53 protein-coding genes (1 of these 53 running past the window's edge) are annotated in these 54,695 nt (G+C 70.3%); 25 read left to right on the top strand and 28 right to left on the bottom strand.

The window, feature by feature from the left end:
- A protein-coding gene (gene mgrA, locus FPZ12_RS30250; protein WP_144757908.1) for an L-glyceraldehyde 3-phosphate reductase crosses the window boundary here: on the bottom strand, positions 1–546 show its 5' portion. It extends 501 nt beyond the left edge of the window; 546 of the gene's 1,047 nt are visible here — the first part of the coding sequence; the start codon lies at positions 544–546; the stop codon falls past the left edge of the window.
- A gap of 103 nt (positions 547–649) precedes the next feature.
- On the bottom strand, positions 650–1,507 hold the full coding sequence (locus FPZ12_RS30245; protein WP_144757909.1) for a haloalkane dehalogenase: 858 nt from the start codon (positions 1,505–1,507) through the stop codon (positions 650–652).
- Between the two features lie 87 nt (positions 1,508–1,594).
- On the opposite strand from FPZ12_RS30245, the gene FPZ12_RS30240 reads away from it, so the two are divergent.
- Entirely contained in the window at positions 1,595–2,053 is a 459-nt protein-coding gene (locus tag FPZ12_RS30240) for a MarR family winged helix-turn-helix transcriptional regulator (RefSeq protein WP_144757910.1), read from the top strand.
- 31 nt (positions 2,054–2,084) lie between these two features.
- Here FPZ12_RS30240 and FPZ12_RS30235 read toward each other — a convergent pair whose 3' ends face one another.
- Positions 2,085–2,651, bottom strand: coding sequence for a TetR/AcrR family transcriptional regulator (locus tag FPZ12_RS30235; protein ID WP_144757911.1), 567 nt, complete (start codon positions 2,649–2,651; stop codon positions 2,085–2,087).
- A 106-nt stretch (positions 2,652–2,757) separates the two neighbouring features.
- Between FPZ12_RS30235 and FPZ12_RS30230 the strand changes: the two genes are divergently transcribed.
- Together FPZ12_RS30230 and FPZ12_RS30225 are read left to right on the top strand one after the other, a co-directional pair.
- The gene (locus tag FPZ12_RS30230; protein ID WP_144757912.1) at positions 2,758–3,543 is read left to right on the top strand and encodes an SDR family oxidoreductase; all 786 of its coding nucleotides are present in this window, start codon (positions 2,758–2,760) and stop codon (positions 3,541–3,543) included.
- A gap of 98 nt (positions 3,544–3,641) precedes the next feature.
- Positions 3,642–5,063: a hypothetical protein gene (locus tag FPZ12_RS30225; RefSeq protein WP_144757913.1), complete on the top strand. Its 1,422-nt coding sequence runs from the start codon at positions 3,642–3,644 to the stop codon at positions 5,061–5,063.
- Here the strand turns inward: FPZ12_RS30225 and FPZ12_RS30220 are convergent.
- Together FPZ12_RS30220 and FPZ12_RS30215 are read right to left on the bottom strand one after the other, a co-directional pair.
- Positions 5,050–5,484 (bottom strand): DUF6292 family protein, encoded by a 435-nt coding sequence (locus FPZ12_RS30220; RefSeq protein WP_144757914.1) that lies wholly within the window; start codon positions 5,482–5,484, stop codon positions 5,050–5,052. The two genes, FPZ12_RS30225 and FPZ12_RS30220, sit on opposite strands and share 14 nt — an antisense overlap.
- A gap of 62 nt (positions 5,485–5,546) precedes the next feature.
- On the bottom strand, positions 5,547–5,987 hold the full coding sequence (locus FPZ12_RS30215) for an Hsp20/alpha crystallin family protein (RefSeq protein WP_144757915.1): 441 nt from the start codon (positions 5,985–5,987) through the stop codon (positions 5,547–5,549).
- Between the two features lie 104 nt (positions 5,988–6,091).
- On the opposite strand from FPZ12_RS30215, the gene FPZ12_RS30210 reads away from it, so the two are divergent.
- A complete protein-coding gene (locus tag FPZ12_RS30210) occupies positions 6,092–6,667 on the top strand; it encodes an HSP18 transcriptional regulator (RefSeq protein WP_144757916.1) in 576 nt (191 codons plus the stop codon).
- A gap of 4 nt (positions 6,668–6,671) precedes the next feature.
- On the opposite strand, the gene FPZ12_RS30205 is transcribed toward FPZ12_RS30210, so the two are convergent.
- Positions 6,672–7,085 carry a GlcG/HbpS family heme-binding protein gene (locus tag FPZ12_RS30205; protein ID WP_144757917.1) on the bottom strand — a complete coding sequence of 138 codons (414 nt, stop codon included), beginning with the start codon at positions 7,083–7,085 and terminating at the stop codon, positions 6,672–6,674.
- Positions 7,086–7,176: 91 nt separating this feature from the next.
- Here FPZ12_RS30205 and FPZ12_RS30200 point away from each other — a divergent pair, with 91 nt between their 5' ends.
- Positions 7,177–7,695 (top strand): MarR family winged helix-turn-helix transcriptional regulator, encoded by a 519-nt coding sequence (locus FPZ12_RS30200; RefSeq protein ID WP_144757918.1) that lies wholly within the window; start codon positions 7,177–7,179, stop codon positions 7,693–7,695.
- Positions 7,696–8,621: 926 nt separating this feature from the next.
- On the opposite strand, the gene FPZ12_RS30195 is transcribed toward FPZ12_RS30200, so the two are convergent.
- From FPZ12_RS30195 to FPZ12_RS30170, 6 genes are read right to left on the bottom strand one after another with little or no spacing between them, the layout of a single operon-like run.
- On the bottom strand, positions 8,622–9,005 hold the full coding sequence (locus FPZ12_RS30195) for a VOC family protein (protein WP_144757919.1): 384 nt from the start codon (positions 9,003–9,005) through the stop codon (positions 8,622–8,624).
- 10 nt (positions 9,006–9,015) lie between these two features.
- Positions 9,016–12,000: an alpha-mannosidase gene (locus tag FPZ12_RS30190; RefSeq protein ID WP_144757920.1), complete on the bottom strand. Its 2,985-nt coding sequence runs from the start codon at positions 11,998–12,000 to the stop codon at positions 9,016–9,018.
- Between the two features lie 36 nt (positions 12,001–12,036).
- Complete coding sequence (locus tag FPZ12_RS30185; RefSeq protein ID WP_144757921.1) at positions 12,037–13,335, bottom strand: sulfatase-like hydrolase/transferase; 1,299 nt, start codon at positions 13,333–13,335, stop codon at positions 12,037–12,039.
- Entirely contained in the window at positions 13,332–14,231 is a 900-nt protein-coding gene (locus tag FPZ12_RS30180) for a carbohydrate ABC transporter permease (RefSeq protein WP_144757922.1), read from the bottom strand. The genes FPZ12_RS30185 and FPZ12_RS30180 overlap by 4 nt, the downstream gene beginning before the upstream one ends.
- Positions 14,232–15,131 carry a carbohydrate ABC transporter permease gene (locus FPZ12_RS30175; protein ID WP_144757923.1) on the bottom strand — a complete coding sequence of 300 codons (900 nt, stop codon included), beginning with the start codon at positions 15,129–15,131 and terminating at the stop codon, positions 14,232–14,234.
- A 3-nt stretch (positions 15,132–15,134) separates the two neighbouring features.
- Complete coding sequence (locus tag FPZ12_RS30170) at positions 15,135–16,424, bottom strand: ABC transporter substrate-binding protein (protein WP_144757924.1); 1,290 nt, start codon at positions 16,422–16,424, stop codon at positions 15,135–15,137.
- Between the two features lie 160 nt (positions 16,425–16,584).
- Between FPZ12_RS30170 and FPZ12_RS30165 the strand changes: the two genes are divergently transcribed.
- Positions 16,585–17,814, top strand: a complete 1,230-nt coding sequence (locus tag FPZ12_RS30165) for an ROK family transcriptional regulator (RefSeq protein WP_144757925.1) — start codon at positions 16,585–16,587, stop codon at positions 17,812–17,814.
- Positions 17,815–17,818: 4 nt separating this feature from the next.
- Here FPZ12_RS30165 and FPZ12_RS30160 read toward each other — a convergent pair whose 3' ends face one another.
- The 3 genes from FPZ12_RS30160 to FPZ12_RS30145 form a co-directional block, all read right to left on the bottom strand.
- Positions 17,819–18,589, bottom strand: a complete 771-nt coding sequence (locus FPZ12_RS30160; RefSeq protein ID WP_144757926.1) for a universal stress protein — start codon at positions 18,587–18,589, stop codon at positions 17,819–17,821.
- Between the two features lie 398 nt (positions 18,590–18,987).
- Positions 18,988–19,365: a VOC family protein gene (locus tag FPZ12_RS30150; RefSeq protein ID WP_144757927.1), complete on the bottom strand. Its 378-nt coding sequence runs from the start codon at positions 19,363–19,365 to the stop codon at positions 18,988–18,990.
- Between the two features lie 88 nt (positions 19,366–19,453).
- The gene (locus tag FPZ12_RS30145) at positions 19,454–19,918 is read right to left on the bottom strand and encodes a MarR family winged helix-turn-helix transcriptional regulator (protein ID WP_150980559.1); all 465 of its coding nucleotides are present in this window, start codon (positions 19,916–19,918) and stop codon (positions 19,454–19,456) included.
- 82 nt (positions 19,919–20,000) lie between these two features.
- Between FPZ12_RS30145 and FPZ12_RS30140 the strand changes: the two genes are divergently transcribed.
- Complete coding sequence (locus tag FPZ12_RS30140) at positions 20,001–21,233, top strand: multidrug effflux MFS transporter (RefSeq protein ID WP_144752911.1); 1,233 nt, start codon at positions 20,001–20,003, stop codon at positions 21,231–21,233.
- A 20-nt stretch (positions 21,234–21,253) separates the two neighbouring features.
- On the opposite strand, the gene FPZ12_RS30135 is transcribed toward FPZ12_RS30140, so the two are convergent.
- On the bottom strand, positions 21,254–22,471 hold the full coding sequence (locus tag FPZ12_RS30135; protein ID WP_208026077.1) for an MFS transporter: 1,218 nt from the start codon (positions 22,469–22,471) through the stop codon (positions 21,254–21,256).
- A gap of 17 nt (positions 22,472–22,488) precedes the next feature.
- The gene (locus FPZ12_RS30130; protein ID WP_144752908.1) at positions 22,489–23,733 is read right to left on the bottom strand and encodes an FAD-dependent oxidoreductase; all 1,245 of its coding nucleotides are present in this window, start codon (positions 23,731–23,733) and stop codon (positions 22,489–22,491) included.
- A gap of 89 nt (positions 23,734–23,822) precedes the next feature.
- On the opposite strand from FPZ12_RS30130, the gene FPZ12_RS30125 reads away from it, so the two are divergent.
- Positions 23,823–24,686: a LysR family transcriptional regulator gene (locus tag FPZ12_RS30125; RefSeq protein WP_144752905.1), complete on the top strand. Its 864-nt coding sequence runs from the start codon at positions 23,823–23,825 to the stop codon at positions 24,684–24,686.
- Here FPZ12_RS30125 and FPZ12_RS30120 read toward each other — a convergent pair.
- Entirely contained in the window at positions 24,683–25,201 is a 519-nt protein-coding gene (locus tag FPZ12_RS30120; protein ID WP_208026076.1) for an LmrA/YxaF family transcription factor, read from the bottom strand. The genes FPZ12_RS30125 and FPZ12_RS30120 overlap by 4 nt on opposite strands.
- Before the next feature lie 34 nt (positions 25,202–25,235).
- Between FPZ12_RS30120 and FPZ12_RS30115 the strand changes: the two genes are divergently transcribed.
- Positions 25,236–25,970, top strand: a complete 735-nt coding sequence (locus tag FPZ12_RS30115) for an SDR family NAD(P)-dependent oxidoreductase (RefSeq protein WP_144752902.1) — start codon at positions 25,236–25,238, stop codon at positions 25,968–25,970.
- A gap of 124 nt (positions 25,971–26,094) precedes the next feature.
- Entirely contained in the window at positions 26,095–26,478 is a 384-nt protein-coding gene (locus FPZ12_RS30110; RefSeq protein WP_166462958.1) for a nuclear transport factor 2 family protein, read from the top strand.
- Here FPZ12_RS30110 and FPZ12_RS30105 read toward each other — a convergent pair.
- Entirely contained in the window at positions 26,475–26,969 is a 495-nt protein-coding gene (locus tag FPZ12_RS30105; RefSeq protein WP_144752896.1) for a MarR family winged helix-turn-helix transcriptional regulator, read from the bottom strand. The two genes, FPZ12_RS30110 and FPZ12_RS30105, sit on opposite strands and share 4 nt — an antisense overlap.
- 60 nt (positions 26,970–27,029) lie before the next feature.
- Between FPZ12_RS30105 and FPZ12_RS30100 the strand changes: the two genes are divergently transcribed.
- The 3 genes from FPZ12_RS30100 to FPZ12_RS30090 all read left to right on the top strand — a co-directional run bounded on the left by FPZ12_RS30100 (position 27,030) and on the right by FPZ12_RS30090 (position 31,941).
- Complete coding sequence (locus tag FPZ12_RS30100) at positions 27,030–28,796, top strand: chloride channel protein (RefSeq protein ID WP_144752893.1); 1,767 nt, start codon at positions 27,030–27,032, stop codon at positions 28,794–28,796.
- Between the two features lie 85 nt (positions 28,797–28,881).
- Positions 28,882–29,760, top strand: coding sequence for a cytochrome c oxidase assembly protein (locus FPZ12_RS30095; protein ID WP_144752890.1), 879 nt, complete (start codon positions 28,882–28,884; stop codon positions 29,758–29,760).
- Positions 29,761–29,832: 72 nt separating this feature from the next.
- A complete protein-coding gene (locus tag FPZ12_RS30090) occupies positions 29,833–31,941 on the top strand; it encodes a hypothetical protein (protein WP_144752887.1) in 2,109 nt (702 codons plus the stop codon).
- Here the strand turns inward: FPZ12_RS30090 and FPZ12_RS30085 are convergent.
- Positions 31,931–33,211 carry an MFS transporter gene (locus FPZ12_RS30085; protein ID WP_144752884.1) on the bottom strand — a complete coding sequence of 427 codons (1,281 nt, stop codon included), beginning with the start codon at positions 33,209–33,211 and terminating at the stop codon, positions 31,931–31,933. The genes FPZ12_RS30090 and FPZ12_RS30085 overlap by 11 nt on opposite strands.
- 142 nt (positions 33,212–33,353) lie before the next feature.
- Here FPZ12_RS30085 and FPZ12_RS45780 point away from each other — a divergent pair, with 142 nt between their 5' ends.
- Entirely contained in the window at positions 33,354–34,031 is a 678-nt protein-coding gene (locus FPZ12_RS45780; RefSeq protein WP_166462957.1) for a cupin domain-containing protein, read from the top strand.
- Between the two features lie 26 nt (positions 34,032–34,057).
- Positions 34,058–34,834, top strand: coding sequence for an IclR family transcriptional regulator (locus FPZ12_RS45775; RefSeq protein ID WP_166462956.1), 777 nt, complete (start codon positions 34,058–34,060; stop codon positions 34,832–34,834).
- 110 nt (positions 34,835–34,944) lie between these two features.
- Here the strand turns inward: FPZ12_RS45775 and FPZ12_RS30075 are convergent, their stop codons facing one another.
- Positions 34,945–35,721: an IclR family transcriptional regulator gene (locus tag FPZ12_RS30075; protein ID WP_243770099.1), complete on the bottom strand. Its 777-nt coding sequence runs from the start codon at positions 35,719–35,721 to the stop codon at positions 34,945–34,947.
- Positions 35,722–35,760: 39 nt separating this feature from the next.
- On the opposite strand from FPZ12_RS30075, the gene FPZ12_RS30070 reads away from it, so the two are divergent.
- The 4 genes from FPZ12_RS30070 to FPZ12_RS30055 are packed head-to-tail and all read left to right on the top strand — an operon-like array spanning position 35,761 to position 39,270.
- Positions 35,761–36,567 carry a 2-keto-4-pentenoate hydratase gene (locus FPZ12_RS30070; RefSeq protein WP_144752878.1) on the top strand — a complete coding sequence of 269 codons (807 nt, stop codon included), beginning with the start codon at positions 35,761–35,763 and terminating at the stop codon, positions 36,565–36,567.
- Positions 36,567–37,469: an acetaldehyde dehydrogenase (acetylating) gene (locus FPZ12_RS30065; protein WP_144752876.1), complete on the top strand. Its 903-nt coding sequence runs from the start codon at positions 36,567–36,569 to the stop codon at positions 37,467–37,469. Before FPZ12_RS30070 ends, FPZ12_RS30065 begins: the two co-directional genes overlap by 1 nt.
- Positions 37,466–38,491: a 4-hydroxy-2-oxovalerate aldolase gene (dmpG, locus tag FPZ12_RS30060; RefSeq protein WP_144752873.1), complete on the top strand. Its 1,026-nt coding sequence runs from the start codon at positions 37,466–37,468 to the stop codon at positions 38,489–38,491. The genes FPZ12_RS30065 and dmpG overlap by 4 nt, the downstream gene beginning before the upstream one ends.
- Positions 38,488–39,270, top strand: a complete 783-nt coding sequence (locus tag FPZ12_RS30055; protein ID WP_144752870.1) for a 2-keto-4-pentenoate hydratase — start codon at positions 38,488–38,490, stop codon at positions 39,268–39,270. The genes dmpG and FPZ12_RS30055 overlap by 4 nt, the downstream gene beginning before the upstream one ends.
- A gap of 290 nt (positions 39,271–39,560) precedes the next feature.
- Here the strand turns inward: FPZ12_RS30055 and FPZ12_RS30050 are convergent, their stop codons facing one another.
- Entirely contained in the window at positions 39,561–39,764 is a 204-nt protein-coding gene (locus FPZ12_RS30050; protein WP_144752865.1) for a tautomerase family protein, read from the bottom strand.
- Between the two features lie 73 nt (positions 39,765–39,837).
- On the opposite strand from FPZ12_RS30050, the gene FPZ12_RS30045 reads away from it, so the two are divergent.
- Both FPZ12_RS30045 and FPZ12_RS30040 read left to right on the top strand, forming a co-directional pair.
- Positions 39,838–40,590, top strand: coding sequence for an IclR family transcriptional regulator (locus FPZ12_RS30045; RefSeq protein WP_144752862.1), 753 nt, complete (start codon positions 39,838–39,840; stop codon positions 40,588–40,590).
- A 32-nt stretch (positions 40,591–40,622) separates the two neighbouring features.
- Positions 40,623–41,120 carry a GNAT family N-acetyltransferase gene (locus tag FPZ12_RS30040; protein ID WP_144752859.1) on the top strand — a complete coding sequence of 166 codons (498 nt, stop codon included), beginning with the start codon at positions 40,623–40,625 and terminating at the stop codon, positions 41,118–41,120.
- A 22-nt stretch (positions 41,121–41,142) separates the two neighbouring features.
- Here FPZ12_RS30040 and FPZ12_RS30035 read toward each other — a convergent pair whose 3' ends face one another.
- Positions 41,143–41,955, bottom strand: a complete 813-nt coding sequence (locus tag FPZ12_RS30035; protein ID WP_208026075.1) for an NAD(P)H-binding protein — start codon at positions 41,953–41,955, stop codon at positions 41,143–41,145.
- Between the two features lie 81 nt (positions 41,956–42,036).
- On the opposite strand from FPZ12_RS30035, the gene FPZ12_RS30030 reads away from it, so the two are divergent.
- Both FPZ12_RS30030 and FPZ12_RS30025 read left to right on the top strand, forming a co-directional pair.
- A complete protein-coding gene (locus FPZ12_RS30030; RefSeq protein WP_144752856.1) occupies positions 42,037–43,002 on the top strand; it encodes an AraC family transcriptional regulator in 966 nt (321 codons plus the stop codon).
- Between the two features lie 269 nt (positions 43,003–43,271).
- Positions 43,272–43,910: an O-methyltransferase gene (locus FPZ12_RS30025; RefSeq protein WP_144752854.1), complete on the top strand. Its 639-nt coding sequence runs from the start codon at positions 43,272–43,274 to the stop codon at positions 43,908–43,910.
- Here the strand turns inward: FPZ12_RS30025 and FPZ12_RS30020 are convergent.
- Positions 43,900–44,757, bottom strand: a complete 858-nt coding sequence (locus FPZ12_RS30020; protein WP_144752851.1) for an alpha/beta fold hydrolase — start codon at positions 44,755–44,757, stop codon at positions 43,900–43,902. The two genes, FPZ12_RS30025 and FPZ12_RS30020, sit on opposite strands and share 11 nt — an antisense overlap.
- A gap of 91 nt (positions 44,758–44,848) precedes the next feature.
- Here FPZ12_RS30020 and FPZ12_RS30015 point away from each other — a divergent pair, with 91 nt between their 5' ends.
- Positions 44,849–45,475: a TetR/AcrR family transcriptional regulator gene (locus FPZ12_RS30015; protein WP_144752848.1), complete on the top strand. Its 627-nt coding sequence runs from the start codon at positions 44,849–44,851 to the stop codon at positions 45,473–45,475.
- 249 nt (positions 45,476–45,724) lie between these two features.
- Here FPZ12_RS30015 and ligD read toward each other — a convergent pair whose 3' ends face one another.
- Complete coding sequence (ligD, locus tag FPZ12_RS30010) at positions 45,725–47,305, bottom strand: non-homologous end-joining DNA ligase (RefSeq protein WP_144752845.1); 1,581 nt, start codon at positions 47,303–47,305, stop codon at positions 45,725–45,727.
- A gap of 112 nt (positions 47,306–47,417) precedes the next feature.
- On the opposite strand from ligD, the gene FPZ12_RS30005 reads away from it, so the two are divergent.
- Positions 47,418–47,777 (top strand): VOC family protein, encoded by a 360-nt coding sequence (locus tag FPZ12_RS30005; RefSeq protein ID WP_144752842.1) that lies wholly within the window; start codon positions 47,418–47,420, stop codon positions 47,775–47,777.
- Positions 47,778–47,800: 23 nt separating this feature from the next.
- On the opposite strand, the gene FPZ12_RS30000 is transcribed toward FPZ12_RS30005, so the two are convergent.
- From FPZ12_RS30000 to FPZ12_RS46105, 3 genes are all read right to left on the bottom strand, one after another.
- Positions 47,801–53,275: an ATP-binding protein gene (locus tag FPZ12_RS30000; RefSeq protein ID WP_144752839.1), complete on the bottom strand. Its 5,475-nt coding sequence runs from the start codon at positions 53,273–53,275 to the stop codon at positions 47,801–47,803.
- Between the two features lie 344 nt (positions 53,276–53,619).
- A complete protein-coding gene (locus tag FPZ12_RS46110) occupies positions 53,620–53,940 on the bottom strand; it encodes a winged helix-turn-helix domain-containing protein (RefSeq protein WP_208026074.1) in 321 nt (106 codons plus the stop codon).
- Positions 53,937–54,611 carry a hypothetical protein gene (locus FPZ12_RS46105; protein ID WP_208026073.1) on the bottom strand — a complete coding sequence of 225 codons (675 nt, stop codon included), beginning with the start codon at positions 54,609–54,611 and terminating at the stop codon, positions 53,937–53,939. The genes FPZ12_RS46110 and FPZ12_RS46105 overlap by 4 nt, the downstream gene beginning before the upstream one ends.
- Positions 54,612–54,695: the final 84 nt, after the last annotated feature.

Below are 54,695 nucleotides of genomic sequence, written 5' to 3'. Positions count from 1 at the left end.
CGCGGCCGCCTGCCTCGTGGTTTCGGCGTCATAGGAGGAAATTCCGACATACAGCGCTTTCCCCTGGCGGACAGCTGTGTCCAGCGCCGTCATCGTCTCCTCCAGCGGCGTGCTGGGATCGGGCCGGTGGGAGTAGAAGATGTCGACGTAGTCCAAACCCATCCGGCCCAGCGACTGATCCAGCGAGGCCAGCACGTACTTGCGGGAGCCACCACCCTGCCCGTACGGACCGGGCCACATGTCCCACCCCGCCTTGGTCGAGACCACCAGTTCGTCCCGGTAAGGCTTCAGGTCCCCGCGCAGGATGCGCCCGAAGTTGATCTCAGCGGAGCCGTAGGGCGGGCCGTAGTTGTTCGCCAGGTCGTGATGCGTGATACCGAGGTCGAACGCCCGCAGCGCGATCTCCCGCTGCGTTTCGAACGGCTTGTCGTCCCCGAAGTTGTGCCAGTAGCCCAGGGACAGCACCGGAAGATCGAGCCCGGACCGACCGGTTCGGCGGTACTGCATCGTGCCGTTGTAGCGTCCCTCGTCCGCGAGATAGGTCATGCCCCCACTCTGCTGCCACGGGACAGCGAAGTCCAACAGTTCTCACTGATCGCGCCCAGCAGCGGGACCGATCAATCGCGCCGTCCACTTCGGATACTCGCCCTCACACCAACTCCCTCCGGCGAGCCCAGGCGCTGACGGCCTTGGCGATGGCCTCGGGCTGATCCTCCGGGGCATGGTGACCCGAGGCTCCGCAGTGCTCGATCTCCAGGGCGGCGACGTTCTCCGCGCACCATTCCGCCATCTCCGGGCCGATCAGCAGCGTGGGCGAGGAGTCGAAAGTGAGCAGCAGCTTGGGCACGGAAACACTGGAGGCAAGCCATTTCCCGTACCCCGCGACCCGTTCGGCGACATCGGCGGGCTCCCCGTCCAGCGGAAGAGAACGCGCCCATTCCAGGATCGGGCGGCGGCTCTCCCTGGTGGGATAAGGCTCGCGATACGCCGCCTTCTCCTCCTCCGGCACCGGATTCAGCACCCCGCCGGCGAAAGCCGACTCCAGGAACGAGTTCCGCTCCAGCACCAGCTCCTCACCCTCCGGCCCGCGCATGGCCTCCGCCCGCGCCCGCGGCGCCTCCCCCAGCTCGCTCCACGACATCGGCTTCATGATCGTTTCGAAGAAGGCGACACCGCGGACGCGATCGGGATGACGGGCCGCCCAATCGAACGCCAGCGAACCGCCCCAGTCGTGCCCGACGAGTACGACCTCATCGAGACCCAGCTCGTCGAACCAGGCGTCGAGATAGCGGGCATGATCACCGAAGCGATACGGGATCTCCGGCTTTCCCGATCTGCCCATGCCGATCAGGTCGGGAGCCAGCAACCGGGCCGGGAGATCGACCGCGGACAGCACCTTGCGCCACAGGTGCGAGGACCCCGGATTCCCGTGCAGGAAAACAAAAGGAACACCGCTGCCGCTCTCCTCGTGGTGCAGCACTGAGTCGAGCACCTTCGTCTCGGGCATGAACCTCTCCTATTCATTAGTCCGACTAACACTGTTGAGATCACCGTACTTCGTTAGTCGGACTAACGCAAGGGGTATGCTCGGGTCATGGACGAACACGCGCCGGCCCCGGCGGATCGCACGGCCGCCAGGCTGCGGCGGCTGCGCACGCGGCAGCTGTCGATGGCCGCGATCCTGTCCGACCGGCGCGTGAACGAGGAACTGAACCGGGTGGACGCCCGCAAATGGCACTACGCCGTGCTCGCCACCCTCGAGGAGTTCGGCCCGCTCAGCCAGGCCGAGCTGAGCTCCCGCACCGGCATCTACCGCAGTGACCTCGTGGGCGTGATCAACGAGCTGAGCGAGCGAGGGCTGACCGAGCGCGCGCCCGACCCTGCCGACCGCCGCCGGAACGTGATCACCTTGACCGAACAGGGCAGCCGGCGGCTGGTGAAGCTCGACGAACTCCTCGCCGACGTGGAGGACAAGGTGCTGGCACCGCTGAGCCACTCCGAACGCGAACTGCTCGGCATCCTGCTCGACACGCTCGTCGAACGCCAGGACTGAGCAGGACCGAGCCGGACCGAGCCGGACTGAATCAGGACCGGACGGGGAGCAGCCCGGCCAGCTCCCGCAGATCCGTGTCCGAGGGCTCCTCCTGCAGGAACACGATGCGATAGAGCGCGTATCCGGCCCAGCTTTCGACGATGGCCGCCACGGGCAGATCCGCGGGCAGCTCACCGCGCTCGACGCCGCGCCGAAGCAGCTGTGTGCCGGGTTCGAACCGGTCGCGCAGGATGTCGCGCAACGCCATCCGGCCGTCCTCGCCGCGCTCGGCCAGCGCGCCGGCCACCACGGTCGGATCGCCGAGCAGGGTCAGCGTCCGCACCAGCCCGCGTAGGTACTCGAGGGCGTCCTCACCGACCGAGCCGGTGTCCGGCACCGGCGGCGGGGCAAGCCGGTCGGCCACCGCTTCGGTGACCACCGCCGCCTTGTTCGGCCACCAGCGGTAGACGGTCATCTTCCCGACCCCGGCCCGCGCCGCGATCGCCTCCACCGTCGCCTGGTCGTAGCCCACCTCGGCCACCAGATCCCGCGCGGCGCTCAGGATCGCTTCGTGGGCAAGGGGATCGCGACGGGGTCCGCTGCGCGGTCGCTTCGTCATCACACCTCCCGGACGGGAATAACGATACGCGACGTATCGTCTCAACAAGTGGCAGGACCCGCCAGCAGGACGAGCCCGCCGAGCGTTCCCCAGGAAGGTGGGAGTCATGGAAGACCGGTTCACCGGCAAGGTCGTGCTCATCACGGGCGGCGGTTCGGGCCTGGGCAGGGCCGCGGCGCTCGAAGTCGCCAGGGAAGGCGCCGAACTGGCGCTGGTCGACGTCAGCGAACAGGGCCTGAAGGAGACCGCGGAAGCAGTGGCGGAAGTCGCGCCCGCGGCCGAGGTTCTGACGATCGTGGCCGACGTCAGCAACGAGGAGGACGTACGGCGCTACGTCGCCGAGACGGTGGAGAAGTACGGCCGCATCGACGGCTTCTTCAACAACGCCGGTATCGAGGGCAAGCAGAACCTGACCGAGGACTTCGGCACGGCCGAGTTCGACCGCGTGGTGTCGATCAACCTGCGCGGCGTGTTCCTCGGCCTCAAGAACGTGCTCGCCGTGATGAAGCGGCAGGGCTCGGGCACCGTGGTCAACACGGCGTCCGTCGGCGGCATCCGCGGCGTGGGAAATCAGTCCGGGTACGCGGCGGCGAAGCACGGCGTCGTCGGCCTGACCCGCAACTCCGGCATCGAGTACGGGCAGTTCGGCATCTCCGTCAAGGCGATCGCGCCGGGCGCGATCATGACCCCGATGGTCGAGGCTTCACTCAAGCAGCTGGACCCCGTCAACTGGGAGGAGGCGGGCCGCCAGTTCGTCAGCGTGAACCCGATGCAGCGCTTCGGGCGCCCCGAGGAGGTCGGCAAGCTCGTCGCCTTCCTGCTCTCGGACCAGGCCGGGTTCATCAACGCCACGGTGGTCGCGATCGACGGCGGCCAGTCCGAGAAGTACTGACACCGCACCGGCCCGGGCACGCGTGCCCGGGCCATTCCGCGTCCCACGGCAGGCCGCTGGGTTGACCCGTGAAAAGTTTTCATGATTGTCTTCCGGGCATGGCCACCGTCCGCTCCGTGCTCATCGCCGTCTGCGTCGCCGTTCTTGCCGTCGTGACAACGATTCCCGCGCAAGCCGCGACACCGCCGCACAACCCGTATACCGGGCCGGACGGCACGGCCACGATGCACGGCGACACCTCGTCCTCGGACACCACTCCCCTGCCGGGGCCGGGTGCGGGGACGCTGAACTCCAAGCGGATCGCGCTCGCCTCGGCCTGCCCGACCGTGCTCGCCGGGTCCGACGGCTACCCGGTCGCGCTGTGCACGCCGATCTTCGGCCAGGTCCCCACCGTGCACCTGCTGGACCCCAGTACCGGCGACTCCCTCGCGGAACTCGCGCTCACCAAAGGAAGTCTGCTCGGCGGCGTCTACGCCTACTTGGACCAGGAGAACCGGCTCGTCGTCGTGGACGGCAGCCGGTCGCTGTTGCGGGTCGGGCACCACCGGAACGCCGACGGGGACTGGGAACTGCGCGTCGACCGGAGCCTCTCGCTCGCTTCGGCGATCCCCGAGGACGACGCGGTGACCGGGCTTTCGCCGGACTGGTCCGGCCGGGTCTGGTTCGCCACCGGCAAGGGGATCGTCGGCACCGCGGACGACGCGAGCGGCGCCGTGTCCACGGTACGGCTGCCTGCGGGAGAACAGGTCGCGAACAGCATTTCCACCGCGCCGGCGGGCACTCTCGTCACTACGACGGCGGCCACCTACCTGCTGACCGCCGGGCCGGACGGCGCTCCGCGCATCGCGTGGCGGCAGTCCTACGACCGCGGTTCCGCGCGGAAACCCGGCCAGCTCAGCTGGGGCAGCGGGTCGACGCCGACATTCTTCGGCCCGCGCGACGGCACCGACTACGTCGCGATCGTGGACAACGCCGACACGCAGGTGAAGCTGCAGGTGTACGAAACCGGGACCGGGCGCCGGATCTGCGACACCCCGGTGCTGCTCAGTGGCGGGCCCGGCAGCGAGAACTCTCCGATCGGCGTAGACAACAGCGTGTACGTCGCGAGCACGTACGGCTACCCCTATCCTGCTGTGCCGGACGGCGCGGGCCAGAGCGTTCCCGCCTCCGCAGACTTCGCCGGCGGCTTCACGCGCGTCGACGTGCGGCCGGACGGCTCGGGCTGCGATCTGGTCTGGGACAACACACTCCGCTCGGCCGCGGTGCCGAAATACTCGCTGGCGGACGGGAAACTGCACACCGTGCTGCGCGACCCGCTCATCCCGGGCACGAAGGGCACGAGCATCCTCGACCCGTACCGCTACGCCGAAATCGACCCGGCCACCGGCAATGTCGTGCGCAGCGCGACGGTCGGCGCGGGATTCCTATACGACACGCTGCAGATGGCGGGAACCGCGACACCGGGCGGCGTCTACCTCCAGGGCACGATCACCGGGATCCTGCGGATCACCGCGAACTGAGGCGCTTTTCCAGCAACGCCAACAGGTTCTCCATAGTGCCGGCTTCGCGCAGCACGACCGGGTCCGGCCTGCCGACGGTGTGGTCGTCCTCGTACAACGCACGCACGAAACGGGCGACCTTGGCAGGCGCGGGGGCGACGTCCGGGCCGCCAAGGTAGCGCAGGACGATGAGGTCCTCGCCGGAATGGGTCTCGATCGCCGCGGCCCAGCCGCGTTCCTCGTCCCACAGCAGGGCGACGTCGCGTCCCGGATAGTGGGGCAGCCTGCCCTCCAGCGCGAGGTACGCGGACACCGGGCTGTCGTGGTCCACCGTGCAGGATTCGAGCCCTACCCCGAACTCCAGCGCGACCCGGCGCAGGTACTCGGTCAGGGCGGACACGGCGGGATGCCGGCCGAGGGGGACACCGGCGGGCGCGGTCATGGTTCGCACACCTTTCCCCGTGCCGGCGGGCGTCACCCGCCGGCACGGTCGGACTCAGCGGTTCAGGATTCGATCTTCTTGCGCTCGCCGTCGCCGGTCGTGATGGCGACGCGGCGCGGTTTGGCCTGCTGGGCCACGGGAATGCGGACCGTCAGCACGCCGGCCTCGTAGTGCGCGGTGATGTGCTCGGTGTCGAGCCCGTCACCGAGGAACAGCTGCCGGGAGAACACGCCGAGCGGCCGTTCGGACACGTGCATCCGTACGTCGTCCCCGGTGGGCAGCGGGCGGCGTTCGGCCTTGACGGTCAGCACAGAGCGTTCGACGTCGAGCTCGATGGCGCCGGGATCGACACCCGGCAGATCGAAGCAGGCGACGAACTCGTCGCCCTCGCGGTAAGCGTCCATCGGCATGACCGCGGGCTTCGACCATGTTCCGGGCGCGGCGTCGAAGACCTGCTGGGCGAAGCGGTTCAGCTCGCGGAAAGGATCGGTGCGCATCAACATTCCAGCTCCTCCTTCCTCAGTGATCAGCACTGGCGTCAACACGCAGCACCGTTTTAACATGTCATCGATCCGATGACAAGTAGGTGCGTCAGCGAAAGGATGACATGGATCCGAACACCGCGCTGCGCCGCGTGCGCCGGGCCGTCGAGGAGGCGCGAAACGGCGCGGCGCAGCCGGAAACGGTGCTCGAAGCACTGACGGAACTCCGCGAGCTGAGGGACGAGCTGGCGGGCTGGGAGCCGGAGCTGATCACGGCCGCCCGGGCGCAGGGCGCAAGCTGGGCCGTGCTCGCACCCGCGCTCGGGGTGGCCAGCCGGCAGGCCGCCGAACGCCGTTATCTCCGGCTGCAGCCGTCCGAAAGTGGGGAAACCACCGGCGAGGCAAGGGTTTCCGCACGGCGGGATCAGCGGGCGGGCGACCGCGCCGTGGCCCGGTGGGCGCGGGAGAACTCGGCCACGCTCCGCCGGCTCGCTGGCCGGATCAGCGCGGACCCGGACCTGCCGGCGCACGCGGCCGACGAGCTGAACCGCGCTCTCGGTGAGAGTGACGCGGCGAATCTGGTGGGTCCGCTGGCCTCCTCGGGCGGGCAACTGCCGGAGGGGCGGCTGGCCGAGGACATCGCCGCGGTCAACGCCGAAGCCGGGCTGGTGCGGGAAACCGCCATCCGCGACCGGCACTGACTTTTCAGAGCGCGGCGAGGCCGGCCTCCGCGATTTTGACGTCGTCGCTCCAGTGCCCGCCCGAAACGCCGATGGCGCCCACCACCTGACCGTCCACGACGATCGGCAGCCCGCCGCCGAAAGCCACGAAGCGGTCGATCGCCGGACCGGCGCCCAAGCCGAGCGGAGCGTCTTCGCGCAGGACCTCGTGCCACTGCGCTGTCGGCATCCCGAATCCGGCGGCGGTGTACGCCTTGTCCTGCGCGATCTGGATCGCCTGCACCGGGGCCCCGTCCATCCTGGTCAGCGCGCTCAACTGCCCGGCAGCGTCGACGACCGCGACCACCGAGGGCTGCCCCGCCGCGGCGACGGCGGCATCGACGATCGCGCGCGCGGCGGCGCTGGTGACTGTGGTGATTTGCCGTAACGGCGTGGTCATCGCGAACTCCTCGATTATCAGTGTGCTGATAAGTATCAGTATGCATGTTGATAGACGAGCTCGCACGAGTGGGCGTCAGTAGACTGGCCGGATGGCGCACTACACGGCGCGGCTGCTCTGGTTCATCAAACGTGCGGAGCAGGCCACCCAGCAGGCGAAGGAACAGGTGCTGCGCGCGTACGGGATCACGCCGGCCCAGCTGGCCGCGCTGACGATCCTGAGCGACCACGACGGGATCACCTCCGCCGAACTGGCGCGGCAGTGCCAGGTCACGCCGCAGACGATGAACAGCACCGTCGGGCGGCTCGAAGCGCGGGGGCTCGTGGAGCGCTCCCCTCACGCGCTGCACCGCACGCTGATCGAAATCCGGCTCACCGGCGACGGTCGCGAACTGTTCGAACGCGCGGACGCGCGCCTGAAGATCCTCGACGCGGATCTCGGGCAGGACCTCTCGGCTGCCGAGCTGAAGACGCTGAAGGAACTGCTGACTCGTGTTGCCGACACGGCGCCTCGCGCGGCGGCGGCTCGCGCGGTGGCGCCCCGAGCGGGGGCGGCTCGCGCGGGGGCCGCGACGGCGGCGGCCCGACCGGCGGCGCCGAAGGGGAAATGAACCGGGCGGCGAGGTCTGTCGTGTAAAGGGTGGGTGCGCCTGCCGTTGACGGCTGCAGCGACAGACGCACCCGCTTCCCTTGAGCCGCGGTGGCTGCCTGGACTGTGTGCTGCTGCCTGGTGCTTCCCGGTGCTGTGCGATGCCTCCCGGTGCTGTGCGATGCCTCCCGGTGCCGTGCGATGCCTCTTGGAGCTGTGCGGTGCATCCCGGAGCTGCGTGGTGCATCCCGGAGCTGTGCGGTGAAGTGGGTGCAGGGGCAAAGCGGGGCAGGCGCGCGAGACCGGTTGACGCGGTTGCAATGGCTTGCCCGCAGTTCTGGGGGTGAGCGTGGCTGCGGCGGCCCGCGTGGCTACGGCGGGCAGCACCGCCGGGGCGGCCAGCGGCGATGCAGTGGCGAGCGCGGGTACCGGGGCGAGCGTGGCTGCGGCGGCACGCGTGGCTGCGGCAGGCAGCGCCACCGGGGCGGCCAGCGTCGATGCGGCGGCGAGCGCGGATACCGGGGTGAGCGCGGCTACGGCGGGCAGCACCACCGGGGCAGCCAGCGCTGGTGCGGCGGCGAGGGCGACGGTAGCGAGGGTGGGTGCGGCAGGCAGCGCGGCTGCGACGTCAGCACCACGGCGGCAGCGAGGGCGAGAGCGAGGGCGACGGCGGCGCTGTCGCCGCGGCTATCGCCAGTGGTGTGGCGAGCCGGCCGGTGGCGCGTGTCGGCCGCCGGGGGTGGAGGAAAGCGCTTTCCGAGCGTCGGTGGCGCGCTGGAGGCCTGCGGAAAGGGGGCTCGGCGGTAGTGTCCGGGCGATTCGTTCCAAGCTCCTCTCTGGGCACGCGTGTCGGCGGGGTGGGAGGTGGTCCGAAGGTGTTGGCGTCAGGTGTTGCGGCGAACGGGACCGGAACCACCTCGCGGGTTCGGGTACCGGGGCCCCGCGCGGCTAGCTTCCTGACGGGGCCGCGCTCAGGTCGACCACACAGAACAGGTTGCCGTCGGGGTCGGCTAGTACGACGAAGTCCGGCTTCGGCGGGTAGAGCTGCCAGTCCACTTCACGGGCGCCGAGTCCGAGCAGTCGCGTGATCTCCGCCTGCTGCTCCGCGGTGGTGTCGACGAACAGGTCGAGGTGCAGCCGTGGGCGCGGCTCGGCCGGGGACTCGCTGTACATCAGGGCGAGAGCCCGGCCCGAGCCGTCCGCGTGGTTCAGCGTGCGCCAGGTGTCGCTCGCCCACTCTTCGGTCGGTACGAGGTTCAGCGCCGCCGTCCAGAAGGCCTCCGCCCGCGGCACGTCAGTCACACCCAGCACCGGGAATCCCAGTCGCAGCATGGCAGGGACGTTACCCGCGCCGCACCCGCAGGGTCACGATCTCGAACGGCCGCAACTCCAGTTCGATCGGCTTTCCCGCCCAGGACCGGGTTTGCGGAGTTTCCCGTTCGAGCAGGTCGGTGGTCCAGGCCCGCGCGAAGGGTTCCGAGATCCCGACTCCCGTGCGGGCCCGGCCGCCGCGGGCCTCGTACAGGCGGATGACGAGATCGCCCGAGCGGTCCTCGGCGAGTTTGACCGCCTCCACGACGACTGCGGGCGACGACACCGCGACCAGCGGAGCCACCGGGCCGCCACCGGAAACCACGCGGGCCGGGAGGTTCAGCCGGTAGCCCGTGTCGAGCGCCTCGAGCACTGTCGGCGCCGGGCGCAGCGCGGTGCGCAGCACGTGTTCGCCTTGGTCCGCCTCGGGATCGGGGAACCGCGGGGCGCGCAGCAGCGACTGGCGGACGAGCGTCACGGTCGAGCCGTCCTCCGCCCAGCGGCGCGTGATGTCGTGTCCGTAGGTCGAGTCGTTCGCCACCGCCACGCCGAACCCGGGCTCCGCCACGTGCACCCACCGGTGCGCGGCGGTCTCGAACCGCGCCGCGTCCCACGAGGTGTTCGTGTGCGTCGGGCGCTGGATGTGCCCGAACTGGATCTCCGACGCCGCGCGGTCGGCGTGCACGGCGAGCGGGAACGCGAGCTTCAGCAGCTTTTCCTGCTCGTGCCAGTCGACCCGGGTTTCGATCTCCAGCTCGCCCGCGTCGGCGCCGAGGCGGAACGTCTGCACGAACACCGAATCCTGGAACGAGCGCCGCACGACGAGGGCGTCACCGGTGGCCCGCACCTCGTCGGCGTCCCGCAGCTCGACGATGGAGTGCCGGTAGTGCTCGTTGATGTCCCAGGCGTCCCACTGGTTCGGCAGATCGCGGCACACCTGCAGCAACGCCGCCGGGGACGCCAGCACCTCACGATCCGCCGCACGGTCTACAAAGGACACGAGCAGGCCGTCCGCGTCGAAGACCGCCCGGACGGAGGTGTTCTCCAGCACCCACCCCGAATCCGAGGCGGCCGGCGCGACCCAGGAAGGCAACGCTCCGGTGACCGCGCCGAGCGCGGGCGCGCCGGCAGCGGCGACGGGAGCCGCGTTGAACACGACCTCCGACTCCCCCGGCCCGGCGAGCGCGCGCTGCGCGTCGTCGATCAGCGGCTCGAGCGTCGCGGCGACTTCGGCGTAGTTGCGTTCGGCCTCCTGGTGCACCCAGGCGATCGAGGAACCCGGCAGGATGTCGTGGAACTGTTGCAGGAGAACGGTTTGCCACGCCTCGTCCAGCGCTTCGTACGGGTACTCGCCGAGCCCGCGCCAGGCCGCCGTCGCGTGCCACAGCTCCGCTTCGCGCAGCAGGTGCTCGCTGCGCCTGTTGCCCTGCTTCGTCTTCGCCTGCGAGGTGTACGTGCCCCGGTGCAGTTCCAGGTACATCTCGCCGGACCACGTGGCCGGTGCCGGATGCGACGCCTTGGCCCTGTCGAAGAACTCCCGCGGCGTGCCGACCTCGACCCGCGGCGAACCCTCCAGCGAGCGTGTGCGCGCCGCGGCCTCCATCATCTCGCGCGTGGGACCGCCCCCGCCGTCCCCGAAACCGAACGGCGTCAGCGAGATGTTCGAGACGCCCTTCTCCGCGTACTGCCGTTGGGCCCGGGCGAGATCCGCGCCCGAGAGATCCGAGTTGTAGGTGTCCGTGGGCGGGAAATGCGTGAAGATGCGGGTGCCGTCGATGCCCTCCCACCAGAACGTGTGGTGCGGCATCCGGTTGGTCTCGTTCCACGAGATCTTCTGCGTCAGGAACGAGTTCGCGCCCGCCGCGCGCGCGATCTGCGGCAGGGCGCCGGTGTAGCCGAAGGAGTCCGGCAGCCACACGTCGTCCGGCTCGAACCCGAACTCCCGCAGGAAGAAACCCTTGCCCTGCACGAACTGCCGGGCCAGCGCCTCACCACCGGGCAGGTTCGTGTCGGACTCGACCCACATGCCGCCCACGGGCACGAACCGGCCGTCCGCCACCCGCGCGCGGATCCGCTCGAACAGCTCCGGGTAGTGGTCCTTCATCCAGGCGTACTGCTGGGCGCTGGAGCAGGCGAACACGAAGTCCGGGTACTCGTCCATCAGCGCGAGGACGTTGGAGAAGGTGCGCGCGCATTTGCGGATGGTCTCGCGCGTGGGCCACAACCACGCCGAGTCGATGTGCGCGTGCCCCACGGCGATCACCTGATGCGCGCTCGCGTACGCGGGCGAAGCGAGCACGTCGGCGAGCGCTTTCCGCCCTGCCGCGGCGGTTTCGGCTACTCGTTCGGGATCCACGACATCGCACATCCGCTCCAGCGCGCGCAGGATCTCGGCACGGCGGGGCAGGGACGGCTCCAGCTCGGCCATCAGCCCGGTGAGCGTCCAGCAGTCCCGTAAGAGATGCCGCACGGTCAGATCGTGCTCGACGAGGTCGATCCGGCGCAGCGTGTAGATCGGCTCCGTGCCGGCCGTCGCCTTGTCGCCGAGTGGGGTGGGCAGGTAGAAGTAATGCCCGCCGACATCCGGGTTGGACGCCGCTTCCACATACAGGTCAACGGGTCCCGGCCCGACGGGCACCGCGTTGTTCAGCGGCTCCAGGCCTTTCACGATCGTGCCGTCGGGCCGGTAGACGAGCCCCTCGGCCTGGAAACCGGGCTGCCGCGCGGAAAACCCCAGATCGACGACCAGCTCCACCGCCGTGCCCTCGCCGCCCCAGCCCGCCGGGATCTCCCCCGTGACGTGGAACCACGTGGTGCCCCAGGGTTTGCTCCACGGCCTGCCCACCGCGAACGGCGTGAACTCCCGCGCCACCGCCTCGCCGAACGGCACCGGTTCGCCGGGCACCTCCCAGGCCGTGACGCCGAGCGCCACGTGGCGGCGCTCCACGGCCGGCGCGATGCGCTCACGCACGAAGCGTTCTATGCGCATCTCGATCTGGGCAGTGGTGTCGTGCATGATTCTCCTGATGCGTACGGGGCTCAGCGAACGGGCTCAGCGGACGGGGGCGCGGCGCCAGCCTTCGCAGCATTGCGCGAAACGGACCAGCTCAGCACGCAGCTCGGCGAACTTCGCCGGATGTCTGCGGGAAAGATCGTGTTCCTCGGCCGGATCCTCATGGAGGTCGTACAATCCCTCGGCTACCGCGACCTGGGATTCGAGGCTCTCACACGCGTCCAGCACGGCCTTCCAACGGCCCAAGCGGCCAGCGAGCTGGCCCTCATACTGCCAAAGTAGCAGACGTTCGGGCCCCGCCGCACCGGTTTTCAGCGACGAAAGCACCGATTCACCATCGATCGTGTGATTTTCGGGCGGTACGCCGTCGACCGCTTCGAGCACCGTGGGCACGAGATCTGCCATGTACCCCACCACTTCCGGCGTCTGTCCGGCCGGAATCGCCGCTGGCCAGGAAATCATGCTGGGCACCCGGATCCCGCCCTCGAACAGCGAACCCTTGTGCCCGCGCAAACCCCCGGCGGAACCCCCGTCGTAGGAGACCTCCTCGCCGTCGAACCAGTTACGCTCCTCGATCGACGGACCGTTGTCGGAGGAGAAGAACACGATCGTATTCTCCCGAAGTCCCAGGCGCGCAAGGGTTTCCAGGATCACGGCGATCCCGTCGTCCATCGCCTTCACCATCGCCGCCATCATCCGGCGCCCCTCGGGCAGGTACGCGAAGCGGGCCATGTACTCCTCGGGCGCGTGCAGCGGGTAGTGCGGCGCATTGAAGGGCACGTAACAGAAGAACGGGCGCTCGGCGTTGCGCTCGATGAACTCCGCGGCACGGCGGGCGATGACCGTGGTGAGGTATTCGCCGTTGTGCCAGACCTCGTCCTCGCCCTCCCACAGGTCATGGATGGGATTGTGCTCGCCCCAGTAGTAGATGTGCGAGTAGTAGTCGACGCAGCCGGCGCGGAAGCCGAAGTGTTCGTCGAAACCCCGGCGCAGCGGGTTGTAGTCCTGGTCCACGCCCAGATGCCATTTGCCGAAAATGCCCGTGGCGTAACCACGATCGCGCAACTCGCTCGCCAGCGTCGTCTGCGGTGGCAGCCCGACGGTGTGCCGCGTGCCGCCGAGAATCGCCTCCACCCCGGCGTGCGCCGGATGCCGTCCCGTAAGCAGCGAAGCACGCGAAGGCGAGCAGACCGGCGAATTCGAGTACCACTGCGGCAGCCGGGCACCCGACGCGGCGAGCCCGTCCAGCGCCGGGGTATCGAAGTCGTCGGCGCCGAAGCACCCGAGGTCACCCCAGCCGAGATCGTCGGCGTAGAGCACCACGACGTTCGGGTTCATTCCTTCACACTCCCTGCGGCCATGCCCGCGACCAGGCGCTTCTGCACGAGCGAGAACAGCACGACGGTCGGGATCGCGGAAACCGTGGCGGCGGCCATGATCATCCCCCAGTCGCTGGCGTACTCCCCGAAGAACGACGACAGTCCCACTTGGACGGTCTTGAGCTTCTCCCCCGTCATCAGCACGCTGGCGAAGAAGAACTCCTCCCAGGTCGCGATGAACGTGGTGATGACGACGGTGACGATACCGGGCACCGCGATCGGGAACACGACGCGGAACAGCACGCCCACCGTGGAGCAGCCGTCGATCCGCGCGGCTTCGTCGAGCACCGTCGGGATCGTGTTGAAATAGCCCATCATCAGGTAGATCGCCAGCGGCAGCGTCATCGCGACGTACACGATGATCAGGCCGGCGTAGGAGTCGAGCAGCCCGAGCTCGCCGAACGCCAGGTACATCGGCGTGATCAGCACGACGAACGGCAGCAGCTGCGTCGCGAGCACGACGAGGAGCACGGTTCCCTTGCCACGGAAGGAAAATCGTGAGAGCGCGTAGGCGGCGAGGCTCGCCAGTACCACTGTGCACGCGGTGCTGATCACCGATACCAGCAGGCTGTTGCCGAGGTAGCGGCCGAAGTCCGAGCCCTGGAACAGCCGCGCATACGCGTCGAACCCGAGCCCGTCGAACCACTGGCCGAACGGCAGCCGCGCGCCGAGCGCCGTGGCCGGCCGCAGCGAGGTGAACACCATCCACAGCACGGGAAAGACGATCACGAACAGGATGGCGAACGTCGGCACGATCACCAGCAGATCGCGCGCCCGGCGCTTCCGTGGCCGGTTGCGCCGTACCGTGGCGGGCGGGACGTCGTGCACCGGCGGGGCTTTCGTTTCGGTGCTCATTCAGCGTCCCTCCCGGTCGGCGGTCGCGCGCAGGTAGGCCAGCGCGAAGATCGCCATCACCGCGGTCATCACGATCCCGATCGCCGCTCCCTGGCCGAGGTCGTTGGACACGAACGCGGCCGAGTAGAGCTGCGTCGCGAGCACCTGGGTGTACGTGCCGGGTCCGCCGCCGGTGGACAGCCAGACGTAGACGAAGTTGTTGAAGGTCTGGATGACCGTCATCAGCACCACGACGATCATCACCGGCCGGAGGCTGGGCAGCGTGACGTGCCGGAAGGACTGCCAGCGGCCCGCCGAGTCCAGCGAAGCCGCCTCGTACTGCTCCTTGGGGATCGACTGCAGCCCCGCCATCAGCACCACCACCACGAACGGCAGCTCGCGCCAGACGATGATGGCCACCACCGACCACCACACCGTGGAGGTCTGCGCCAGGAACGGCACCCCGGCAGGCAGGAGGTGGGTGGCGACGAGGAACTGGTTGAGCACCCCGGTGTTCGCGTCGAAGATCCACTTCCAGCACGCGACGGCGACCACCGGCGGCACCATCCACGGCACCAGCACGAGCGTCCTGGCCGTCCCCCGCAGCCGCCACCGTTCGAGCACGGGGCTCTGCAGCAGCAGCGCGAGGCCGAGACCGAGCACCAGCCGGATCACCACGGTGACGGCCGTCAGCCAGAACACCGTGTTCAGCGCCGCGCTGCCGATCTCCGGATCGGTGAAGATCGCCTTGAAGTTGTCCCACCCGGTCCACTCCGCGTCGCCGGGTGAGTCGTAGGGCGTCAGCTTCTGGAACGCGAGCACGACGTTGTACACGCTGGGGAACACGAACAGCACGGCGATGACCAGCAACGCCGGCGTGACGAGCGCGTACCCCTGCCGGGAAGCGGAACGGGTGGCCACCGCTCAGCCCTTGAGGCCCTTGGCCAGCCCGTCGAGGAGCGCCGACGCGGCGTCCGCGGCCGACGACTGTCCGGAGTAGACGGACGAGAACTGCTGGTTCGCCAGCTGTTCGATCGAGGACACGGTCATCTCGGAGCCGATGTAGCGGCCGAAGGACTGCGAGTGCGGCAGCTGCTGCACGTAGCCCTGTTGCGACTGCGGTACCGAAAGCTGCGTCAGCGTGGTCTTGTTCGCCGGGTACTGGGTGTAGGTCTTGAACGTGTCGGCGCTCATCAGGTACTTGATGACCTGCCAGGCCTCTTCGGCGTGCTCGGTGTTGCGGTTGATGCCCAGCGCGCGGCCGCCGAGGTGCGTCGCGCCGTCGGTGAGGCCCGAGGGCATCGGCGCGGTGGTCACGGTGGTGCCCGCGGCGGTCGCCTGCTGCTCCAGCTTGGTGAAGGTGGACGGCGGTTCGTAGGTCATCGCGCAGGAGCCGTTCGCGAGCCCGTTGACGATCGACGGGTCGCTGTAGTCCTGCACCGCCTGGTTCGCCTTGGACACCGCGCCGGAGGAGAACAGATCGGTGAAGAACTGGATCGCGCTGGTGAGCTGTTCCTTCGTGGCGCCGGCCGACCAGTTGCCCGCCGCGTCCTTCTTCACCAGCGTGGCGCCGTGCGACCAGAGGTAGTAGTTGATCGCGAACCAGCCGGCGCTCGTGGCGGAACCCGAAGCGGGGAAACAGAAACCGGCCGTCTTACCACCGCTGGAGGAGCTGATCTGCTTGGCGTCGGCGGCGAGCTCCTCCCACGTGGCCGGCGGTTTCGCGATGCCGGCGGCGGTAAGCGCTTTCTGGTTGTACACCAGCGCCATCGTGTCGGCCGTCCACGGCATCGCCCACGTCTTGCCGTCGATCTTGGTCAGGTCGGTGGCGAGCAGGCCGTCGGTGCCGCCGGGCAGCGGATCGTTCTTTTCGAGGTCGTCCAGCGGCTGGAGGATCTTGGGCGTGGCCAGGAAGGACACGTCGGTGTAGGCGATCTGGTCGATGTCCGGCCCGGAACCGGAGTTCGCCTCGCGGGCGAACTGCTGCGCGTTGTTGGGGCTGAGCGTCTGCAGTTCGACCTGGATGTTGGGATGCGCGGCGTTCCAGGCGTCGAGCGCCGTCTTGAGCCCGGTGACCTCGCTCTCCGGGTCGAACTGGCGGAACGTCAGGTGGACGACGCCGCCCGAGCCGGAGTCCGAACTCGAACAGGCGGCGAGTGGAGCGATGAGGCTGACCGCCAGCGCGGCGACGGCGGCCGGTTTCGCGAATTTCATGCGGCTTCTCCTTCGAAGGCAACTCAGCCCCAACGGCCCGAGACGCTAACACAATCAAATTGATTTACAAGCCCGCCGACCATCCCTTAGGATCACTTGCGTCGTCGCGAACCTGCGGGTAGAGCCGCTGATCGCCAGTAACCGATGGGGGTTTTCGAGGATGGAGCGGCGGGGGTCGAACCTGCCACGCGTTGGCGACTACAACCAGTTGCTCGTGCTCGATCTCGTGCGCAGCAGCGAGCACATCAGCCGGGTCGAGCTCTCCCAGCGCACCGGGCTGTCCGGGCAGACGGTGTCCAACATCGTGCGCCGGCTCGTCGACGCCGGGCTGATCGAGGAGGCGGGCCGGGCAGCCGCCGACACGGGCGCCAGGCGGACGATGTTCCGGGTGGTGCCGCAGGGGCAGTATTCGGTGGGGCTGCACATAGATCCCGCCCGGATGACGCTGGTGCTGCTGAACCTCGCGGGCGAAGTGGAGGACAGGGCGTCCATCGCCACGCCGTTCACCGACGGGCCCGAGGACGTGCTCGAAGCGATCGTCGGCGCGGTCACGGAACTGGTGCGCAGCCGGAAGATCCCGCTGCACCGCATTTCCGGGCTGGGGGTGTCCACGCCGGGGCCGATCATGGCCGATTCCGTGGTGGGGCCGCCGAACCTGCGTGGCTGGGGCGTGGTGCGGCTGCGCGACGAACTCGAGAACCGCACCGGATTGCCTGTGGTGCTGGAGAAGGACACGATCGCGGCGGCCACCGGGGAGCTGTGGGCAGGCGGCGGTTCGCTGGCGAACTTCGCGTTCATCTACCTGGGCACCGGGATCGGCGCGGGCATCGTGCTGGGCGGTGAGGTGATGCGCGGGGCGAGCGACAACCTCGGCGAGATCGGGCACCTGAGCGGTGATCCGGACGGGCCACGGTGTTACTGCGGCGGGCGCGGGTGCATCGCGATCACCTGCGCGCCGGTGCATCTGGTCTCCGCGGCGGTCGAGGCCGGGATCCTGCCGCGGGTGAACGTGGAAGACCACCTGGCCGTCGAAAAGTCACTCGGCCGCCTGTGCGCGTTGGCGGGCGAAGGTGACGAGAGGGCGCAGGCCATCGTCGACAAGTCGGCGCGCGGGATCGCCCGTGCGGCGGGGAAACTCGCGAACGTCCTCGACCTGGACACCGTGGTGCTGGGCGGGCCGAACTGGTCTGCGTTGTCCCCCAGCTACCTCCGGGTGGCGCCACCGATCACCGCTTCGCTGCTGACGGTCCGCGACGTGCACACGGTCGACGTTCGCGGCACCGCGCTCGGCGAGGACGGCGGGGCGATCGGCGCGGCGTCGCTGGTGATGTCCACGATGGCGTCGGCGAGGTCGGAGCACCTGCTGCTGTCGCCGCGCCGGATGCAGTGACCTTTCAGCGGATCACCGCGACGGGGCAGGAGCTGGTGCGCGCCAACGCCTGAGCCGTCGACGCGCCCCCGCGGACGCCGACGACGACCAGTTGCGCGTCCTTCGCGGCTTTGGCGATTTCCTTGGCGTGCTTGCCTTTCACGGCAATCGGGCGCACCTCGACGTCCGGGTACTTTGTCGTCCATTGGTCGAGCCGCGGCGGCAGCTGCTCGCCGGACGCCCGTACGGCGAGCAACGGGACCCGGCGTTGGCTCGCCGCCTCGAAGGCGAAGCCGATCGCCGGATCCGACTCCGCTTCGCCGGACACGCCCACCGCGACGGGCGCGCCGTCCGGCGCCTCCCCGCGGACGATGGCGACCGGCCCCTGCCCGCGCGCGATGAGCGCCCGCGCGACGGAGCCCAGCACGAAGCCGCCCACGCCACCTAGCCCACGCGAGCCGACCACCACGAGCTGCGCGGTGGTCGTCGCCGCGATCAACCCGTTCAGCACGACGCCCTCGCGCTGAACCACGTGCACGACGAGACCCGGGTCGAGCTCGCGCACCGCTTGTTCGGCGTCGGCGAGCCACTCGGCGCCTTGCTCGCGGAGGGCATCCGGGTAGCTGCGGGGCAGTTTCACCGGAACGTACGGGGCGGGGTCGGGCACGAACGTGGTGTGCAGCAACGTCAACTCGGCGCCGCGGTACCGGGCCTCGCGCGCGGCCCAGCACGCGGCCTCCACGGCGGACCGGGACCCATCGATCCCGGCGACGATCCCTCTGACCGGCTCTGTCATGTCCCTCAGCGTGACACGAGATCGCCGGTACGGCAGGGCCGTTGGTCCCCGATCACCTCATCGACCGTTGGGCCAGGGCAGCACGGTCAGCTCCGGCCACCGCGCGCGGTCTTGGCTTCGTGCACCGCGCCTGTACGCGATTCGGCCGCACGACGAGGTTGAATACGTCGGGCACGGCAGGCTTGCCGGCTCGGTGCGGACGCCGAGGCAGCACGTGGTGGCGACGAAGGAGTCGATCGCCGCTTCAGTCGAGCCGCCGCCTCGGCGCGGACATCGCCGTGAGCTACCGCGAACAGGACTTCGCCGCCGACTGCGTGAGTGGGCCGGTCGCGCGGACGTGACACTCGACAACATGGGAGCGTCCTATTTGGACCGGAGCCTCGACGCGCCGGACGCCGTCAGCCCCCGTACGGGCGCGTGATGATCTCCAGCCGGTGGCCGTTGGGGTCGTTCCAGTAGACCCCGCGGCCACCGTCGTTGTGGTTGACACGCCCCGGTTCGTGCCCGTGCGGGTCCGCCCAGTACTCCAGGCCGCGGTCGGTGATGCGGCCGAAGATCCGGTCGAACTCCTCCTCCCCCACCAGGAACGCGTAGTGCTGGGGGTGCACCGGGCCGCCGGACTCGATGACGTCGAGCGAGACGTCGTTGTCCGCTTGCAGCACGAGGAACGGGCCGTAGGGCACCGGCTCCGGCAGGCCCAGGATGTCCGCGAAGAACGCGGCGGTCTGCTCTCGGTCGGCCGCTTCGACGATGGTGTGGTTCAGCTTCACCGACATGACGACTCCCTCCAGCTGGATGTCCCCGTCCATCGTGCGCCCGCGCGGCGGCGAAGGCCAAGCGGACCGACTAGGCACACGGCCCGCGCTAGGCCTTTCGCGCCTCCGTGTGCAGCACCTCGTCGAGCGCCTTGAGCGCGTCGGCGGCGGAGGAGATCGCGGCGATCTGCGCGGGCTCGAGCCGGGCCATCGCCGCGCGGATGGTGCCGGACCAGACCTCGTCGATCAGCTCATCGTCGGCCAGTGACTTCTCGGTGGGCACGAGCCGCGTGACCCGCCCGTCCTCCGGGCTGCCCTCCCGCGCGATCAGACCCCGCCCGGTCAGCGCGCGCACCGCCGCGCTGGTGTTGCTCTGCTTCATCCCCAGCCGCCCGGCCAGCTCGCCGACCGTGATCCCCGGTGTGTCCAGAACCTGTTTCAGCGCCGCGAGTTCGGTGTTCGGCAACGGTTCGAGCCCGGCCGTCTCGGGCACCAGCCGGTGGATCGTCCACGACAGCCCGCGGAGCACGCCGGCGAGCTCACGATGTTCCTCCGTCGGACGCTTCGTGGTCATGCCCCGATCGTACTCCATATGATAATATATCTATCTACCCATACACATCCTGTCGCTGTTCCCTGCCCCCGGAAAGAACCCGATGCCTGACCCCACTCCCCGCCCGCTCGGCGGCGTACTGATCGCGCTGCTGGCCCTGCTCACCGCCGTCGCCCCGCTCGCGACGGACATGTACCTGCCCGCCTTCCCCGAGATGGCGGCCGACCTCGGCACGAGCGCCACCGGCGTGCAGCTCACGCTGACGGCGTTCCTCGTCGGGCTCGGCCTCGGACAGCTGTTCATCGGCCCGCTCGCCGACGCCGTCGGCCGCCGGAAGCCGCTGCTCATCGGCTCCTTCGTGTGCCTGCTCGCCAGCGTCGCCTGCGCGCTGGCGCCGAACGTGGAAACGCTGGGCGTGGCGCGCTTCGTGCAGGGCCTCGGCGGCGCGGCCGGGGTGGTGCTGGCGAGGGCGATCATCGCCGACACCACGAAGGGCCCGCGCGCCGCGAAGCTGCTCGGCGTCACGATCATCATCGCCATCGTCGCGCCGGTGGTCGCGCCGCTGACCGGGGGCGCGGTGATCACCAGCGTCGGCTGGCGCGCGGTGTTCTGGGTGCTGACCGGGCTGACCGCGCTGATGTTCCTCGGGGCAGCAGCCTTCGTGAAGGAGACACTGCCCGCGGAGTCCCGGGGCGGGGGCGGCTTCCGGGCTACCGTTTCCGGTGCCCGCGAGGCGCTGTCGAACCGCAATTACGTCGGCTACCTGCTCACGTTCTGTTTCGCCTTCGCCGCCCTGTTCGCCTACATCTCGGCTTCACCGTTCGTGATGCAGAAGGTGATCGGGCTGTCGGCGGGCACGTACTCACTGTTGTTCGGGCTCAACGCGCTGGCGATCGTGATCACCAGCAGCGTCGCGGCCTCCTTGGCCGGCAAGGTTTCCTACCGCGCGATGATCGGCGGGGGCCTCGCGGTGGGCGTCGTCTCGGCCGTTGTCCTGCTGACGCTGGTGCATTCCGGCGTGCCCACCGTGCCGACGCTGGTGCTGTTCGCCGTTTTCCAGGGCTCGCTGGGCTTCGTGTTCTCCAACGCCACCGCGCTCGCGCTGGAGGAGACCGGGAAGAACGCCGGCACCGGTTCAGCCTTCCTCGGCTGCCTGCAGTTCATGCTCGCCGCGGTGGCCTCGCCGCTGGTGGGCCTCGAGGGTGAAGAGACCGCCACGCCGATGGGGCTGGTCCTGATCATCTCGATCGCGCTCGCCGCGCTGGCCTTCCTCACGCTCACCCGGAAGGCCCGCGAAACCGTCGTAGCGCAGGAGTATTCCGACGTCAACGCCTAGACCACGCTCGTCGAGCCGGTTCAGCGGCCCGCGGCGGTGACCGGTTCCGCCGGACGGCCCGGGCTCGGACGGTCGTTGCGCACCCCCAGCAGCACAACGGCACCGAGCAGCGGGCCGACGGCGAGCAGCGCGAACGCGGCGTAGAACGAGCCGGTCGCGTGGAACACCGGGCCGACGGCCGCGGGCACCAGGACGCTGCCGAGCTGCCACACCGCGTTCACCGCGCCCGCGGCGGAACCGGCCAGCCGGTCCCCCGACAGCTTCGGGATCATCGCCGCGGTGAGCGGGCTGTAGGCGTACGCGGCGATGCCCAGAACCGGTGCCACCACGAGGAAAGCGGTGTAGCTGTGCAGCGCCCCGAACACCAGCAGCGTGGCGGTGAACAGCAGCAGGATCGCGATGATCGGCAGCCGCATGCCGAGCCCGAGCCGGTCGGTGATCCAGCCCATCAGCGGTTTCACCGCGACCGCGGTGGCGGAGAAGATCACCACCACGATCCCGGCGTCGACCGGGGAGATGTGGCTGCCCTTGATCATCAGCGTGTTGGACCACGTGACGAACCCGTAGGTGCCCCAGAGCCCGCCGAAGCCCGCGATGCCCAGCAGCAGCAGATCCTTGTTGCGTGCCAGCGGCCGCACGTCCGGCAGCGCGCGCTTCCCTTGCCGCGCCTGGACATTCCCGTTGCGCACGAAGATCGCGCAGAGCACGGCGAGCACCATCGTCGTGACGCCGAAGGTGTGGTACGCGGCGCCCCAGCCGGCGTGCACGATCAGCGTGGGCACGACGGCGTTGGCGATCACCGTGCCCAGCGAGGTGGCCGTCATGAAGATGCCGCTGGCCATCCCGATCTCGTGCGGCGGATGCCACGTGGTGATCAGCTTCATCCCGGCCGCGAACTCGACACCGGCGAACAGGCCGACCAGCCCCTGCACCACCAGGCCGAGCGGGATCGACGTGGTGGAGCCGAAAACGGTCATCAGCGCGCCGGCCGCGAGCATGCTCGTGCCCAGCACCACGCGGCTGCCGAGCCAGTCCGTCAGCAGGCCGCCCGCCGCGTTCGAGACGACGTAGCCGACGTAGTAGCAGGTGGCGAAGATGCCGAGCGCGGCGAGCGGCACTCCCCACGAGTCGCTGACCGCCGACGAGGCCGGTCCCCAGGTGGAGCGGTCCGTCGAGGTCATCGTGAAGCTCGCCCAGCACAGGGCGAGCACGACCCAGCGATAGCGGGAACTCGTCATTGAGAACTCCTTGGTGGTCAGACGATCGCTGCCTGGCGCCGGAGCCCGGCCCGGATTGCCGCTACGTCGTGCGTTTCGTGTTCTGCATACCGGGCGGCCGCGACGCCCGCCGCGTGGCCCGTGGCGAATGCGGTCCCCATCACGCGCACCGACGCGTAGGCCTGCGGATCGGCGCTCGTGAGCCTGCCGACGCCCCACGCGTTCGGGGTGTCCGCGGAGGCGATGGTGCCGTAAGGCACGTCGTACCAGCCCTTTCCGGCCAGTTCGGTGTACTTGGTGACGCCGGGACCCGCGTGGTCCTCGATCGGCCAGCCGCAGCGGGCGATCGAAGTCTCTGGCCGCTTGCGCGCGGTCAGCACGTCCTCGGCGGTGAGCGTCTCGTGCCCGACCAGGTGCCTGCTCTCGCGGATGCCCAGCTGCGGGCCGGTCTCGATGAGGTAGGCGCCGGCCCAGCCGGGCAGATGCTTGCGCAGCGCGTCGAGATACATCCACGCCTGGCGCCGCGCGCTCGCCTCGTCGCGGCTGAAGGCGGGCGCGTCGAACACGTCGACCTGTTCGTCCACCAGCAACGCCATGACTTCACGGGTCAGGGGCAGGTGCACGGCGATGCCGTAGTCGCGCGCCAGCTCGATCCCGGTGCTCTTCCCGTACGCGGCGACGGCGGCGCGAAGCCCTTCGCGGGACAGGTCCGCGTCCTCGGTGACGCCGCCGAAGCGGCAGACCAGCGTGCTCGTCTGCCGTTGGTCCACCGGCTCCACGCGCACGCCCGCGCCTCCGGCGGCGAGCAACGCCCCGTCGCCGCTGGCGTCGATGAACGCGTCAGCCTGGACGTACTCGCGGCCGCCGCGATGGTGCAGCTCGATCTCGGTGATCCGGTCGCCTTCGCGCCGCGCGCCGATGAGCGTGGTGTGCAGCCAGACGTCCACGCCCGCCGCCTCGGTGACCCGGTCACAGGCCGTCTTGGTCGCTTCGGTGTCGAGCAGGACGATCCGGTTTCCCGTCCACCCCATGGTCTTCTCCTCGTAGGCGCCGAGGTCGCGCAGCCGCCGGAGCACCTCCTCGCCGACCCCGGCGACGACCCGCTCGCCGTGCTGGTCGAAGAACCCGCAGAACGTCAGCACAGAGCTGATCGTGGCCGCGCCACCGAGGAACGGGTACTGCTCCACCTGCAGCACCCTGGCACCTGACCAGGCCGCGCCCACCGCGGCGCCGATCCCGCCCGCGCCGCCACCGACGACCACGACGTCGTACTTCTCGACCATGGACCTCCCTTTCCGTGTCCGCCCAGTAGAAGGCGTGGCCCGGGGGCGGCGCCAATATCAATCGGGCAGCCGGGGCATACCCTGAAGGTATGGAGCTCCGGCAGCTGCGCTACTTCGTGGCCATCTTCGAACACCGCTCGGTGTCCCGCGCGGCCGAGCACCTGCGCATTTCCCAGCCCGCGCTGACCCGCCAGCTCCACCAGCTGGAGCGGCAGCTGGGCACCGTGCTGTTCGAACGCGTGACCACCGGGGTGGTGCCCACGCCTGGCGCGCTCGCCCTGCACGAGCACGCCACCGCGGTGCTGCGGCTCGCCGACGCCAGCCGCGAGGTCGTCCGTTCCGCCGGTCCTGCCAGGGAGATCGTGCGGACGGGCCTGCCGCCGGGGATGTCCACGTCGTGGCTCGACGCGAAGCTTCGGGCGCTGAAGGACAAGGTGCCGTCGGCGGCGATCGCGTTCACCGACGCCAGCAGCATCGAGCAGCTGCGGATGCTCCGCGCCGGGCACCTCGACCTCGCGCTCGTGCACCAGCGGCCGCCGGACCAGGTCGCCGGGCGGCTGCTCTACGACCAGCCGTTCGGCTTGGCCATGCGCCCGGGGCATCCACTCGCGGGACGGACGCGGTTCGGCGTGGCCGATCTCGACGAGCTGCGGGTGCTGGCGCACAGCCGCGACCAGGTGACCACGGAACACGACCAGATCAGCGCCGCGGCGCGGGCGCTGGGGCTGCACCCGGACTGGGTTTTCGCCTGGTTCACCGAAAACGCGCTCGCCTGCGCGACGGCGAGCGAGGCCGACGCGGTGCTGCTCACCGAGCCGAGCGCCAAGCGCCTGCTGCCCGAGTGGCCCTGGGCGCCGCTGACCGACCCCGGCTTCGCCCTGCCGACCTGGCTGGCGCGCCAGGCGCAGGTCCGGACCGTGGTGACGCAGGTGGCGGAGGTGCTGGCGGCCTAGCCTTTCGCTTGCCGCGTAAGGGATTCCACGTGGTCGAGGATCGCGTCGAGCGCCGTTTCGAGCGGTTTCACCTTGCGCTGCACCTGCGTCAGCAGCAGCCCGCCCTGCAGCGCGGCGAGCACGGCCAGCGCCAGGTCGTCGGGATCAGCACGCAGCTCGCCACAGTCACGCATCCGGCGCAGGCCGTCCTCGATCGAGCCCTGCCCTTTGACGAACGACGAGGCGACGGCCAGCCGGGCTTCGGGGTTGTTCTCCGCGACCTCGCTGCCGAGTGAGCCGATCGGGCAGCCGCCCCGGCACTGCTGCAGCTTCTGGTACTCGACCAGCGTGTCCCGCCAGCAGCGCCTGTTCGCCCGCGGAGTAGTGGTAGATCTGCGATCCGCTGACGCCCGCCGCGAGCCGCACCTCCTCCAGGTGGCCTCGGTGACGCCCTGCTCGTACATGAGCCGGGCGGCGGCCGCCACGATGCGCTCCCCCGTCCGCTGCCCCTTGCGCGTCAGCTGCTTGGCCGTCATGCCGCCACAACCCACTGCGCAGGGAGGCAGCACGATGGACCTGGCAGGCAAGACCGTCCTGATCACCGGCTCGACCAGCGGAATCGGCCGCGAGACGGCCGAACTGATGGCGGCCGCGGGCGCACAAGTGATCATCACCGGCCGCAGCACCGAACGCGGCGCGACAACGGTCAAAACCATCACCGAAGCCGGCGGCACCGCCCGCTTCCTCGCCGCCGACCTGACCGATCTCGACGATCTGCGCCGGCTCGCGGCGGCAGCGGGACCGGTGGACATCCTGATCAACAACGCCGGGGTGGCGCCCGGCGGGCCCACGCTCGACCAGGACGCGGCGAGCTTCGACGCGGCGCTCGCGGCGAACATCCGCGCACCGTACTTCCTCACCGCGGCACTGGTCCCGGGGATGCTCGAGCGAGGATCCGGCAGCATCGTCAACGTCAGCACGATGGCCGCGAGCGTGGGCATGCCCGGGCTTTCGCTCTACAGCGCCACAAAAGCCGCGCTGGAGTCGCTGACCCGCACGTGGGCGGCGGAGTTCAGCCCGGCCGGGGTGCGGGTGAACACCGTCTCGCCCGGCCCCACCCGCACCGAGATGACCAGCGTGCTCATGGACGAGGAGACGGTCCGGCAGATCGCCGCCTCCACCCTGCTGGGCAGGCTCGCCCGGCCGCGGGAGATCGCCGAGGTGATCGCCTTCGTCGCGTCCGACAACGCCGGGTTCATGACCGGCGCGACGGTAGCCGCGGACGCGGGCCGCACCGCCATCTGAAGCCCGCCCTGGCCGCCTCCGTCCACAAAGGACCTGGCACCACTTGCCGGAAATCTCCCGCACTGGGCAAGTTTTGTCCTATGCTTCTCTACCCGGAACGGTGCGAGGACAGGAGGCGGCCCGGGTGCGGTCCCCGGAGGGCGAGCAGCAACCACTCGCGCTGGAACAGGCGGCTTGGGACGCCACGGCGCACGGTCAGGCCGTCGCGTTCTACGACCGGCTGCTGACCGCCAACGCCCGGGTTTTCCTGGAGGACAAGCAGTTCGACCGGCGACAGGCGCTGGCGGACTGGGCGCCCGCGCTGGCCTTCCGGGAGTACCGGCTCTCCGGGGAGACCGTCGTCCCGGTGACCGGCGACCTCGCCCACCTCACCTACCAGGCGACCGTGACCGGTGACCAGGGCGACTGCCGGGTGCACTGCTCGAGCCTCTACGTCCGGCGGGACGGGCGATGGCTCCTGACGCTGCACCAGCGCCGCCCGCTGCGCGCGCCCGGGCCGGACAGCTAGAGCCAGAGCGGGTCGCCCTGTTCGACCGCCGGCTCGCCACCCGCCTCGGTGAACGCGGTGAGCGCGCGCACCAGCCCGCGCCGGGTGGTGTCCGGCATCCGGCTCACGATGCGGGCGATCTCGCGGCGCCGCCGCTGCGTCACCTCGCGCACGACGGCCGAACCGCTGTCCGTCAGCGACACGACCAGCTCCCGCCGGGACGCCGGGTTCGCCTCCCGGCTGACCAGCTCCGCCGCGACCAGCCGGTCGACCATGCGGGTGGCCGTGGACGGGTTCACCGCCAGCGCTTCGGCCACCGCCGTCAGCTTCACCGGCCCGCGATGGCCGAGGACGACGAGCAGCCGGAACTGCGGGATGGTGATCGACTCGTCGACGGCCGCGATCGACTTCGCGGACACCGCGACGAGGAGCCGGGACGCGGTGAGCACCGCGTCGGTCACGGCGTCGACGTCGGTCGGGGCCGGCGCGTCGGCGGAACGGCGGGTGGGCATAGCACAGTTTTACCTCACACTCCGCACCTGTGGCCTGGACAAGTATTGCATACTGCAAACATGTCGGTGAGTGTGGACGGTGACGGACGACGGATGAAAGTCCCGGCGCGGCAGCCGGCGGGGGTGTGGCTCCGGGAGAGCTCCACGGGCCTCGCCGTGCTGGCGGTGGCCATCGGCGCGGGCGCGGGCCTGGGGGCGGTGGTGTTCCGGTGGCTGATCACGACGTTCACCCACCTGTTCTCCGGCCACGCCGACTACTCCGCGGCGGGCGGCGAGGCGCATCCGTGGCTTCCCGCGCTCGGGCCGTGGTTCCTGCTCATCGCGCCTGTCCTGGCCGGCCTGATCTACGGCCCGCTCGTGTACCGCTTCGCCCCGGAGGCCCGCGGGCACGGGGTGCCCGAGGTGATGTACGCGGTGGCCGAGAAGGGCGGGCGGATCCCGGCGCAGGTCACCGTCGTCAAGGCGCTGGCCTCGGCGCTCACCATCGGCTCCGGCGGCTCGGTCGGCCGGGAAGGGCCGATCGTCCAAATCGGATCCGCGCTCGGCTCCACCTTCGGCCGCTGGTTCCGGCTGCCCGAGGGCAGGCTCCGGATCCTGGTCGCCTGCGGCGCCGCGGGCGGGATCGCCGCCACGTTCAACGCGCCGATGGCCGGGCCGTTCTTCGCGATGGAACTGATCCTGCGGAACTTCGCGGTCGAGTCGTTCGGCGCCGTCGTGCTCTCCAGCGTCACCGCGAGCGTGGTCGGCCGGGCGGTGTTCGGGGACGTCGCGTTCCTCGACCTGCCGCCCTTCACCCTGCGCAACCCGGTGGAGTACCTGCTGTTCATCGTGCTCGGCGTGGTCGTCGGCGCGTGCGGGGTGCTGTTCACCAAGGTGCTGTACTGGATCGAGGACGCCTGCGACCGCATCTGGCGCGGGCCGGAATGGCTGCGGCCCGCGGTCGGCGGGATCGTGCTCGGCGCGCTGCTGCTGGTGCTGCCGGAGATGTACGGGGTCGGCTATCCGGTGCTGCAGAACGCCGTGGAGGGCAAGTACGTCTTCGGGTTCCTGCTCCTGCTGCTTGCCGGCAAGATCATCGCGACGAGCCTGACGATCGGCATCGGCGGCTCCGGCGGGGTGTTCGCGCCGTCGCTGTTCATCGGGGCGATGGGCGGCACGGCGTTCGGGATCGCCGTGCACGCCTGGCTGCCGGGGATGACCGCCTCGCCCGGGGTCTACGGCCTGATCGGGATGGGCGCGGCCTTCGCGGGCGCCGCGCGGGCGCCGATCACCGCGGTGATCATCCTGTTCGAGCTCACCGGGCAGTACACGATCATCCTGCCGCTGATGACCGCGATCGTGGTCGCCACGCTCACCGGCAAGGCCCTGCTGAAACAGGACACCATCTACACGCTCAAACTGCGCCGCCGCGGGGTGGACATCGACAAACGGCCGGAGACTCGCCGCCTGGCCGCGACCACCGTCGCGCAGGTGCTGGAACCGTTGCCGGAGGCCCTGCGCGAGGACACCGAACTACGTCCCGCCGCCCGCGCACTCGCGTTGTCGGGGCACGGAATGCTGCCTGTCATGGGCGAGGACGGGGAATACCACGGCTGCGTGACGGCGCGCGCCGTCGCGGAAGCACTCGGTGACGACCGCGAGGAAACCGTCGGTGCCCTGGCCGAGCTGCCGCCGTTGGTGACGGGCGAGTCCTCGCTCACCGACGCGCTCGACGCCCTCACCCAGGCCTCCGGCACCGGATTGCCGGTGCGGGACAAGGAAGCGGGCGCGCTCACCGGGTGGATCAGCCATCAGGGGATCCTCGCCGCGCTGCACCCGGCGCGGTGACCGGGGGCACTTCGATGTCCGGTCCACAAAGGACGCAAGGGCGCACCGCACACAGCAATAGTTGTCTAGTGCAATACTGGGGACGATGACTCCCCTGACGTGGCAGAGCCTGGGCACGGCCTGGGCGATGCCTGTCCCGGCTGCGGTGGTGCTGTTCCTGTTTGCTGTCGGCTACCTGTGGGCGGCGCGACGGAAAGGGAACTGGCCCGCCCGCCGGACAGCGTGGTTCCTCGCCGGTCTCGCGGTCACGGCGATCGCCGTCGGTGGCAGCGTGAACTACTACGCGCACGCCCTCTACGCGATGCACATGGTGCAGCACCTGCTGCTGATCATGGTCGCGCCGACGCTGCTGGTGCTCGGCCGCCCGCTGGACCTCTGCGGCTGCCAGGGCCGGTTCGCACGCGTGGTGACGCATCCCGCGCTGGCGTTCGGCTTCTACACCGTGGTCGTGGTCGGCACGCATCTCACGCCGTTCCAGCAGTACGCGCACCTGCGAGCGGTGCACGGGCTCGAAGAAGTGCTGTACGTGGTCAGCGGCTATCTGCTGGTCCTCGCCGTGCTGGGTGAGGACACGCCGCGCCGGCCCCTGGCGCACCTGACGAGACTCGTGTTGCTGCTGCCCGGAATGGCGGTGGACACGATCGTCGGGGTGAGCCTCCTGATGACGACGCGCGCTGCCGAACCCGCGATGGCGCGCGCGTGGGGCCCGGATCCGCTGACGGACCTGCACTGGGGCGGCGCGATCATGTGGGTCGGCGGCGATCTGCTGATGGCCGCGCTCGCGATCGTCGTGATCACGCGCTGGGTCCGCGCCCCGGGCGGGAACGACCTGGGGCCGTGGCTGGAAGCCGCCCGCAGGTCCGCGATCGGTTCGGACGGCGAAGCGGACGTGGACGACGACGAAGAGGCGTTGCGCGCCTACAACGCGATGCTTTCCCGCTTGCACGAACACGATCGGCGATAGTCCACACCGTCCGTGCAAAGCGGACAGTCGAGCGGCTAAGGTGCATTCCAGGCTTGGCGAAAGGAAATCAGCGTGACCCAGCTCGCCCAGAGCGCACCGGAAACCGCGGAACCGGCACGGGAGAAACGGCGGAGACGCCCCGCGCCCGCGTTCTGGGTCGCGTTGCTCGCGCTGGCGCTGGGCTGGGGGTTCGTCGCGGGTTCGCTGATCTGGAACGGCGGGCACCTGTTCGCGCCGCTGGACGACGTCTACATCCACCTGCAGTACGGCCGCCAGCTCGGCCTGGGTGAGTTCTTCCGGTTCAACACCGGTGACGAGATCAGCGCCGGGGCCAGCAGCGTGCTGTACTCGTTCCTGCTCGGCGGGGTGTACGCGATCGGCGTGCACGGGATCTTCTTCCAGTACTTCGCGATCGGGTTCGGCATCGCGTGCTTCGCCGCGAGCGCGGCGCTCACCACACTGCTCGGCACGCGGCTGATCAGCCGGACGGCGGGCACGTGGGCTGGGGTGCTCGTCGCGGTCAGCGGGCCGTTGCTGTGGGGCTCGGCCAGCGGCATGGAAGTCGGGCTGGTGATGGTGCTGGTCACCGGCCTGCTGCTGTGCCTGGTGGCCGAACAGCCCGCGGCGCGGTTCCGGTTCTTCCCGGTCGTCGCCGCGTTGCTCGCGCTGGCCCGTACCGAGGGGCTCATCTTCGCGGCGGCGCTCACCTGCGCCGCATTGTGGACACTGTGGACACACCGCGCGCTGTCCGGGATCCCCGCGATGCTGCGGCGCGCGCTCTGGTGCCTGCTGCCGTTCGCGGCCGGCGCCGCGCAGCTGCTGTTCTACAAGCTCGCCACCGGAACCACGTCGGCGAACGGCGTGCAGTCGAAGTCCTTCCTCTACGACAAGCCGGTCTTCTATCCCGGCGAGTTCCTCGACCGGACCACGGCCACCTTGCGCACCATCCTCGGCCATTTCCTCGGCCTGGGCGATCAGGACTACGCGTTTCCCGGCGCGCTGCTGTTCTTCTGCGTGGGCGCGTGTTTCCTGCTGCTCGAACGCGGGCGGCGGCTGCCGGTGGCCGCGACGGTGCTCGGCCTGGCCGCCGCCGTCGTCTCACTGTCCACACTGGACACCGCGATTTTCCACGAGCTGCGCTACTTCCACCCGTTCCTGCCGGTGTTCGTCGTATTCACGGTCGCCGGTTTCCACGGCCTCACGAGGGTGATCGCGCGCGAGCGGACGCGCCGTTTCGTGCTGCACGCCGCGCTCGCCGTGGTACTCGGGTTTTCCTTGGTGGCGCTGCCGATGTGGGGCGTGCGGTTCGCCCGCGCGGGAGCGGGCATCGGCTCCACCGACGTGTCCTACGCGGCGTGGATCGAAACCCACCTGCCGAAGGGCTCGACGGTCGCGGTCAAGGACGTGGGCGCGGTCGCGTACCTCGGCGGGCACGACGTGGTGGACCTGCTCGGCCTGGGCACCAACGGGTTCGCCAAGGCCGCCAACAACGGGATCGGCTCGCTCTACGAACAGCTGCGGCACCTGCCCGCGGCCGAGCGTCCCGGCTACTTCGCGACGTACGATTCCGGGCCGGGGCCGGGAATGGCGCCGCTGCGGGACACCGGGGTGCTCGAGCAGCCGGGCCTCGCCACCTTCGCCGTGCAGACCCCGGCCGATCTCCGCGGCATAGTTTCGGTGCCGTTCAAGGAGTTCACCATCGCCCGCGCGGACTGGAGCCTGGTGGCGAACGCGGACATCCCGCCCGTGCCCGGGGATCCGCGCGACTACGTGAACGTGGCGTACCTCGGCTCCGAGCAGGCGCACGGCTACGAATACCTGGCCGCGCAGGACGGGATGCAGCCGTGGAGCGTGGTCGCCCGCGTGGACGACGTGGTCAGCGGCGGGCGGACGATCATCGGCGGCGAGGCGTTCACCGTCGACGGCCTCACCCCCGGGCAGGACGCGGTGCTCACAGCCAGGGCGAACGTCCGCGGCGGGGCGCTGCAGGTGCTCGTCGACGGTGCGCCGGCCGGCACCTGGCGCCGCGCGCCGGGCCCCGCCCCGTGGCAGCACTACAGCGTCACCATCCCGGGCAACGCGATCGGCTCGTCGAGCGTGCGGATCGAGCTGCGGGACCCGACGCCGGGGCTGAGCCCGTTCCCCGACTACACGTCCTACGGCTACTGGATCACCCAGTGACCCGCGAGCCAGGTCCGTCCACTGTGGACGAGGAGGACATCGTATGCAGCTCCTGCCCCTTCGTCTCGGGCAGGAAGAGCAGCACGATCAGCGCGGCCAGCACGTAGAACGCGGCCGTTCCGGTGAGCGCCATGCCGACGCCGAACCGGGTGGAGAGCAGGCCGACGACGGCGGGCGCGATCGCGCTCGTCGCGCGGCCGGTGTTGTAGATGAAGCCCTGCGCGAAGGCGCGGATCTCGGTGGGGAACAGTTCCGCCAGCGTGGGGCCGAAACCGGAGTAGAACCCGGTGCCGAACAACGCCATCACCGCGCCGAAAACGAGCATCAGCGTCTCGTTGCCGATCAAAGTGAACACCGGCACGCACAGCGCCGCGGCGACGAAGTACAGGACGAAAGCCCAGCGCCGCCCCAGTTTGTCGGCGACGTAGCCGAACGAGATGAACCCCGCCGCGGCGCCCACCTGCATCACGATGATCCACGTGGTCGAGGAGAGAATGCCCATCCCGCGCCCGCCCTCGGCGGCCGGTGAGGCGAGGTAGTTGGGGATCCAGGTGAACAGGCCCCAGTAGCCGAACATCGCGGCCGCGGTGAAGGCGAGGCAGACCACGACCGCCTTGGGGTTGACCGAAAACAGCCGCTTGATCGACTGCCCGGCGCTCAGCCGCGTCTTCGCGTTGAGCCAGACCTCGGACTCCTGCGTCGCGCGGCGGATCCACAACGCGGCGAACGCGGGCAGCACGCCGACGAAGAACGCCCAGCGCCAGCCGAGCGACGGGACGACCAGCAGCGTGATCACCGCGGCCAGCGCGTAGCCCACGGCGAACGCGCTCTGCACCCACGCGACGACCTTGCCGCGATGCTTGGCGGGCCAGGTTTCGGTGACCAGCGCGGTGCCCGCGCCCCATTCCCCGCCGACGCCGAGCCCGACGACGATGCGCGCCAGCATGAGCGTGCCGATCCCGCCGGCGAACCCGCACAACAGCGTGCCGACGGCGTAGCAGAGCACGCTGGCGACCATCGATTTCGTCCGGCCGATCCGGTCGGCGAGGAACCCGAACACCAGCCCGCCGAACGCGGACGCGACGAGGGTGAACGACGCGATCAGTCCCGTGGTCCCCCGGTCGGTGCCGAAATCGGTGACGATGTGGCCGATGACCATCGAAAAGATCATCAGGTCCATGATGTCGAGCATCCAGCCGAGGTAGGCGGCCGAAAACGCGCGCCACTGGTTCCTCGTGGCGCCGCGGTACCAGCGGGTGCCGTCACGCATGGGGCTTCTCCTTCGAAGCTTCGTCTCGTTCAGCAAGACAACTGTACTGGTGAATCGAACACGGAGACGGTAACACGGGCCCTCCGTGTGGTACTAGTAGTCGAGACAGTCGTAATGCTGAGCGAGACAGTTGGAGGTCGGCATGGCCGGCAGGAAGTTCTTCCTCTTCGAGGACACCATCCCCGCGCACGCCCGCCCGGTGTACCTGCCCACGGGCGACCGGAGCCTGTACGTGCGCTCCGGTTCGGTCGACGTCGTGTCCGCCACGGCGAGCCGTTTCCTTTGGGAGGGCTCGGCTTTCACCGCGCGCGAGGAGGTCACGCTGGTCGCCGAGGACCAGGACGTGGTGCTGTGGCGGTGGGAACTGGCCGACGACGCGAATGCCGTATCGGACGATTTCGCGTTCCGCTCGGCGCCGGAAACCACCAGCACCCTGAAGATCGCGGCGGACCTGGACCTCGACGACCGGTACACCTGGCTGATGCGCCTGGACACGGTCACGTTCCCGCCTGGCGGCGAGGCGTTCACGCACCTGCACCAGGGCCCGGGTGTCCGGATCACGCGCGACGGCGAGATCACCATCGAGACCGAGGGCACGAGCCGCACCTACGGGCCCGGCAGCGCTTGGGCCGAGAAGGGCGTGCTGCCGGTGTACGCGAGCACGACCGACGCGTCGCCGACGACGTTCGTGCGGTGTTTCCTGTTGCCCGCGCAGAACAAGGGCGCCAGCTCACTGCGTATCGTCACCCCGGAGGACCGCGGGCGGGTCAACACGCAGAAGTACCGGGTGCTCGCGGAACGGATCATGCGCCCGGCATGATCGGGCAGGTGGAAGGGAGCACGCGCATGGCAACGGCCGCGGAGTCCGGGGAGGCCGCGTCCCCTTCCCTGCTGGCGCTGCACCTGCTGGAGACACTGCTGACGCGCGACGGTTCGTGGGGTGTCACCGAACTGGCCGAGGCGCTCGGGCTGCCCAAGGCCCGGGTGCACCGGCACCTGTCGAACCTCAAGCAGGCCGGCTACCTCTCGCAGGACAACGAGGCGCGCCGGTACCAGGCGGGCTGGCGGCTGGTGCTGCTCGGCCAGCGGATCGGCGCGCACAGCAGGCTCGTCACCCTCGCGCGGCCGGTGATGACGAGGCTGCGCGACGACATCGGGCAGACCATCGTGCTCTCGCAACTGACCGACCAGGGCGTGACCGTGACCGAGGTACTGCAGGGCGGTTCGCCGATCGACGTGATCCTGCACGTGGGCACCCAGTTCGGTTACAACAGCACGGCGCAGGGCAAGGTCGCGCTGGCGTTCGCGTCGGACGAGCAGCGCGCGGTGTGGTCGGAGCACGCGCAGGAACAGCGGACGCCGGAGACGGTCACGGACGAGAAAGTCCTTTGGCGGCAAGTGAAAGAGGTCCGCGAACAGGGCTGGGCGGCCGCGCCGGAGGAGACGTATCGCGGGGTGAACGCGCTGTCCGCGCCGGTGCTGGGGCACGACGGGAAGATCGCCTGCACGCTGGCGATCATCTCGTCGATCCACTACCTGCCCGATCCGCCGCCACCGTCCATGGTGGACGCTCTCGTGGAGGCCGCCGCGGAGCTGTCCGGGGCACTGGGCTTCGAGCGCTGACCCGTGGGGGGCGGCTCGTCGAATCCGCGCGCGCGAACATTTCGGTACAAGCCGTCGGGCAGTGGATCCGGGGCGACCGGCACGGCTCGTGACGCCCTAGCGACGGCCTTTCACCGCAACCCCGCCCACGCGGCGCCCCGCGCGGCTTGGCGGCCGAGGGCGATCGCGGCCGTGCGGACGGCGGGGCCGAGCGAAGCGGTGTCCACTTCGCCGAGCCGGGTGCTGATCGACAGCCCGGCGATGGGCGTGCCCGCGCGGGGCGTCACGGGAGCGGCCACGCACACCACGCCGGGGCCGGATTCCTCGTTCTCGTAAGCGATTCCGGTCGCGCGGATCTCCGCGAGCTGCTCGCGCAAACGCTTTCCGTCGGTGATGGTGCCCGGGCCGAGGCGCGGCAGGCCCGCGTCGATCACGCGCTCGACGACAGCGGCCGGGGCGTGTGCCAGCAACGCTTTCCCGACTCCCGTGGCGTGGGCGGGCATCCGGCCGCCGACGCGTGAACCCAGTGGTGGCGCGCTGCGGCTGCGGAGTTTGATCACGTACACGACCTCCGTTCCGTCGAGCACGGCGAGGTGCACGGTCTGCCGCGTCGCGCTGCGCAGGTCCGACATGTTCGCCATCGCCAGCCGGCGAAGCTGATGTGGCCGCGCCGCCTGTTCGCCGAGTTCGAAGAAACGCAGCCCGATCCGCACCTCCCGGCCCGCCTGCTCCAGGAACCGGTGCTCCACGAGCTCGCGCACGATGCGGGAAACGGTCGACGTCGCCAGCCCGCTGCGGCGCGCGATCTCGCGCACGCCGAGCCCGTCGTCCTCGGGCCCGAAGGCCTCGAACACCCGCGAAACCCGGCCGATCATGGACTCGCGAGTGTCCCGCTCACTGGCACACATACTAGGAGAGTGCAGGTCAGCGGCGCACGATGTCAAACCATGAGCCCACAGCTTTCCCCCGGTGACCGGGCCGGGGCCGCCCGCCTGCTGGCGAAGGCCGCCGAGTCCGGCACCCCGATCCCTCCGCTCACGCGGACCTTCCCCGGCCTGAGCGTCGAGGACGCCTACGACGTGCAGCTGCGCCAGGTCGCGGAGTGGACCGCGGCGGGCCGTGTCGTGAAGGGGCACAAGGTCGGCCTGACGTCCGCCGCGATCCAGCGCCAGCTGGGCGTCGACTCGCCGGACTACGGCCATCTGTTCGCCGACATGTTCCACACCGGCCCGGTCCCGGCGGGCAGCTACCTCAGCCCGCGGGTCGAGCCCGAGATCGGGTTCGTCCTGCGCAAACCGCTGACCGGGCCGGGCGTCACCGTCGCCGAGGCACTCGACGCGGTCGGCTATGCCTTGGCAGCACTGGAAATCATCGACTCCCGCATCGAGGACTGGAAGATCACGCTGCCGGACACGATCGCCGACAACGCCTCCTCCGGCGGGGTCGTGCTCGGCTCCACCCCGCTCCCCCTCGACCGCATCGACCTTCGCACGACGGGCGTCGTGCTCTACCGCAACGGCCGGATCGTGCAGACCGGAGCGGGCGCGGCCGTGCTCGGCTCGCCGGTGAACGCCCTGGCCTGGCTGGCGAACACGGTGGGGCCACTGGGAATCACGCTCGAAGCGGGCTCGGTCGTGCTGCCCGGCGCGCTGACCGCCGCCGTGGACGCCGCGGCCGGGGACACCGTGACCGCCACCTTCGCCCATCTCGGCAACGTCACCGCGACGTTCGCCGGTTCCCCCGAGGAGAACTGATGCCCCGACCCACCGCCGCCATCGTCGGCCCCGGCAACATCGGCACCGACCTGCTCATGAAACTCCAGCGGCGCGATGTCCTCGATGTCCGCTACATGGTCGGCGTCGATCCGGCGTCCGATGGGCTGGCCCGTGCGCGCCAGCTCGGCGTCGAGGCGAGTGCCGAAGGCGTGGACTGGCTGTTGTCCCGTCCGGAGCTGCCCGACTTCGTTTTCGAGGCCACCGCGGCGAAACCGCATCTGGCGAACGCCCCGCGCTACGCCGAAGCCGGGATCCGCGCCATCGACCTGACCCCGGCGGCCGTCGGCCCGTTCGTGTGTCCCGCGGTGAACCTCGGCGAGCACCGCGACGCGCCGAACATCAACATGATCACCTGCGGCGGGCAGGCCACGATTCCCGTCGTGCACGCGGTTTCCCGGGTCACCGAGGTGCCCTACGCCGAGATCGTCGCCTCGATCTCCTCGCGCTCGGCGGGCCCCGGCACGCGCGCGAACATCGACGAGTTCACCGAAACCACCGCGCACGCCATCGAGGCCGTCGGCGGCGCGGCGAAGGGCAAGGCAATCATCATCCTGAACCCGGTGGAACCGCCGATGATCATGCGGGACACGGTGTTCTGCGCGATCCCGCCGGACGCCGACCGCGACGCGATCACCGAGTCCATCCACCGCACCGTCGCCGAGGTCCAGACCTATGTGCCCGGCTACCGGCTCAAGTCCGAACCGCAGTTCGACGACGCCCGCGAGCTGTGGCACGGGCAGGCCAGGGTGGCCGTTTTCCTTGAGGTGGAAGGGAATGGCGACTACCTGCCGCCGTGGGCCGGCAACCTCGACATCATGACCGCCGCCGCCGTCCGCGCGGGCGAGCTGCTGGCCGCACCGAAGGAGGCGATCTCGCGATGACCGGGGTCCGCATCACCGACACGACCCTGCGCGACGGCAGTCATGCCGTGCGCCACCAGTTCACCGTCGAGCAGGTCCGCGCCGTGTCCGGCGCTTTGGACCGGGCCGGCGTCGAGGTGATCGAGGTGACCCACGGCGACGGGCTCGCCGGGTCCACGTTCAACTACGGCTTCTCGAAGGTGCGGGACATCGAACTGGTCGCCGCGGCGGTGGACGAGGTGCGGCAGGCGAAGATCGCCGTGCTGATGCTGCCCGGCCTCGGCACGGTGGCCGACCTGCGCGAAGCGGCGGCCGCGGGCGCACGGGTGGCCCGCATCGCCACGCACTGCACGGAAGCCGACGTGAGCGCCCAGCACTTCGGCGCGGCACGGGAACTCGGCCTGGAAACGGTCGGCTTCCTCATGCTCTCGCACATGAATTCCCCTGAAGGACTGGCGAAACAGGCGCGGATCATGGCCGACGCCGGATGCCAGTGCGTGTACGTGGTGGACTCGGCGGGCGCGCTGCTGCCGGACGGGGTGACCGAGCGGGTCGGCGCGCTGGTGGCCGAACTCGGGAGCGACGCGCAGGTCGGTTTCCACGGCCACCAGAACCTTTCGCTCGGCGTCGCGAACTCGATCGCGGCGCAGCAGGCGGGCGCGCGGCAGATCGACGGGACGCTGCGCGCGCTCGGCGCCGGGGCGGGCAACTCCCCCACCGAAATCCTCGTGCCAGCCTTCGACGCGCTCGGCGTGCGGACCGGCGTCGACATCGAGCTGATCCTCGCCGCCGCGGAGGAGGTGCTGGCGCCGATCGTGCCGCGGCTGCCGGTCGCCGACCGGGCCGCGATCGTGCAGGGCCGTTACGGTGTGTACAACTCGTTCCTGCTGCACGCGGAGACCGCCGCGGAACGGTACGGGGTGCCCGCGTACCGGATCCTGAAGCGGGTCGGCGAACTGCGGTACGTCGGCGGGCAGGAGGACATGATCATCGACGTGGCGATCGCGTTGCGGGACGCCGCCGGGAAGGAGCCGGTCGCATGACGAACTGGGACATCGACACCGCCGCCGAGGTACTGCTGGCGGCGGAAGCCGAACGGCGCGACCGCGGCCCGATCACCGACGAATGGCCGGAGCTGGACCTGGAGACGGCGTACCGGGTGCAGAAGCGGCTGATCGAGAAGAAGGTCGCGGCCGGGGAGCACGTCATCGGCGTGAAGCTCGGGCTCACGTCGCGCGCGAAGCAGGAGCGGATGGGCATCGACTCGCCGCTCACGGCGGTGCTGACCGACGGCTACGCGCTGGCCGCCGACGAGCCGATCCCGCTGGACAAGCTGATCCATCCCCGGGTGGAGCCGGAGATCGTCTTCGTGATGGGGAAACGCCTCGCGGGCCCCGGGATCACGGCGGCGACGGCCTTGGACGCGGTCGAGAGCGTGCACGCGGGACTCGAGGTGATCGACTCGCGGTACATCGACTTCAAGTTCACGCTGCCGGACGTGGTCGCGGACAACGCTTCCTCGTCGCGGTTCGTGGTAGCCGGGAAAGCGCTTTCGCCGAGGGATCTGGATCTGGCGCTGGAAGCGTGCGTGCTGTCGGTGAACGGGACGGTGGTCGACACCGCGACGGGCGCCGCGGTGCAAGGCCACCCGGCCGAGGCCCTCGCGCTGGCGGCCAACGCACTCGCGTCCCGCGGCGAAGCGATCGAGGCCGGGCAGATCGTGCTGACCGGCGGGCTCACGGACGCCGTGTTCGCGCACGCCGGCGACCAGATCACGGCCGAGTTCAGCAATCTGGGGTCGGTGGTCGTGACGGCGGCTTGAGGTCTTGGGGTTGCGTGGGTTGCGTTGGGGGAGCAACGGACGCGCGTGGCCGCGCTTTGTGCACCCCACCACCGCCCCGATCTGTGAGTGTTCGCGATCTTGCCACTGCGTCAAGGCGGGAAAGATGCCTTGACCCAGCGTCAAGATCGCAAGAGCAGGCTGGGGATCGGGGCGGTGGAGGGGTGTGGTCGGTGGGTGTTCCCGGCTTTCGTTGCCGGGCGGCGGTGCGGTGCGTGGGGGTGGCTCGCTTCGCATCGCCGGGTGGTGCCGGGCGGCGGTTTTCGCCGGGGTTATTGGGTCTGCTTGGCGGCTTTTTCCTCGAGGGTGACGTCGCCGTTGGCCCAGTGGGTGCCGGGGACCTCGTTCACGATGACGCGCACCGATTCCTTCGGCGCGGCCAGGGAATCCACCGCCGCCTCGGTCAGCGCGGTGATCATCGCGCGGATCCTGGCCGCGTCACGGCCCTCGCGCATGGTGACCTGGATCAGGGGCATGACTCCTCCTCGTCTCGTAATACGAGATACAATGTCGTATTACGAACCACGGTAACAGAGGGGACGCCGACCAATGACCACGGCGGGATCGCGGATCGCGGTGATCGGCAAGGCGGCGCAGGTGCTCGACGCGCTGCTCGCCTCTCCACGCGGGGCCACGCCGACAGAGCTCGCGGCGAGTCTGGACCTCAACCGCAGCACGGCATTCCGGCTGCTCGTCTCGCTGGAGCACGCGGGCCTGGTGGACCAGGACCCGGCGACATCCCGGTACCGGCTGGGGTTGCGGCTGCTCGTGCTCGGCGACGCGGTGCGGGACAGGCTCGACATCGTGCGGGTGGCGGAGCCGGTGGTGCGCGAATTGCGTGACGAGGTGCGGCAGACGGTGTACCTGGCGCTCCGCGACGGGTGGGGCGCGGTGTGCGTGCACCGGTTGCCGGGTCCGGACGTCGACGTGCTGGCGTGGCGCACCGGGCAGTGGCTCCCGTTCCACCAGGGCGCCGGGCCGCGCGCCCTGCTCGCCGCGTTGCCGGACGAGGAACTCGAAACGTACCTCGCGCTGGACGAGGAACGCCCGACCCGGCACGGCGCCCTCACCACGGCCGACATCCGTGCGCTGGTGCGCGAAACGCGGGAACGCGGCTGGTCGCTGAACCCCGAGGATCTCACCGACGGCGTTTCGTCACTGGGCTTCGCGGTGCGGCGATCGGTATGCGCGATCTCGGTGGCCGGGCTTTCCCAGGCGTACCAAGGCAAGCGGCTCGACGATTTGGCATCCGCGGTGGAGCGCGCGGCCACCCGGCTCGGCGCGCTGCTCGCCGGGCACTGACGCCGGTAACGCCGGCACGAGGAGGAAAAACCATGCCGTTCGCCCCTGGGCTGCAGCTTCGCCATCCGGACGAGGCCGATCACCGGACCGTCGTCGCCGCGATCGGGCGCTGGTGGTCGACCCCGAACGCGGCCGAGCTCGGGCTGCTCCTGCCCCGCCTGTTCTTCCAGCATTTCACCGGCACCAGCTGGGTCCTGACCGACGAGGACGGGACGATCCGGGCGTTCCTGATCGGCTTCCGGTCCGCCGACGACCCCCGCCGCGCGTACATCCACTTCGTCGGCGTGGATCCCGCGCTCCGCCGCACGGGGACAGCCCGCGCCCTCTACGAGCACTTCTTCGCCACCATGCGCGAAGCGGGCTGCACCGAGGTGCACGCCATCACCGGCCCGGCCAACACCACGTCGCAGGCTTTCCACCGCGCACTGGGGTTCTCCCTGCACGGCGACACGACGATCGACGGCGTGCGCGCGTACGCGGACTACGACGGGCCCGGGCAGCCGCGCGTCGCGTTCTCGCTGACACTCTGACTGTCCACTGTGTCCGGTCGCGCTACACGCCCGGCTGACCCCACGCCCCCGCGACGTACTCCTCGAACGTCCGCGCCGGGCGGCCCAGCGCGCGGGCGACGTCGCCGGAAGGCTCCGGCCCGTGGCCGTCGCGGATGTCGGTGAACAGCCCGGTCAGCAGCCGCGCGACGGCGGGCGGCGCGCCGTTCTCGACCTGTTGTCGCACAAAGGCTTCGGGGTCCACGTCGACATGCCGGACCGTGCGCCCGGAAGCCGCGCCGATGAGCGCCACCGCCTCACCGACGCTGAGCGCCCGGGGCCCCGTGAGGTGATAAGTCCGACCGTGGTGCCCGTCCGCGGTCAGCGCCGCGGCGGCGACGTCGGCGATGTCGTCCGCGTCGACGAACGGCGTGCGGCCGTCCCCCGTGGGCAAAGCCAGCTCCCCGGCCAGGATTCCGGGACGCCAGAAGCTTTCGCTGAAGTTCTGCGCGAACCAGTCCGGCCGCAGGATGGTCCACTCCACGCCGCTGCCACGCACGGCCTCCTCCGCGGCGAACAACGGATGATCGGCCTCGCCCGCGCGCGGCGCCGAAAGGAGCACGAAGCGGCGCGCGCCCGCGGCGACGGCTTCGGCGGCGAAGCGGGGGATGCGGCTGGGGTCTCCCATCGCCGCGTGGAGATCGGGCTCGACGAGGTACACCGCGGTGACGCCGTCCAGCGCCGGTTTCCAGGTCCGCGGGTCGCCGAGATCGAGCCGGACGCCGCCGGACCGGGAGGCCGCACGGGCGGACGGCAGGCGACGGGCGATGCGGCGGCCGGTCTTGCCGGTGCCGCCGAGAATCAGAATGTTCAGCACCAGCACAGAAAACCCTGCCGGAACGGGACAGTACATGGGCGAGCGTCGTGGAAGGCTTTGCGTTCGTCTAGCGTGGGCCGCGTGGACGTGCTGAGCGATCTGCTGCACCGGGCGCAAGCCGGCAACACCGTCGCCCGGCAGCTGGTGCACCGGCCGCCGTGGTCACTGGCCTTCGCCGACCCTCCGTCGTTGTGCGTCGTCGCTCCGCTCGACGGGCGCGCGTCGGTCCGGCTCGACGAACGGGGCGAGGCGCCGGCCTGCCTTGCCGCGGGCGACATCGCGCTGATCAGCCGCGCCGGGGCACACACCGTCGCCGACAGTCCGGACACGCCACCACAAATGGTGATCAAGGGCGCGAAGAAGAAGATCCTGTCGGGAAACGGGCACCGGAACCTCGCGCCCCGCACCTACGGCGACGGCCTGCCCGGCGCGACAACGCTGCTGCGAGGCGGCTTCGACCTTCGCGGCGGCGCCGGTGAGCGCGTGCTGGACATGCTGCCGCCGCTCGCCGTGATCCCCGCCGGGCCGCGCACGAAACCGGCGCTCGATCTGCTCGCCGACGAGATGGCCCGCGACGAACCGGGCCAGGACGCCGTGCTGCGCAGGCTGCTGGATTTCCTGCTGGTCCTGGCTTTGCGGGCATGGTGCGCCCGCCCGGAGTCGGTCGTGCCGGCGTGGTACCGGGCGCTGTCCGACCCCGCGATCGGCGAGACGCTGCGCCTGCTGCACGAGGATCCGGCGCGCCGGTGGACGGTGGCCGACCTGGCCGCCGAGGCGGGGATGTCCCGCGCCGCGTACGCCGCCCGCTTCGTCGACCTCGTCGGCAAACCGCCGCTGGGCTATCTGACCGAATGGCGTATGACGCTGGCCGCGGACCTGTTGCGGGACACCGAGGACACCATCGCGGCGGTCGCGCGGAAAGCCGGTTACGCGGATGCTTTCGCGTTCAGCGTGGCGTTCAAACGTGCCCACGGGGTGAGTCCGTCGCACTGGCGGCGGAGCACGACGGGCACAACCCCCGGTAGACGACCTCGGCCGCGTCGATGACGAAACCGTGGCTTTCGGCCGGGGTCGGGCAGGGCCCGGCCGGACGGACCAGGTCCACGATCGCGCCGCACGACCGGCAGGTCACGTGGTGGCGCACACCGGCCCTGGCTTCGAAGTCCGGAGTCGTGGGCACCGTCGCAGTCTCCCGCATATTCTGGAATCAATCAAGAATCAGTTTCGCCGTGTCGGCGAAGGGCAGGTTACCGGACGGAGAACCCGTCTCGAGGTGAGGTCGCCGCTCCATTGTGGACCTGTGCCAGCATGAGGTCATGACGACCTTGACCAGCTCCCCCGCCGCGGACGTCCTGGAGCGGCTGTTCGCCGACGCGCAACGCACCGGTGCGGCCTTCCGCGCCAGGATGGCCGAGACGGGACCGGCCCGCACGTCCCGGGAGTTCTTCGCCGAGGCCAAGGACGCGCATCTGGCGATCCGCCGCCCGACGGCGAACCTGCTGTACCTGCTCGCCCGCACCCGCCGCGCGCGCACGATCGCCGAGTTCGGCACGTCGTTCGGCGTGTCCACGTTGTGCCTGGCCGCGGCAGTGCGGGACAACGGCGGCGGCCGGGTCATCGGCACCGAGTACGAGCCGGCGAAGGCCGCGGCCGCCCGCGCGACGATGGCCGAGGCCGGGCTCGGCGACCTGGTGGAGGTCCGCGACGGCGACGCGCTGGAGAGCCTGGCGCGCGACCTCGACGACCCGGTCGACCTCGTTTTCCTCGACGGCGCCAAGGAGATGTACCTCGACGTGCTGCGCCTGCTCGAACCGCGACTGGCACCGGAGGCGATCGTGGTCGCCGACAACGCGAGCCAGAGCGCGGACTTCCTCGCGCACGTACGCGACGGCGGCGACTACATCGCCACGGACGTCGGCAACGACGTGGAGGTCGCCCTGCGCGTCAGCCCTTGAGAAGTTTCGCGACGGCTTCGGGCTGGTCCTCGGTGACGTAGGTGCAGGAATCCGCGACGGTGTGCAGTTCGGCGCCCAGCTCACGGGCGTAGCGGGTGGCGTGACCTAGCGGGAAGACGTGGTCTTCGGCGGCCCAGACCATCCGCACCGGTTTGGTGAACCGCTGAGCCAGCACGCCCGCGGCTTCCCGGGTGTAGCGGGCGGAAACGGCGCCGATCGCCTTACGTCCGTCGAACCTGATGTCCGCGCGCTCGATCACCGGGCGCACATAGCTTTCCATCGCCTCGGCATCGATCGGGTACTTCGCGAGCCAGCCATAGGTGTTGCGCCAGCGCCAAGTTCGCGGGAACCGCAACACCTGGTAAAGCGCGCGATAGGTCAGCGGGTTCGACGCCGTCGCCTTCAGCAGCCCGAACCCGCCCGGGCTGGGCGGCCAGGTGTCCTCCGGGGTTTCGCACGAGCTGAGCACGAGCCCGCCGACGCGCTCGGGATGGTTCGCCGCGACGAGCTGGCTGTACGCACCGCCGGAGTCGTTGCCGAACAAGGTCACGTCGTGCAGATCCAGTTCTGCCAGCAGATCCGCGATCATGCGCGCGATGCCGGGCGGGGACAAGTCGGCGTCACGGCGCATCGGCACGAGGTGCGCGCCCAGCGGCAGGTCGGGCGTAATGCAGCGGAACCGCTCCGCCAGCAACGGCACGACCTTGCGCCACAGGTTCGCGTTCACCAGATAGCCGTGCGCGAACACCAGCACCGGACCGCTGCCGCGCTCGTGGAACCCGAGCGTGCCCGAGGGCAGCCGGGTTTCGTGCCGCTCGCCGAGCCGCGGATCTCGCCAGCCGGACATCGGGACCTCCAGTTCTTGCAACCATTACAAGAAGTATGCCGGGTACGGTAGCCTCTGCCCGAGCCTTTTGCAACGATTACAGGAACTGCCCATGGACCCCCGCAAACAGCGCACGATCGACGCGCTGCTGCACGCCGCCGAGGAGATCTTCGCTTCGCGCGGCGTGGACGAGGTCACCGTCGAAGAGATCGCCGGCCGGGCGGGCGTGGCGGTCGGCTCGATCTACAACCACTTCGGCTCCAAGGCGGGGTTGCACGCGGCCGTGGTGGAAAACGCGCTCGGTGCCGACCGCGATCACATGGACCGGGCCTACACCGCCGATCGCACGCCCGCCGTGCAGCTCTACGCGGCCGCCGAGGAGTACCTGGAGTTCTATCTGAAGTACCCGGAGTACTTCCGGATGCTGGCGTTCCCGAACTCCCCCGGCCAGTACGCCGCGGGCCAGGACCTGGCCGAACGGCTCGCGCGCTCGGTCGATCAGCAGAACGGCCGACTGGTGCGGGCGCTGCGTGCAGGCATCGCGTCGGGCGAACTGCGGAAGGTCGACCCCGAGCAGGTGGCCACCGTGCTGTGGGCGTCGTGGAACGGGGTGATCAGCCTCGGCTGGCGCCAGGATTCCTTGCGCCGCACCGAATCCGAGCTCCGGGCCCTGCTCCGCACCGCGACCGGCGTGGTGGCCGACGGCCTGCTCGCCCGTGGCCGCCGCGTCAGGGGGTGAGCACGACCTTCTCGCAGTCGTCCTCCTTGTCGCGGAAGAGGTCGAACCCGCGGGGCGCTTCGGCGAATCCGCCGTAGACACCGATCACGCCAGCACCGCTTCGCGCAGCGCGTGCGGCCGGTCGGTCTCGGCAGGAGTTTTCGCACACCGACGTGAGCCCGCGGACGGCGCCGCCGGTCTCGACGACCTCCCCCATGAACTCGTGGCCGAGCACGTCGCCCCGGGAGCGACGACGAGCGCGGCCCGGGTTCACAGCTCCGGCAGCCGCTGTGCCATCCCGAGCAGCGGCGCGAACGGGTCTCCCTTGTCCCGCAAGCGATCCGCCACGGTGTGGATGGTCCAGCCGTCCGGGCGCAGGTCCGGGTCGTCGAGCTCGTCCCAGTCCAGCGGCACCGACACGGGCGCTCCCGGATGCGGGCGCACGCTGTACGGCGCGACGAGAGTCTTGTTGAGCACGTTCTGCGTGTAGTCCAGGCGCGCCAAGCCTTTGCGCTTGGTCTTGGCCCACTCCCAGCTCACCAGCTCCGGCACCGTCCTGCCGATGGTGCGCGAGACGGTTTCGGCCCAGGCGCGGGTTTCCTCGTAGGTGTAGCGCGGTTCGATCGGCACCCACACCTGGATGCCGCGCTGCCCGGTGACCTTCGGCCTGCCGGTGAGATCCAGGTGTTCCAGCGCCGTGCGGTGCAGCCGGGCGAGCAGGAGCAGGTCCTCCAGCGCGGTTTCCGGGCCGGGGTCGATGTCGAACAGCACCCACGTCGGGTGCTCCACGTCCGACGCCTTCGACGTCCACGCGTGCAGCTCCAGCGCCCCGTAGTTGGCGAGCCAGGCCAGCGCCGCCGGGCTGTCGGGCACGAGGTAGTACTGCGTCTCGCCCTCGCCCGCGGCCCGGTAATGCCACTGCCGCAACCACTTCGGCGCGTGCGTGGGCACTCCTTTCTGCCAGAACCCGGCTTTCCCGATGCCGTCGGGAAAACGGTGGGTGTTGAGCGGACGGCCTTCCAGGTAGGGCAGCATCACCGGGGCGACCGTGGCGTAGTAGGCGATCAGCTCCCGTTTCGTGATCGCCGGATTTTCCCCGTTCCCGGGGAAGAGCACCTTGTCCAGATTCGTCAGCGCGAGCTTGTGCCCGCCGAACTGCCAGGTTCCCTTGGCGCCCAGGGAATCGAGCGCGTCCAGCTCCTTCGGCGACGGACCCGCGTGCCTGGTGCGGACCTCGGCTTCGGCGGCGGGGCGGTCGCCGTGCCATTCCGCGTCCGGGTTCGCGGCGACTTCTTCGTTGGTGCGGCCGCTTTTCACCGACTTCGGGTAGTCCTCCGGGTCCCAGCCCTTTTGCGCGTGTTCGTCGTGCTTGTGCAGCAACAGCCATTGCTTGCCCTCGTCGTCGCCGCGCCCCTTGCGGACGAGCACGAACCGGCCGGTGAGCTTCTCCCCGAACAGGTCGAAGTGCAGGTTCCCGTTTTCGATCGCCTTCGCCGGATCGTCCGTCTCGACCGGCGTCCAGGTGCCCGTGTCCCACACGATCACGTCGCCGCCGCCGTACTCCCCGGCCGGGATCACGCCCTCGAACGCGGCGTACTCGCGCGGGTGGTCCTCGACGTGCACGGCCATCCGCCGCACGTCCGGGTCGAGCGTCGGGCCCTTGGGCACGGCCCAGCTGACCAGCACCCCGTCCAGTTCCAGGCGCAGGTCGTAGTGCTGGCGGCGGGCGCGATGGCGCTGGACCACGAACAGGTCCCCGGTGCCCGGTCCGCCACCGTCGCCCGCGGGTTCGCCGGTCTTGGTGAAATCCCGTTTCGCCTGGTACTCGTCCAGGCGGCGCCGACCTGCCACGGACCGCTCCCTTCCGTCCTGCCCGCATCAGTGTCCCCGAAACAGGCGCGGACTACACAGGGAAACGACGCCGTTCGCCCGAGCTGGCAGCGGACGCCTCTAGCATCACGCCATGACAGTCGACCTGTTCGCCGGGATCCCGGTCCGCGATCTCGCCGCCGCACGCGCCTGGTACGAGCGGCTGTTCGGCGCGCCGCCCTCGTTCCTGCCCAACGACAAGGAAGCGGTGTGGGAGCTGGCGGAGCACCGGTATCTGTACATCGAACTGCTGCCAGGGCACGCCGGGCACGCGATGCACACCCTCTTCGTGGACGACTTCGACGCCCGGACGGCCACGATCGCCGCGCGGGGCATCGAGCCCGCGAAGGTGGAGGAATACGAAAACGGCGTGCGGAAGGCCGTTTTCGTGGATCCGGACGGGAACGAGATCGGCTTCGGCGGCGGTCCCGCCGGACAGCCGGGCGCGAGCTGAAACCCCGCGCCCGGCGCCCGCTCCTAGCGGGCCAGCCCGGCCTCGATCGCCTCGATGATGCGCGGGCGCAGTTCCTCCGGCGCGATGATCGAGTCCACCGCGCCGACCTCGACCGCGCGCCGGATGCTGTGCACGCCATCGAACTCGGCGGCCACTTCGCCCAGTTTCTCGGCCCGCACCGACGACCGCACTTCCTCCAGCTGCGTGGCCAGCGCCGCGCGCTCCGCGCCCTCGGCCGCGCCGAGGCGCGCGGTGAGCTCCTCGACCCGAGAGTCCTTGGCTGTGCGGGCGTTGACCTCCGCCGCGAACACCACCGCGGCCGCGGGCGCGCCGCCGAGCACCGACGCGAACGAACCATCGACGGCGAGCACCGTCATGTTCGGGTTCAGCTTCTTCGAGAACACCACGAACGCGCCACCGTGGTACCGCGAGATCACGCAGAACACGATGGGGCCCTTGAAGTTCACGATCGCCCTGCCGATCTCGGCGCCGTACTCCAGCTGCAGCTTCCGCATCGACTCCGGCGAGCCGTCGAACCCGGACAGGTTCGCCAGCACCACCAGCGGCCGGTTCCCGCTCGCCGCGTTGATCGCGCGCGCCGCCTTCTTCGACGAGCGCGGGAACAGGGTGCCGGCGGTGTAGGTGTCCGGGCCGTCGGTGGGCGGGAAACCGCGGCGCGGCACGGAAAGCGACTCGATCCCGAGCAGGCACACCGGGTAGCCGCCGAGGTGCACGTCCTGCACCACGGCCGTCTCGGCGTCGGCCATGCCCGCCCAGCGCTCCAGGATCCCGTGGTCCTGGTCGGCCAGCGCCCGCATCACCGTCCGGATGTCGAACGGCTTCTTGCGGTCCGGGTTGGTCTCGCGGGAGAAGATCTCGCCGACGGTGGTGAAGTCCGTGCCCACCACCGCATGCGGGTACGACGACACGTCGCGGTCCACCGGGTCGCTCGTCGCGGCACGCCGCGGCCCGCGCTCCCCCGGCACGACATACGTGTGGTCGTAGTGGGACATCAGCACGTTGCGGGCCGCGCCGAGGTCCGGCGCCCAGTACTGCGCCTGCCCGTTCGGGCCCATCACGCGGTCGTAGCCGCCGATGCCGAAGTTGTCCTCCGCCGACACGCCGCCGGAGAAGTCCAGCGACTGCTTGCCGGTCAGCACCATCGCCGAATCCGGGGTCATCACCAGGATTCCCTTGGTGTGCATGAGCATCGTGGCCTCGGCGTTCCAGTACGGCTGGGCGCCGACGTTGATGCCGGCGACGACGATGTTGATCTCCCCGCCGCCCTGGGTGAACTCGACGATCCGCTTGAGCGCCGCGGCGATCCAGTCCATGTTCTCCACGCCGGAGTCCATGGCGATCTTCGCGCCCGCCGACAACGCGAGCCATTCCACCGGAACGCCCTTGCTCTCGGCGAGATCCAGCGCCGCGATGATGCGCGCGCACTCCGGCTCGGCCAGCGCGCCCAGCGCCCGCGTCGGGTCGCCGAGCAGCGCGACCCGGGTGACGCCTTCGGGATAACGCTCGGTCGGCGTGGTCACCACACCGGCCACGATGGACGCCTTGTTGAGCCCCTTCGGCCTCTCCACCGGGACCAGCGCGCCCTTGTCGTCGAGGTCGTATTCGGTGAACGTGCCGTCCGCGCCGGCGAGCATCCCGGTCAGCTCGTACGGGTACACGGTCGCGCGGCGTCGGGCGCGCGCCACTTTCTGTCCGTAGTCGTCCAGCGGCTGGATCAGCTCCGTCGGCGGGTCGGTCAGCTCCACCCGCACCCCGGAGCCGACGTCGTAGGAGATCCGCACGGCGAGGTCACGCAGCTCGCCCGTCTCCCTGTCGCGCCTGCGGCCGAGGAAGGTCACCTCGTCCAGCCCCGCGCCCGCCGTCGTCGGCACCACGCGCTGGGCGACCGCGTTCAGCTCTTCGAGCGTCAGCTCGGTCGGCGGCCAGACGTAGATGAAGATCCTGTTGGTGTCCAAGCGTTTCTTCGCCGGACGCTGCGCCTGCACCTTGCGGATCGCGTCGAGGCAGGCGTCCAGCGCGCCCTCCACCGCGGGCAGCGCGACCATGCGGCCCTCGGAGTCGCGCAGCGGGGTGAGGTCACGCACCTGCGCCATCGCGACGAGCCGCTCGTCGGCCGGGTTTTTCGGGGCCACGCACCGGAAGAGGTACACGTCCTCGTCGGCGGAGGGCAGCCGGGTGCGGTCGAAGGCGGCGAGGCGTTCGAGGTTGAGCCTGCGCGCGATCATCGGGTGCAGGCCGCGGATCAGCTCGTCCTCGGCGAAGCCGTTTTCCGTGCGGCGGAAGGTGAAGTGGTGGTGCATCGCCGCGCCGCTGCGCCCGGCGACGGTGGTGGTCACCCGCTTCACCTGCTCCGGCAACGGAACCGACGCGAGCACCTCACCGAGCCGCGCGGCCACCGCGCCGGCGTCCTCGGGCTGGTCGGGCCACGTCAGGTACAGGTCGGCGGCGACGTTCGATCCGGTGGCCGCTTCGGCGACCGCGCGCACCGCGTCCGGCAGGTCTGGGAAGTCGGCCGCCGTCGCGGCGAGCTGGAAGCGCTCGCCGTCGATCTCGAAGCCCGCGGTGAAGAACGTGCGGCCGCCGATCTCGGAGCAGCGCGCGCCCTCGGAACCGCGGTTCGCGTAGTAGCGGCGGGACAGCACTTCCAGCAGTGGACCGAGGTCGACGCCCGGCCGCCCGATCCGCTGGCCGGCCAGGCGCACCAACGGTTCCGGGCTCGCCACCATCGCGGCGATCCGCTCCGCGCGGTCGGCGGCGTCCGGATGCCGGTCGAGGTAGCGCAGGTGCCCGCGCACCTTGGTGTAGACCTCCGCGCGGTTGCGCCGCAGCATCGGCTGCGCGAACCAGCGGAACACCACGCTGCGGGCGAGGTCCGACACCACCGGGAACCGCAGCTGGGTGGCGAGGATCAGGTGTTCCAGCGCGTGCCCGGCCACCTCGCGCAAACCGTTGGCGGGCGGCGGTTCCGAGAGCCAGCGCTGCAGCAGCGTCGTCGCCACCGTCGCGTCGGAGGAGGCCCGCTGCTGCGCGAGGAAGATCCGGAAGACCGCCTCCTCCAGCTCGGGCGTGCGATCCAGGCTGTCGATGCCGTAGTGCGAAAGCACTTTGGCGAGCCTGCTCTGGAACGTCTCGGACAGCCCGGCGCGCTCCACGTCGAGGCTCTGCAGGTACGTGTGGAAGAACTCGCGCGGGCTGTGCACCCGGGTGTCGGCCTTGGTCTCCTCGCCCGCGGGCCTGTTCCGGGTGAGCTCGGACAGATCCGCGAACACCCGCAGCAGCCCGACTTCCGCCTCGATCGGGCGGCGGGGCAGCTCGGCGCGGGCGGCGAGGTAGTTCCGCAGGGTGCGGCCTTCCTCGGCCGGGTCCACGTCGAAGCCGAGCAGCATGCCGCGCAGGTCTTCGAGCCCGCGCGTGGCACGGTCTTCGGGCGAGACACCGGCGGGCTCGGGCGGCAGCTCGAGATCCACGCCGTTGTCCTGGCCTGCGTCCTCCGCGGCCGCGTCGCCCACCGGCTCCAGCCGCAGCAGCGGCGCGCCGGTGCCGACCTGGCTGCCGACGGAGACGGCGCTTTCCTTGAGCCGCGCGCGGAACGGGGCTCGCAGCACGGTCTCCATCTTCATGCTTTCCAGTACCAGCACGGGCGCCCCGGCCTCAACCTCGTCGCCCACCGACAGCGGCGTGGCGACGACGAGCGCGGGCGCGGGCGAACGCACGACGCCGCCCTCGTCGCGGCTGACGCGGTGGGTCACGCCGTCGACCTCGATGAGGTGGATCGGGCCGTGCGTGTCGGAGACCAGCCTGTGCCGCCGGCCGTTCACCACGAACACGCCGGTGTGCTCGTCGTAGCGTTCGAGGTCGACGTCGACCGGGTGGACCTCGTCCCCGCCCGCGACGCCGACGCGGAAGCGCGACCGGCCGGTGCGCGCGACCGTGACCCGGTAGCCCGCGCCACGCAGCTTCAGCTCGATCGCGCGGCCGACCTCGTGCTGCACCTGCGGGCGGCCGCCGTGCGCGGTGGACAGCAGGCGCTGGCGTTCGACTTCTTCCTCGTCCTCGTACGCCTCGATCGCGGCCGCGGCGAGCGCGACGCCGGAGTGCTTGGTCGAGACGAGCCTGCCCTCGGCGCGCACGCGGTCGATCCAGCCGGTGTCGGCGGCGCCGCTGATCACCTCGGGCTGGTCGAGCAGGTCGAGGATGAAGCTCTTGTTGGTGGTGCCGCCTTCGATGATCACGATGGTCTGCAGCATCGCGCGGCGCAGCCTCGCCAGCGCCTCGTCGCGGGTGCGGCCGTAGGCGATGATCTTGGCGATCATCGAATCGAAGTCGGCGGGAATGGTGTCGCCCTCGCTGACCCCGGTGTCGACCCGGATGCCCGGGCCCGCGGGCAGGTCGAGCAGCTCGATGTGGCCGGGGGCGGGGGCGAAGTCGCGATCGGGGTCCTCGGCGTTGAGGCGGGCCTCGATGGCGTGCCCGACCTCGGCGGGCGGCTCGCCTTCGAGCTTGCCGCCGGACGCGACGTGCAGCTGCGCCTTGACGAGGTCCATGTCGGTGGTGGCCTCGGTGATCGGGTGCTCCACCTGCAGCCGGGTGTTGACCTCGAGGAACGCGAACAGCCGCTCGCCGGGGTGGTAAAGGAATTCGACCGTGCAGGCGCCGCGGTAGCCGACCGCGACGGCGAGGCGTTCGGCGGAGGCCTTGAGCTCGCGCACCTGGTCCGGCTCCAGCACCGGGGACGAGGATTCTTCGATGACCTTCTGGTTGCGGCGCTGGACGGAGCAGTCGCGCACGCCCAGCGCCCATGCGGTGCCCTGACCGTCGGCGATGACCTGCACCTCGACGTGCCGCGCGCCGGTGACGAGGCGCTCCAGGAACACGACGCCGCTGCCGAACGCGCGCTCGGCTTCGAGGCTGGTGCGCTCGTAGGCGTCGGCGAGCTCTTCATCGGTGCGGACCACGCGGATCCCGCGGCCGCCGCCGCCCGCGGTGGCCTTGAGCATCAGCGGGTAGCCGATCTCGGCGGCCTTGAGCTTCGCCTCGTCGAGGCCGGTGACCGGGCCGCGGCTCCACGGGGCGACCGGAACGCCGACCTCCTCGGCGATCAGCTTCGCGCCGATCTTGTCACCGAGGCGGCGCATCGCGTCGGGGCTCGGGCCGACGAAGGTGATGCCGAGCTTCTCGCACAGCTCCGCGAACGCCGGGTCCTCGGCGACGAATCCCCAGCCGACCCACGCCGCGTCCGCCTTCGTGTCCAGCAGCGCGCGCTCCAGCACGCCCATGTCCAGGTACGGGCGCGCGGACGCGGGGCCGAGGCAGTAGCTCTCGTCCGCTTCGCGCACGAAGGTGGCTCCGGCGTCGGCGTCGGTGTAGAGGGCGACTGTCTCGATCCGCGGGCCGCCCTCCGCGTTGAGCTCTCCGACGGCGTGGATGAGCCGCATCGCGGCTTCTCCCCGGTTGACTATGGCGACCCGATGAAACACTGACCGATCCTCACAAAATCCGACGGCACACACCGGGCGGCTCCCCCTGTGCCGAAGCGCCGCCCACCTCGGTCCAGCCTTTCGCATACCAGTGAGTAATGCTTCGTCGGGCACGCCACGTCCTGAGGCCCTTCGTTTGTGGGGTTCCACCAAAAACCGGGCCACAGGGTGGCACGGGTCACGCCGGGTGGGTCCGGGTTCGGCGGTGAGGAGTTACCGGTGCTCGACGGTCGCCAGGTGCGGATTACTGTCGGCGCGCATTGACCACCGTTCGCACACAGGAGAGAGTCCGGCTCCACGGCGCGCCCGGCAAGAGGCCATCGGCATCAATCGTCCACCGTGGACTATCCGTCTTCGGCTCGTAGTCGCGCGACGAGCTTTTCCATGATGGCCACCTGATCCCGCAACGCCTTGCGCCCCTGCTTGGTCAGCCGCAACCAGGTGCGCGGGCGGCGGTCCTCGAAGGTCTTGCGGGCTTCGACCAGCCCGGCGTCCTCGAGGACGCGGAGGTGCCGGCTGAGGTTCCCGTCCGTCAGGCCCAGCTGCTCCCGCAGCACCGGGAACGCGCACTCGGTCGTCTCGCTCAGCACCGCGAGGATGCCGAGGCGGACTCGCTGGTGCGTCGTCTCGTCCAGTTCGAGGGCGGGATGCTGCTCCGGCGTCACGGCTTCCTCCACAAACTCACCAGCGCGACCACGAGCAGCGGCAGCGCGGCCAGGATCAGCACGGGCCCGGGGCGATCCACCCCCAGCAACGTCACCTGCCCGCCGGGGATCCTGCCCATGCCACTGACGCACGGCCAGCCCGTGACCAGCCCGGCCCAGACCCCGCCGAACACCAGGCCCGGGCTGCGCTCGACGAATCCCAGCGCGATCGTCGCGATGGCCACCACGATCAACGGGCTGAGCAGGCCCTGCCACCCGCCGAAGGGATCGTGCGGCGTGACGGCCTTGGTCGGTATCGACGCGATGACCGCCAGCAGGGCCAGCACCACGAGGGTCACCCCGGCGAACCACGGCCACGCGACCTTCACCCCCACTCGCCGCCCGCGCCACCGGTACCAGGCCGCGCTGGCCAGCACGACGAGCGGCAGGCCGAGGAACCAGAACAGGTACGCGCCGACGTCGCTGCGCACCGCGGACGGCAGGCCCGCCCAGTACGGATGGCTCCACCATTCGCCGGCCGGTTCTTCGAAGGGATAGCGGTACAGCAGCGCCCCGGCCAGCACGAGTGCCGCCAGCAGGAGCGCGGGCAGCCACACCCCGCCGTGCGCCAGGCGGCGGCCGCGCTCCTTGACCTGCTTGATCTCGGCCAGCGTCTCTTCCGCGTGTTCCATCATGCTCTCCCCGACAATGGACTTTGCAATAGAGAGTACATGCGGATGCAGAGCGGGGCGAATCGGAATGTCGGGGCGGTGGGG

The sequence above is a fragment of the Amycolatopsis acidicola genome, from assembly GCF_007713735.2.
GTDB classification, from domain to species: domain Bacteria; phylum Actinomycetota; class Actinomycetes; order Mycobacteriales; family Pseudonocardiaceae; genus Amycolatopsis_E; species Amycolatopsis_E acidicola.
The sequence above is the reverse complement of the archived record's forward strand: the minus strand, read 5'-3'. Positions and strand labels throughout refer to the sequence as shown.

What these genes read in the sequence shown, in the direction of transcription:
- FPZ12_RS30025 (WP_144752854.1), top strand. Translation starts at nt 43,272, where the DNA reads ATGACGACCTTGACCAGCTCCCCCGCCGCGGACGTCCTGGAGCGGCTG.
- FPZ12_RS45775 (WP_166462956.1), top strand. Translation starts at nt 34,058, where the DNA reads ATGGCAACGGCCGCGGAGTCCGGGGAGGCCGCGTCCCCTTCCCTGCTG.
- FPZ12_RS30145 (WP_150980559.1), bottom strand. Translation starts at nt 19,918, where the DNA reads ATGACCACGAAGCGTCCGACGGAGGAACATCGTGAGCTCGCCGGCGTG.
- FPZ12_RS30180 (WP_144757922.1), bottom strand. Translation starts at nt 14,231, where the DNA reads ATGAGCACCGAAACGAAAGCCCCGCCGGTGCACGACGTCCCGCCCGCC.
- FPZ12_RS30170 (WP_144757924.1), bottom strand. Translation starts at nt 16,424, where the DNA reads ATGAAATTCGCGAAACCGGCCGCCGTCGCCGCGCTGGCGGTCAGCCTC.
- FPZ12_RS30240 (WP_144757910.1), top strand. Translation starts at nt 1,595, where the DNA reads ATGGACGAACACGCGCCGGCCCCGGCGGATCGCACGGCCGCCAGGCTG.
- FPZ12_RS30120 (WP_208026076.1), bottom strand. Translation starts at nt 25,201, where the DNA reads ATGACGGCCAAGCAGCTGACGCGCAAGGGGCAGCGGACGGGGGAGCGC.
- dmpG (WP_144752873.1), top strand. Translation starts at nt 37,466, where the DNA reads ATGACCGGGGTCCGCATCACCGACACGACCCTGCGCGACGGCAGTCAT.
- FPZ12_RS45780 (WP_166462957.1), top strand. Translation starts at nt 33,354, where the DNA reads ATGGCCGGCAGGAAGTTCTTCCTCTTCGAGGACACCATCCCCGCGCAC.
- FPZ12_RS30200 (WP_144757918.1), top strand. Translation starts at nt 7,177, where the DNA reads ATGGCGCACTACACGGCGCGGCTGCTCTGGTTCATCAAACGTGCGGAG.
- FPZ12_RS30050 (WP_144752865.1), bottom strand. Translation starts at nt 39,764, where the DNA reads ATGCCCCTGATCCAGGTCACCATGCGCGAGGGCCGTGACGCGGCCAGG.
- FPZ12_RS30070 (WP_144752878.1), top strand. Translation starts at nt 35,761, where the DNA reads ATGAGCCCACAGCTTTCCCCCGGTGACCGGGCCGGGGCCGCCCGCCTG.
- FPZ12_RS30140 (WP_144752911.1), top strand. Translation starts at nt 20,001, where the DNA reads ATGCCTGACCCCACTCCCCGCCCGCTCGGCGGCGTACTGATCGCGCTG.
- FPZ12_RS30065 (WP_144752876.1), top strand. Translation starts at nt 36,567, where the DNA reads ATGCCCCGACCCACCGCCGCCATCGTCGGCCCCGGCAACATCGGCACC.
- FPZ12_RS30160 (WP_144757926.1), bottom strand. Translation starts at nt 18,589, where the DNA reads ATGACAGAGCCGGTCAGAGGGATCGTCGCCGGGATCGATGGGTCCCGG.
- FPZ12_RS30055 (WP_144752870.1), top strand. Translation starts at nt 38,488, where the DNA reads ATGACGAACTGGGACATCGACACCGCCGCCGAGGTACTGCTGGCGGCG.
- FPZ12_RS30015 (WP_144752848.1), top strand. Translation starts at nt 44,849, where the DNA reads ATGGACCCCCGCAAACAGCGCACGATCGACGCGCTGCTGCACGCCGCC.
- FPZ12_RS30245 (WP_144757909.1), bottom strand. Translation starts at nt 1,507, where the DNA reads ATGCCCGAGACGAAGGTGCTCGACTCAGTGCTGCACCACGAGGAGAGC.
- FPZ12_RS30225 (WP_144757913.1), top strand. Translation starts at nt 3,642, where the DNA reads ATGGCCACCGTCCGCTCCGTGCTCATCGCCGTCTGCGTCGCCGTTCTT.
- FPZ12_RS30085 (WP_144752884.1), bottom strand. Translation starts at nt 33,211, where the DNA reads ATGCGTGACGGCACCCGCTGGTACCGCGGCGCCACGAGGAACCAGTGG.
- FPZ12_RS30135 (WP_208026077.1), bottom strand. Translation starts at nt 22,471, where the DNA reads ATGACGAGTTCCCGCTATCGCTGGGTCGTGCTCGCCCTGTGCTGGGCG.
- FPZ12_RS30210 (WP_144757916.1), top strand. Translation starts at nt 6,092, where the DNA reads ATGGATCCGAACACCGCGCTGCGCCGCGTGCGCCGGGCCGTCGAGGAG.
- FPZ12_RS30235 (WP_144757911.1), bottom strand. Translation starts at nt 2,651, where the DNA reads ATGACGAAGCGACCGCGCAGCGGACCCCGTCGCGATCCCCTTGCCCAC.
- FPZ12_RS30195 (WP_144757919.1), bottom strand. Translation starts at nt 9,005, where the DNA reads ATGCTGCGACTGGGATTCCCGGTGCTGGGTGTGACTGACGTGCCGCGG.
- FPZ12_RS30005 (WP_144752842.1), top strand. Translation starts at nt 47,418, where the DNA reads ATGACAGTCGACCTGTTCGCCGGGATCCCGGTCCGCGATCTCGCCGCC.
- FPZ12_RS30220 (WP_144757914.1), bottom strand. Translation starts at nt 5,484, where the DNA reads ATGACCGCGCCCGCCGGTGTCCCCCTCGGCCGGCATCCCGCCGTGTCC.
- FPZ12_RS30095 (WP_144752890.1), top strand. Translation starts at nt 28,882, where the DNA reads ATGACTCCCCTGACGTGGCAGAGCCTGGGCACGGCCTGGGCGATGCCT.
- FPZ12_RS30230 (WP_144757912.1), top strand. Translation starts at nt 2,758, where the DNA reads ATGGAAGACCGGTTCACCGGCAAGGTCGTGCTCATCACGGGCGGCGGT.
- FPZ12_RS30190 (WP_144757920.1), bottom strand. Translation starts at nt 12,000, where the DNA reads ATGCACGACACCACTGCCCAGATCGAGATGCGCATAGAACGCTTCGTG.
- FPZ12_RS30100 (WP_144752893.1), top strand. Translation starts at nt 27,030, where the DNA reads ATGTCGGTGAGTGTGGACGGTGACGGACGACGGATGAAAGTCCCGGCG.
- FPZ12_RS30215 (WP_144757915.1), bottom strand. Translation starts at nt 5,987, where the DNA reads ATGTTGATGCGCACCGATCCTTTCCGCGAGCTGAACCGCTTCGCCCAG.
- FPZ12_RS30130 (WP_144752908.1), bottom strand. Translation starts at nt 23,733, where the DNA reads ATGGTCGAGAAGTACGACGTCGTGGTCGTCGGTGGCGGCGCGGGCGGG.
- FPZ12_RS30040 (WP_144752859.1), top strand. Translation starts at nt 40,623, where the DNA reads ATGCCGTTCGCCCCTGGGCTGCAGCTTCGCCATCCGGACGAGGCCGAT.
- FPZ12_RS30150 (WP_144757927.1), bottom strand. Translation starts at nt 19,365, where the DNA reads ATGTCGGTGAAGCTGAACCACACCATCGTCGAAGCGGCCGACCGAGAG.
- FPZ12_RS30165 (WP_144757925.1), top strand. Translation starts at nt 16,585, where the DNA reads ATGGAGCGGCGGGGGTCGAACCTGCCACGCGTTGGCGACTACAACCAG.
- FPZ12_RS30185 (WP_144757921.1), bottom strand. Translation starts at nt 13,335, where the DNA reads ATGAACCCGAACGTCGTGGTGCTCTACGCCGACGATCTCGGCTGGGGT.
- FPZ12_RS30205 (WP_144757917.1), bottom strand. Translation starts at nt 7,085, where the DNA reads ATGACCACGCCGTTACGGCAAATCACCACAGTCACCAGCGCCGCCGCG.
- FPZ12_RS30125 (WP_144752905.1), top strand. Translation starts at nt 23,823, where the DNA reads ATGGAGCTCCGGCAGCTGCGCTACTTCGTGGCCATCTTCGAACACCGC.
- FPZ12_RS30115 (WP_144752902.1), top strand. Translation starts at nt 25,236, where the DNA reads ATGGACCTGGCAGGCAAGACCGTCCTGATCACCGGCTCGACCAGCGGA.
- FPZ12_RS30045 (WP_144752862.1), top strand. Translation starts at nt 39,838, where the DNA reads ATGACCACGGCGGGATCGCGGATCGCGGTGATCGGCAAGGCGGCGCAG.
- FPZ12_RS30020 (WP_144752851.1), bottom strand. Translation starts at nt 44,757, where the DNA reads ATGTCCGGCTGGCGAGATCCGCGGCTCGGCGAGCGGCACGAAACCCGG.
- FPZ12_RS46105 (WP_208026073.1), bottom strand. Translation starts at nt 54,611, where the DNA reads ATGGAACACGCGGAAGAGACGCTGGCCGAGATCAAGCAGGTCAAGGAG.
- FPZ12_RS30075 (WP_243770099.1), bottom strand. Translation starts at nt 35,721, where the DNA reads ATGTGTGCCAGTGAGCGGGACACTCGCGAGTCCATGATCGGCCGGGTT.
- FPZ12_RS30105 (WP_144752896.1), bottom strand. Translation starts at nt 26,969, where the DNA reads ATGCCCACCCGCCGTTCCGCCGACGCGCCGGCCCCGACCGACGTCGAC.